The 57,671-nt window shown below is 42.0% G+C and carries 47 protein-coding genes and 3 pseudogenes (1 of these 50 running past the window's edge); 25 read left to right on the top strand and 25 right to left on the bottom strand.

The window, feature by feature from the left end; genetic code table 11:
• Positions 1 to 349, top strand: the 3' end of a protein-coding gene (locus tag V7L01_RS11320; protein ID WP_335034726.1) for an ABC transporter ATP-binding protein. Its footprint begins 449 nt before the window's first position; 349 of the gene's 798 nt are visible here — the last part of the coding sequence; its start codon lies off the left edge, out of view; it ends in the stop codon at positions 347 to 349.
• A gap of 1 nt (position 350) precedes the next feature.
• Entirely contained in the window at positions 351 to 1,235 is an 885-nt protein-coding gene (locus V7L01_RS11315) for an ABC transporter permease (RefSeq protein ID WP_335034724.1), read from the top strand.
• Between the two features lie 115 nt (positions 1,236 to 1,350).
• Here the strand turns inward: V7L01_RS11315 and V7L01_RS11310 are convergent.
• From V7L01_RS11310 to V7L01_RS11285, 6 genes and pseudogenes are all read right to left on the bottom strand, one after another.
• Positions 1,351 to 1,779, bottom strand: a pseudogene (locus tag V7L01_RS11310) (IS1634 family transposase); the annotation flags it as partial.
• A gap of 80 nt (positions 1,780 to 1,859) precedes the next feature.
• Positions 1,860 to 2,831, bottom strand: coding sequence for a polyphosphate kinase 2 family protein (locus V7L01_RS11305; protein ID WP_335034722.1), 972 nt, complete (start codon positions 2,829 to 2,831; stop codon positions 1,860 to 1,862).
• Between the two features lie 74 nt (positions 2,832 to 2,905).
• Complete coding sequence (locus V7L01_RS11300) at positions 2,906 to 3,691, bottom strand: ATP-binding cassette domain-containing protein (RefSeq protein WP_335034720.1); 786 nt, start codon at positions 3,689 to 3,691, stop codon at positions 2,906 to 2,908.
• A gap of 223 nt (positions 3,692 to 3,914) precedes the next feature.
• On the bottom strand, positions 3,915 to 4,700 hold the full coding sequence (gene ssuC / locus V7L01_RS11295) for an aliphatic sulfonate ABC transporter permease SsuC (protein WP_335034718.1): 786 nt from the start codon (positions 4,698 to 4,700) through the stop codon (positions 3,915 to 3,917).
• A gap of 106 nt (positions 4,701 to 4,806) precedes the next feature.
• Positions 4,807 to 5,025, bottom strand: a pseudogene (locus V7L01_RS11290) (LLM class flavin-dependent oxidoreductase); the annotation flags it as partial.
• Between the two features lie 121 nt (positions 5,026 to 5,146).
• Positions 5,147 to 6,052 carry a sulfonate ABC transporter substrate-binding protein gene (locus tag V7L01_RS11285; RefSeq protein WP_335034716.1) on the bottom strand — a complete coding sequence of 302 codons (906 nt, stop codon included), beginning with the start codon at positions 6,050 to 6,052 and terminating at the stop codon, positions 5,147 to 5,149.
• Between V7L01_RS11285 and V7L01_RS11280 the strand changes: the two genes are divergently transcribed.
• From V7L01_RS11280 to V7L01_RS11270, 3 genes and pseudogenes are all read left to right on the top strand, one after another.
• Positions 6,036 to 6,212: a hypothetical protein gene (locus tag V7L01_RS11280; protein ID WP_335034714.1), complete on the top strand. Its 177-nt coding sequence runs from the start codon at positions 6,036 to 6,038 to the stop codon at positions 6,210 to 6,212. The genes V7L01_RS11285 and V7L01_RS11280 overlap by 17 nt on opposite strands.
• 574 nt (positions 6,213 to 6,786) lie before the next feature.
• Positions 6,787 to 9,072 (top strand): FAD/NAD(P)-binding protein, encoded by a 2,286-nt coding sequence (locus V7L01_RS11275; RefSeq protein WP_335034712.1) that lies wholly within the window; start codon positions 6,787 to 6,789, stop codon positions 9,070 to 9,072.
• 341 nt (positions 9,073 to 9,413) lie between these two features.
• Positions 9,414 to 9,632, top strand: a pseudogene (locus V7L01_RS11270) (transposase); the annotation flags it as partial.
• Here the strand turns inward: V7L01_RS11270 and V7L01_RS11265 are convergent.
• Complete coding sequence (locus tag V7L01_RS11265; RefSeq protein WP_335034710.1) at positions 9,624 to 15,029, bottom strand: ATP-binding sensor histidine kinase; 5,406 nt, start codon at positions 15,027 to 15,029, stop codon at positions 9,624 to 9,626. The pseudogene V7L01_RS11270 and the gene V7L01_RS11265 sit on opposite strands and share 9 nt — an antisense overlap.
• Positions 15,030 to 15,663: 634 nt before the next feature.
• Positions 15,664 to 16,218, bottom strand: a complete 555-nt coding sequence (locus V7L01_RS11260) for a RidA family protein (protein ID WP_335034708.1) — start codon at positions 16,216 to 16,218, stop codon at positions 15,664 to 15,666.
• A 223-nt stretch (positions 16,219 to 16,441) separates the two neighbouring features.
• On the opposite strand from V7L01_RS11260, the gene V7L01_RS11255 reads away from it, so the two are divergent.
• From V7L01_RS11255 to V7L01_RS11220, 8 genes are all read left to right on the top strand, one after another.
• Positions 16,442 to 16,579: a hypothetical protein gene (locus tag V7L01_RS11255; RefSeq protein ID WP_335034706.1), complete on the top strand. Its 138-nt coding sequence runs from the start codon at positions 16,442 to 16,444 to the stop codon at positions 16,577 to 16,579.
• Between the two features lie 33 nt (positions 16,580 to 16,612).
• Positions 16,613 to 16,867: a hypothetical protein gene (locus V7L01_RS11250; RefSeq protein WP_335034704.1), complete on the top strand. Its 255-nt coding sequence runs from the start codon at positions 16,613 to 16,615 to the stop codon at positions 16,865 to 16,867.
• A gap of 204 nt (positions 16,868 to 17,071) precedes the next feature.
• Positions 17,072 to 18,061, top strand: a complete 990-nt coding sequence (locus V7L01_RS11245; protein WP_335034702.1) for an adenosine kinase — start codon at positions 17,072 to 17,074, stop codon at positions 18,059 to 18,061.
• A 125-nt stretch (positions 18,062 to 18,186) separates the two neighbouring features.
• On the top strand, positions 18,187 to 18,330 hold the full coding sequence (locus V7L01_RS11240; protein ID WP_335034701.1) for a hypothetical protein: 144 nt from the start codon (positions 18,187 to 18,189) through the stop codon (positions 18,328 to 18,330).
• Between the two features lie 386 nt (positions 18,331 to 18,716).
• On the top strand, positions 18,717 to 19,040 hold the full coding sequence (locus V7L01_RS11235) for a hypothetical protein (protein WP_335034699.1): 324 nt from the start codon (positions 18,717 to 18,719) through the stop codon (positions 19,038 to 19,040).
• Between the two features lie 47 nt (positions 19,041 to 19,087).
• Positions 19,088 to 19,228: a hypothetical protein gene (locus tag V7L01_RS11230; protein WP_335034697.1), complete on the top strand. Its 141-nt coding sequence runs from the start codon at positions 19,088 to 19,090 to the stop codon at positions 19,226 to 19,228.
• Positions 19,229 to 19,439: 211 nt separating this feature from the next.
• Positions 19,440 to 19,745, top strand: a complete 306-nt coding sequence (locus V7L01_RS11225) for a glutathione S-transferase family protein (RefSeq protein ID WP_335034696.1) — start codon at positions 19,440 to 19,442, stop codon at positions 19,743 to 19,745.
• An 84-nt stretch (positions 19,746 to 19,829) separates the two neighbouring features.
• On the top strand, positions 19,830 to 20,435 hold the full coding sequence (locus V7L01_RS11220; RefSeq protein WP_335034694.1) for a class I SAM-dependent methyltransferase: 606 nt from the start codon (positions 19,830 to 19,832) through the stop codon (positions 20,433 to 20,435).
• Positions 20,436 to 20,839: 404 nt separating this feature from the next.
• Here the strand turns inward: V7L01_RS11220 and prmA are convergent, their stop codons facing one another.
• On the bottom strand, positions 20,840 to 21,760 hold the full coding sequence (gene prmA / locus V7L01_RS11215) for a 50S ribosomal protein L11 methyltransferase (RefSeq protein ID WP_335034693.1): 921 nt from the start codon (positions 21,758 to 21,760) through the stop codon (positions 20,840 to 20,842).
• 200 nt (positions 21,761 to 21,960) lie between these two features.
• Positions 21,961 to 23,541 (bottom strand): phosphoglycerate dehydrogenase, encoded by a 1,581-nt coding sequence (gene serA / locus V7L01_RS11210; protein WP_335034691.1) that lies wholly within the window; start codon positions 23,539 to 23,541, stop codon positions 21,961 to 21,963.
• Between the two features lie 681 nt (positions 23,542 to 24,222).
• Between serA and V7L01_RS11205 the strand changes: the two genes are divergently transcribed.
• Positions 24,223 to 25,047 (top strand): Uma2 family endonuclease, encoded by an 825-nt coding sequence (locus V7L01_RS11205; protein WP_335034689.1) that lies wholly within the window; start codon positions 24,223 to 24,225, stop codon positions 25,045 to 25,047.
• A 105-nt stretch (positions 25,048 to 25,152) separates the two neighbouring features.
• Here V7L01_RS11205 and V7L01_RS11200 read toward each other — a convergent pair whose 3' ends face one another.
• The gene (locus V7L01_RS11200) at positions 25,153 to 26,007 is read right to left on the bottom strand and encodes an HIT family protein (RefSeq protein ID WP_335034687.1); all 855 of its coding nucleotides are present in this window, start codon (positions 26,005 to 26,007) and stop codon (positions 25,153 to 25,155) included.
• Positions 26,008 to 26,084: 77 nt separating this feature from the next.
• On the bottom strand, positions 26,085 to 26,867 hold the full coding sequence (locus tag V7L01_RS11195; RefSeq protein ID WP_335034685.1) for a Uma2 family endonuclease: 783 nt from the start codon (positions 26,865 to 26,867) through the stop codon (positions 26,085 to 26,087).
• A 164-nt stretch (positions 26,868 to 27,031) separates the two neighbouring features.
• Here V7L01_RS11195 and V7L01_RS11190 point away from each other — a divergent pair, with 164 nt between their 5' ends.
• Together V7L01_RS11190 and V7L01_RS11185 are read left to right on the top strand one after the other, a co-directional pair.
• Positions 27,032 to 28,078: a HEAT repeat domain-containing protein gene (locus V7L01_RS11190; RefSeq protein WP_335034683.1), complete on the top strand. Its 1,047-nt coding sequence runs from the start codon at positions 27,032 to 27,034 to the stop codon at positions 28,076 to 28,078.
• Positions 28,079 to 28,705: 627 nt separating this feature from the next.
• Positions 28,706 to 28,936, top strand: a complete 231-nt coding sequence (locus tag V7L01_RS11185; protein WP_335034681.1) for a hypothetical protein — start codon at positions 28,706 to 28,708, stop codon at positions 28,934 to 28,936.
• 306 nt (positions 28,937 to 29,242) lie between these two features.
• On the opposite strand, the gene glgB is transcribed toward V7L01_RS11185, so the two are convergent.
• The 3 genes from glgB to V7L01_RS11170 form a co-directional block, all read right to left on the bottom strand.
• On the bottom strand, positions 29,243 to 31,534 hold the full coding sequence (gene glgB, locus V7L01_RS11180; RefSeq protein WP_335034679.1) for a 1,4-alpha-glucan branching enzyme: 2,292 nt from the start codon (positions 31,532 to 31,534) through the stop codon (positions 29,243 to 29,245).
• A 290-nt stretch (positions 31,535 to 31,824) separates the two neighbouring features.
• A complete protein-coding gene (locus V7L01_RS11175) occupies positions 31,825 to 32,157 on the bottom strand; it encodes a hypothetical protein (protein WP_335034981.1) in 333 nt (110 codons plus the stop codon).
• Positions 32,158 to 32,697: 540 nt separating this feature from the next.
• On the bottom strand, positions 32,698 to 32,898 hold the full coding sequence (locus V7L01_RS11170; protein WP_335034677.1) for a hypothetical protein: 201 nt from the start codon (positions 32,896 to 32,898) through the stop codon (positions 32,698 to 32,700).
• Between the two features lie 505 nt (positions 32,899 to 33,403).
• On the opposite strand from V7L01_RS11170, the gene V7L01_RS11165 reads away from it, so the two are divergent.
• From V7L01_RS11165 to V7L01_RS11150, 4 genes are all read left to right on the top strand, one after another.
• The gene (locus V7L01_RS11165; protein ID WP_335034675.1) at positions 33,404 to 34,102 is read left to right on the top strand and encodes a hypothetical protein; all 699 of its coding nucleotides are present in this window, start codon (positions 33,404 to 33,406) and stop codon (positions 34,100 to 34,102) included.
• A 675-nt stretch (positions 34,103 to 34,777) separates the two neighbouring features.
• Entirely contained in the window at positions 34,778 to 36,448 is a 1,671-nt protein-coding gene (locus V7L01_RS11160) for a peptidoglycan D,D-transpeptidase FtsI family protein (RefSeq protein WP_335034673.1), read from the top strand.
• Positions 36,449 to 36,777: 329 nt separating this feature from the next.
• Entirely contained in the window at positions 36,778 to 37,893 is a 1,116-nt protein-coding gene (locus V7L01_RS11155) for an iron-containing redox enzyme family protein (protein ID WP_335034671.1), read from the top strand.
• A 212-nt stretch (positions 37,894 to 38,105) separates the two neighbouring features.
• Positions 38,106 to 38,801: an SAM-dependent methyltransferase gene (locus V7L01_RS11150; RefSeq protein WP_335034669.1), complete on the top strand. Its 696-nt coding sequence runs from the start codon at positions 38,106 to 38,108 to the stop codon at positions 38,799 to 38,801.
• 288 nt (positions 38,802 to 39,089) lie between these two features.
• Here V7L01_RS11150 and V7L01_RS11145 read toward each other — a convergent pair whose 3' ends face one another.
• From V7L01_RS11145 to V7L01_RS11135, 3 genes are all read right to left on the bottom strand, one after another.
• Positions 39,090 to 40,265 (bottom strand): DUF3466 family protein, encoded by a 1,176-nt coding sequence (locus V7L01_RS11145; protein WP_335034667.1) that lies wholly within the window; start codon positions 40,263 to 40,265, stop codon positions 39,090 to 39,092.
• A gap of 35 nt (positions 40,266 to 40,300) precedes the next feature.
• Positions 40,301 to 41,296: a glycerophosphodiester phosphodiesterase gene (locus V7L01_RS11140; protein WP_335034664.1), complete on the bottom strand. Its 996-nt coding sequence runs from the start codon at positions 41,294 to 41,296 to the stop codon at positions 40,301 to 40,303.
• Positions 41,297 to 41,360: 64 nt separating this feature from the next.
• Positions 41,361 to 42,323: a hypothetical protein gene (locus V7L01_RS11135; RefSeq protein ID WP_335034662.1), complete on the bottom strand. Its 963-nt coding sequence runs from the start codon at positions 42,321 to 42,323 to the stop codon at positions 41,361 to 41,363.
• Between the two features lie 626 nt (positions 42,324 to 42,949).
• Here V7L01_RS11135 and ligA point away from each other — a divergent pair.
• The gene (ligA, locus tag V7L01_RS11130; protein WP_335034660.1) at positions 42,950 to 44,986 is read left to right on the top strand and encodes an NAD-dependent DNA ligase LigA; all 2,037 of its coding nucleotides are present in this window, start codon (positions 42,950 to 42,952) and stop codon (positions 44,984 to 44,986) included.
• 496 nt (positions 44,987 to 45,482) lie between these two features.
• Complete coding sequence (locus V7L01_RS11125) at positions 45,483 to 46,451, top strand: TauD/TfdA dioxygenase family protein (RefSeq protein WP_335034658.1); 969 nt, start codon at positions 45,483 to 45,485, stop codon at positions 46,449 to 46,451.
• Positions 46,452 to 46,608: 157 nt separating this feature from the next.
• Here the strand turns inward: V7L01_RS11125 and V7L01_RS11120 are convergent, their stop codons facing one another.
• The 4 genes from V7L01_RS11120 to V7L01_RS11105 form a co-directional block, all read right to left on the bottom strand.
• Entirely contained in the window at positions 46,609 to 47,709 is a 1,101-nt protein-coding gene (locus tag V7L01_RS11120) for an AI-2E family transporter (RefSeq protein ID WP_335034656.1), read from the bottom strand.
• Positions 47,710 to 47,829: 120 nt separating this feature from the next.
• Positions 47,830 to 49,263 (bottom strand): bifunctional orotidine-5'-phosphate decarboxylase/orotate phosphoribosyltransferase, encoded by a 1,434-nt coding sequence (locus V7L01_RS11115; RefSeq protein ID WP_335034654.1) that lies wholly within the window; start codon positions 49,261 to 49,263, stop codon positions 47,830 to 47,832.
• 23 nt (positions 49,264 to 49,286) lie between these two features.
• The gene (locus V7L01_RS11110; RefSeq protein ID WP_335034652.1) at positions 49,287 to 49,883 is read right to left on the bottom strand and encodes a cytochrome b/b6 domain-containing protein; all 597 of its coding nucleotides are present in this window, start codon (positions 49,881 to 49,883) and stop codon (positions 49,287 to 49,289) included.
• 890 nt (positions 49,884 to 50,773) lie between these two features.
• Entirely contained in the window at positions 50,774 to 52,312 is a 1,539-nt protein-coding gene (locus tag V7L01_RS11105) for a PAS domain-containing sensor histidine kinase (protein ID WP_335034650.1), read from the bottom strand.
• A 487-nt stretch (positions 52,313 to 52,799) separates the two neighbouring features.
• Here V7L01_RS11105 and V7L01_RS11100 point away from each other — a divergent pair, with 487 nt between their 5' ends.
• Positions 52,800 to 54,167: an AAA-like domain-containing protein gene (locus tag V7L01_RS11100; RefSeq protein ID WP_335034648.1), complete on the top strand. Its 1,368-nt coding sequence runs from the start codon at positions 52,800 to 52,802 to the stop codon at positions 54,165 to 54,167.
• A 66-nt stretch (positions 54,168 to 54,233) separates the two neighbouring features.
• Here V7L01_RS11100 and V7L01_RS11095 read toward each other — a convergent pair whose 3' ends face one another.
• A complete protein-coding gene (locus V7L01_RS11095; RefSeq protein ID WP_335034646.1) occupies positions 54,234 to 54,422 on the bottom strand; it encodes a type II toxin-antitoxin system HicA family toxin in 189 nt (62 codons plus the stop codon).
• 2 nt (positions 54,423 to 54,424) lie between these two features.
• Positions 54,425 to 54,643 carry a type II toxin-antitoxin system HicB family antitoxin gene (locus V7L01_RS11090; RefSeq protein WP_335034644.1) on the bottom strand — a complete coding sequence of 73 codons (219 nt, stop codon included), beginning with the start codon at positions 54,641 to 54,643 and terminating at the stop codon, positions 54,425 to 54,427.
• A 542-nt stretch (positions 54,644 to 55,185) separates the two neighbouring features.
• On the opposite strand from V7L01_RS11090, the gene V7L01_RS11085 reads away from it, so the two are divergent.
• Positions 55,186 to 55,458 carry a type II toxin-antitoxin system HicB family antitoxin gene (locus V7L01_RS11085; protein WP_335034642.1) on the top strand — a complete coding sequence of 91 codons (273 nt, stop codon included), beginning with the start codon at positions 55,186 to 55,188 and terminating at the stop codon, positions 55,456 to 55,458.
• Positions 55,436 to 55,666: a hypothetical protein gene (locus V7L01_RS11080; protein ID WP_334720637.1), complete on the top strand. Its 231-nt coding sequence runs from the start codon at positions 55,436 to 55,438 to the stop codon at positions 55,664 to 55,666. Before V7L01_RS11085 ends, V7L01_RS11080 begins: the two co-directional genes overlap by 23 nt.
• A 315-nt stretch (positions 55,667 to 55,981) precedes the next feature.
• Here the strand turns inward: V7L01_RS11080 and V7L01_RS11075 are convergent.
• Positions 55,982 to 57,671: tetratricopeptide repeat protein (locus V7L01_RS11075; RefSeq protein ID WP_335034640.1), on the bottom strand; the 1,690-nt coding region annotated here is incomplete at its 5' end.

Here is a 57,671-nt window from a genome sequence, read left to right as displayed (position 1 = left end):
TCAACCAGATGTGGTGTTACTTGATGAGCCTCTGAGTAGTCTAGATGCTCAAACACGCGCTCTCTTACAAGATGAATTTCTGCGATTATGGCGTGATACCGGATGCACCTTTGTTTTGGTAACTCATGACTTGGATGAAGCGATCGCCCTTTCTCAACGGGTATTTCTCCTGAGTGCGCGTCCTGGCAGAATTGTCAAAGAATTTAAGATTGATTTACCCACAGAACGATCTGCGCTCGCCATTCGTACCGATCCCAGATTTCAGCAAATCCAGCGTGAGATGTGGTCAGAGTTAACCACACAAGTATTACAACAACAAGACCGAGGATTCGCACTTTTTAAAACATAAAATGAAAACTACCTGGCGTAAAATTTTAACTCTCAAACAATTCACGCTCTCTGCTACTAATAAAAAGCCAAAAACACCCAGTTTTCAACCCCATCAAATCCAAGGGTGGCAACACTTACGACAACTAACGATACAACTCACACCTCTGGCGGTAATTTTGTTAGTGTGGGAAGTTGGGACAGGAGCATTTAACATTCCTCAATTTATTGAACCAGCACTAGTTGGGAAGCCGAGTGTAATTGTCCAAGAGATAGGGCAACTATTATCTAGTGGTAGTATATTTCAACATATCTTTGTAACATTTCAAGAGGCAATGACTGGACTGGCTTTAGCAATGACTAGCGGTATTAGTCTGGGAATTATTCTCGCTTATTCGCCATCAGGAGCAAAAATCACTCTTCCTTACGTTCAGATATTTAATTCTCTGCCTCGGATTGCTTTAGCTCCCTTTTTTATTGTCTGGTTTGGCATTGGATTACTCTCAAAAGTATTATTAGCAGCTTTAGCCGCTTTTTTCCCCATATTTTTTACAACTTATCAGGGACTCCAAAGTATTGAACGCGAGTTGGTTTCGGCTTTTCAGGTCATGGGTGCAAATCGTTGGCAGATGTTGTATATGGTTATATTACCTTCAGTTCTCAGTTGGGTAATTGCCGGGATTCGCACAAGTTTGGGTATGGCTTTAGTCGGGGCATTAGTAGCTGAATATATCGGTTCAACACGGGGTTTAGGTTATCTATTAATGTCAGCCCAGGGAACTTTAAATGTTGATCGAGCTTGGGCAATATTAGTAATTTTGGCATCCATTAGCGTTTTCCTCGATTGGGGAGTGCGTATTTTAGAAGCTTACATTTTACGCTGGCGACCAAATCCTAGAGAACTGTAATATTAGATAATGGCGTTAAATGCGGGATAAATTAATTAAATTTAGGTATCTGTCTATACTTGCTGAGGGGGCGATAAAGATAGCTATGATATAGACAAAATTCTGTTTTTTACTGAAAAGTCACAAGATGATCTGATTGAAAACATTGAAATATCCACGGCATTGTCGGATTATTTATGGCTTTTCCTAATTGATTTGTTACAGTATAGTTTAAGGACTTTAAAGCCGCTCTAATCTCTGTTTGTGCTAGAGTATAAACTAGCAAAGATAACCCCATTATCATTGCTAATGCTTCGATTCTTTCTGGGCTTTTCAGAAAAATATTATTTGCTAAGAATAAAGGACTTTTGAGAAAACTAAATTCTCTCTCACATGACTGTTGTGCTTTATATTCAGACAGCATTTTCTCGTTGCTTAGTTCTTTATCTGACAAAACATTTGTAGCAATTATAAACCTTCCGGCACTTAACATTTTTGGTTCAATAACATCTTTATTTTCATCAACCCTGGCTGAGATTTGATAATATTTCGATTGATTCTCTTCCAAGGTCTTTGGGATGATTAATGTTTAAACCCCTTGGTTAATTATTGTCCCATCTCCCCGGAAAAAAATTGCTCTCATGCTTAATCTGGAACCACAATATTTTCTAAACCCTTTTCTGCTGGTGGAAATTGTGGGTTCATTGCTTCTAGAGTGTCTGCGATCGTTCGAGCTACTACTAAGTTACGATACCACTTATTGTTTGCAGGTACGACATACCAGGGAGCATGAGCAGTCGAGCAATTGTTAATCATGTCTTCAAATGCCGCTTGGTAGTCATCCCACAGTACCCGCTCTTTTAAGTCGTTGCTGGAAAACTTCCAATGCTTATCTGGATCTTGTAGCCGACTTTCCAAGCGTCGCTTTTGTTCGTCTTTAGAAATGTGAAGGAAAAACTTGATAACAGCAATGTTATTGAGTGTCAGCATATGTTCAAACTCATTGATTAATTGATAGCGATCGCGCCAAATATCCTCCGGTACTAGCTGTTTGACTCGTACAATTAACACATCTTCATAATGAGAGCGATTGAAGATGCTAATCATCCCCCGTTGTGGTGTGTGCTGGTGGTAGCGCCAAAGAAAATCATGGTTTAATTCTTCATCGCTGGGCTTTTTGAATGACCAAACCTGACAGCCTTGTGGGTTAAGACCACCGAATACATGTTTGATAGTACCGTCTTTACCCCCGGTATCCATCGCTTGCAGCACAATTAGCAAACTACGTTGGTGTTCAGCGTATAACCGTTCTTGCAAATTTTGCAACCGTTGACGCTGCTTTTCCAGTTCTTCCTCGATATGCTTCTTTTTCTTGTAGTCCTCACAGGCATTTGGATCGAAATTAGCCAAGGTGATGGGCTGTCCGGGATGAACTCGGTAGCGAGGATAGTCTGGTTTAGGCGGTGGCTCATCTACAACGATTTTTTCAGGTGCCATTTCCTCGGCATACTCAGTTGTAATTTTTGCTACCGCTTTTTTTGTCTTACGAGATTCTGCTGGTGTTGTGTTGTTGGTGGCAGCCGTATTATTATTTTTTGAACTCTTTGACTGGCTCATAGGTTCTTTTAAGTTAGATAGGGTGGATAGCTTTACGCATTTAATTGTGCAATTTCCGGTTGCGATCGCATTCCTTAGTGTGTACTAGCTAGCTGTTGAACTTTTTCTGTTTCCCCATTAATTAGACCTGCTTCATCACCCATAACGCGCTCTAAGATTTCTTCTGCCAGAGTGAGGAATTCTGGGTCTTTGCGTTTGCGAGGACGTGGTAGCGATATACGCCGATCCATTGTGACTCGACCATCTTCAATAAGAATGATGCGATCGGCTAGCGTTACTGCTTCATCCACATCATGAGTAATCAAGAACGCCGAAAATTTTTGTTCCTGCCAGATTTTTTCAATTAATCGCTGCATTTCAATGCGAGTCATCGCATCTAAAGCACCAAGGGGTTCATCCAACATTAGTAAGCGCGGCTCTCTGACTAAAGCCCTAGCAAGTGCCACTCTTTGCTTTTGTCCTCCCGAAAGGACAGATGGCCAATCCTTAGCTCGTTCTTTTAAACCTACTTGCTCTAATGCCTTCTCTGCCTTTTGCTGCCAGTCTTTTTTGTTCAATCCTAATCCCACATTCCTTAGAACATTGTCCCACGGTAACAGGCGAGCATTTTGAAACATTGTTCGCGCGTTGCGATTACGCCCGCGCAATGGCTCCCCATCGATTAAAACTCCACCGTCACTAGGACTTTCAAACCCAGCTATCATCCGTAAGAGTGTACTTTTACCGCCACCACTGCGTCCAACGATCGCAATAAACTCTCCTGGTGCTATCTCTAAATCGAGACTCTGCAACACCTGAGTACTACCATAGGTCTTTGTCAGACCCATCACTTTTACCTCTGCGCCTTGTAAGGATGCCATCTTTACGAACCTCTTTAAAAAGTGCAACAGAATTTTGAATAACAACAGGACTTACGTAAAAATTGCCGAAAAGCTTAATTTATCGAACCGCCAAGACGCCAAGAATTCGTAGAGTGTGCGTAAGTCCTAAACAAGTAACCGTCATGAACTAAATACACCAGAAAAATGAAAAATGAGTAGGGGATATTAAATTTTTGCTTCCAAACTTTTGCCTTGTTACAGCCTAAGCAGCTTGGTAGTTAGAATCCCACTTTAACCATTTTTCTTCTAAAGCTTTAGCAGCCACATCTGCTAACTTGCCCAACAAGGCATAAAGCAAAATGCTCAAGACAACCACATCAGTTTGCATAAACTCACGAGCGTTCATTGCCATATACCCAATGCCAGAGTCGAGTGTGATAGTTTCAGCAACAATCAAGGTTAGCCACATAATTCCCAAGGCATAACGTAGACCAACGATAATTGAACCTAATGCGCCTGGGAAAATGACTCGCTTAAATAAAGACCAGCCGCGTAAGCCATAAGATTTCGCCATTTCAATCAGTTCTGGATCGACCGTGCGAACTCCGTGAAAGGTATTGAGATAGATGGGAAAGAATACTCCCAATGCCACAAGAAAAATCTTAGCTTCTTCGCCAATGCCAAACCACAAAATTACAAGTGGGATTAAAGCTAAGTGAGGAATATTCCGAATCATCTGCACTGAGGTGTCCAAATACTCCTCTGCTGGACGAGCCAATCCATTAAGTAATCCCAAGCCAAAGCCAATACTACCTCCCAGCAAGAACCCAATCACAGCCCGGATTGTACTGATAATCAAGTTTCGCCATAGTTCCCCGGAACGGGCTAAACGAATTCCTGCAAGTATTACTTCTGTTGGGGCAGGCAATACTCTTGTAGAAAGCCAGCCAGATTTCACCAGTAATTGCCAAAGAATAATTAGAACAATCGGCACAATCCAAGGTTTTAGCTGCCGAAACCCTAGTTGATAAAATCGATTTTTTTTCATTTTGAAGCTCCTTCTGCGGTACGTTGTTGCTTAGGAAAATCTTGGTTGGCGACAATTTCACCAAAAGGACTTAATACTTGCTGTTGTGCTGTAGTAGGTAAATTCCTAAAAAACGCATCTGTTGAGTTACTGATATTAAGGATGATGCGATAATCCAAGCGTCTTCACATGAGCCTCCTGTGGGAAGTAAAGCACCCGTGTAGCCTAGATGATCCACAGCTTGAGCAATTTGACGCAAGTATGGATAGGTAGCAGCACGCCCTCCTGTTGCTGTTCCGAGATAGCGCCCATCACTGTAGGTTGGAATAAACCAAAATAGTTCCATTAATAGTGGACTCCTTGAGTGTTTTAGCCATAACTGCAAGAATGCGATCGCCGAAGGCTTAAGCTTCGCTTATCGCCTATGGTGGAGCGTAGCCTATCGCTTATGTAGCTTGTAAATAGTTTTAATTAGGCTTAGGATCGGACACCATAGCTACTTGACTGACATCAATTTTTTTAGGAACCAATTTCAGACGATAAAAAGTATCAGCAAGCTTTTGTTGATAAGCAACAACTTCCTGCGTAATGAGTTCTAAGCCATAAGCTCTTCTTTTTGCTACCTGCTCTAAAACACCAGCATCAATCCCAATTAGAGGTGAGAGTATTTGTGCAACTTCTTGCGGTCTAGATTTTGCCCATTCATCTACTTTTTTGATTTCCTCTAAAACGACTTTCAGGCGGTCAGGATGCTTCTTGGCAAAGGTTTGAGAAGCAAAAAGGAACTCCCGATTTTCGACTATATTTGTAGCATCTGTAAGTATTCGCGCCCCTGTAGCTTGTTCGGCAGCAGCAAAGTACGGGTCCCAAATCGCCCAGGCATCAACCTTTTTTCGTTCAAATGCTGCTCTAGCATCAGCTGGAGGAATAAAGACTGGTTGAATATCGGTATATTTCAAATTAGCTTTTGCTAATGCCTGTACAACTAAATAATGGACATTTGAGCCTTTATTTAAGGCAACTTTTTTGCCTTTTAAATCAGCAAGATTGCGAATTGGAGAATTTTTTGGCACTATAATTGCTTCGCCTTTGGGATTAGGAGGTGAACTGGCAACATAAAGCAGAGGTGCGCCAGCTGCTTGAGCAGATATGGGAGGCGTTTCTCCTGCATGACCAAAGTCAAGCCGACCAGCATTTAAAGCTTCTAATAGTTGCGGCCCAGCTGAAAATTGATTCCATCGCACCGATAAACCTATCGATTTTAACTTTTTCTCTAAATCACCTTTTGCTCTTAAAAGACTGAGAGAGCCAAACTTTTGATGACCAATACGAACTACCTTTTCTGGATCTTGACCTATGCTAAATGATGGCATAGATGCAGAAATTACTGAAAGATTTGGAGAGCAAGCAGAAATTATCAAACTCAAGCTGAGACTAACAGCAAATAGAAAAGTAAATGTTTTGCTTGAATGGTGTTTGAATAAACCTATAATTTTGCGCCATTTTAATACAAGCGCAGAAAAAATATCCTGATTTAGAAACATTTTGACCTCAATTTAAAATAAAGTTTATACTTAAAAAGCATTAAATACTTAACTAACTTTGATTAAAATTATTGAGAGTATTATAAACTACAGTAAATCGACAAATTTAATGTAGTATCTAGCTAAAGAATGATATTTTTCTGCTTCGATTATTGTTTTCTGAGACTGATGGAAGAGCGCTAATTAGGGAAAAAGTGTTGTATGTTGAGTACAGGACTTACACAAAATAATGGAAAAATGAACCGCATACCCCTTCAGGGATCTTGCTACGCGCAGCGTCTCGTTAGAGAAGGCGCAAAAAACACAAAGGAATGAGAGTTTCAGAGAGTTATTGCGTAAGTCCTAGATATGAATATCTTGAGAACTTTCTTAGATGATAATTGTACCGATTCTGTCAAGAAGTCACCAACTACTGTTAATTTATCAATTAAATGTATTTAATACTTGAAATCAAGGTATTATGAGAATTTATAATAAATCAAGTCTGATTTTTTAGCTGGGTTGTAAAAGCATTTAGTTCCAGTAAAGAGACAGCGTAACTATTGATTCTAGCTAAGACCGCCATGAACCCTAATTTTTTAACTGCCCATACTCCAACCACGATCGCTATTGTTGGCGGAGGTTTTAGTGGTTCTCTAGTTGCTACCCACCTATTGAAAACTGCCAGTCAACCCCTCACCATTAAGCTGATTGAGCGTAGCGATCAAATTGGCAAGGGAATCGCCTACAGCACAGATACCAACTGTCATTTGCTGAATGTCTCGGCAGGCAACATGAGTGCATTTGCTCACGATTCAGGGCATTTGTTACGTTGGCTTCAGCACAACCGCGATGAGTTGACAGCATTTTTTTCAGAAGAAGTCAATGCCAGTACCTTCATACCTCGTAAGGTCTATGGTTTATACATTCAATCGGTTTTAGCAGATGCAGAAGCCACAGCACCTAGTGATGTGCGACTAGAACGCTTCACCGATGAAGTAGTAGGGGTACAGCCTGAAGAAAAAGGCGCAATGATTTCTCTGCGTAGTGGTCGCTGTTTTGCCGCAGACAGAGTTGTGTTGGCATTGGGGAACTCACCTTCTGCACCCCCCGCCATTCAAAACGACAACAGTAATGATGATTATCTGCGGAATGCTTGGTCAGCCGATGCCCTAGCAGACCTTGATGCTGATGCACCTGTGTTGCTAATTGGTACGGGACTGACGATGGTGGACATGGTTTTATCTCTGAGCGATCGCCAACATCGCGGTAAAATTTATGCTGTGTCCCGACGAGGATTATTTCCCCTCAAACATCAAGCGGCTCAACCTTATCCCTGCTTCTTGACGCTAGAAAATTCACCAAAAAGTGTGCGCGACTGGTTACGTCAGCTGCGTGCTGAGGTGGAAATTGCGGCTACCCAAGGCTACGACTGGCGAGCAGTAATTGATTCTCTGCGTCCACTGAATCAGAAAATCTGGCAAAAACTACCAACCGAAGAACAGCAACGTTTTTTGCGTCATTTGACACCCTATTGGGATGTGCATCGTCACCGCATTGCCCCAGAAGTAGCAAATGTTGTCACTGAAATGCTAGATTCTGGTCAACTCACCATTTCTGCCGGACGGATTCGAGAATATCAAGTTTTGCCGGATGGTGTAGCTGTTACCGTCTGCCAGCGCAAAACCCAAACTAATAATATCTTGCACGTTCGGCGGGTGGTGAATTGTACAGGGGTAGCAGCAGATTATCGCCGATCGCCTCATCCTCTGATTACTGATTTGCGATCGCAGAAATTAATTCGCCCCAATACCATCGGTTTAGGATTAGATACAGATACCCACGGTGCTTTATATGCAGCAGACGGTAACGTTTCGACGCTGTTTTATACCTTGGGAACTCCCCGCAAAGGCGACTTGTGGGAAACTATTGCCGTTCCAGAATTACGGGGACAGGCGCAGGAATTATCTAAGGCGTTGTTGCAGTCGCTACCAGTGCGTGTGCGTCCTATTCCAACGATGCCTTTGTTAAGCGAGCGCAGTGCAGAGATACCGCAATCGACTTTCCTATTCCGGCAATTTTTTGACCCTGCAACTAGTAGTTATACTTACTTAATTGGCGATAAGCAAACAGGCGATGCTGTTCTAGTCGATCCTGTATTAGAGCAAGTTGACCGCGATTTGGAATCATTGGATGAATTGGGATTAAAGCTACGCTACTGTCTAGAAACTCACCTCCATGCCGATCACATCACAGGGGCAGGCAAACTCAGGCAAAAAACAGGCTGTGAGGTGATTGTTCCCCAAAATACTGCTGTTACAAAAGCCGATCGCTCCCTTGTGGGTGGCGAAATCCTAGAGGTGGGATCGGTAATCATAGAAACAATTTTCACGCCAGGACATAGCGCCAGTCATATAGCATATTTGGTGAACAAAACCCATCTGTTAACTGGTGATGCCTTATTTATTCGTGGTTGTGGACGCACAGATTTTCAGGGAGGCGATCCTGGAACTTTATACGATGTAGTGACACAACGCTTATTCACCTTGCCAGATGATACCTTGGTATATCCTGCCCATGACTATAAAGGACGCACTGTTTCTACTATTGGCGAAGAAAAGCGGCTTAATCCCAGATTTAGCGATCGCAGTCGTAGTCAATTCATTACAATCATGAATAATCTCAAATTGAGCTATCCTCAGAAGATGAATGCAACAGTACCGGCGAATGAATACTGCGGTGATTTTATTCCTCAAGAAAGCTTAGACCAAGCTACGAGTTCGGCAACAGATGAAGAACAGAAACAAATAGAACTCACAGTCATGACTAATACAGAAATTTACAATGATTACTTTGCTATGTATATCTAGAGCAGAGTGAAAATCAAAATTTTTCCACCCAAGGCCGCAATTCAACTTCCCAAGTCCAAGCATTGCGAGGTTGGCGGAGAATGCTGAGATAAGTTTGAGCGATGTCTACGACCTGACTTTTCCCGTTAAGTCTCGAAAAGCAGACTCACAAAGGATTTAGAGAACAGCCCCGCATATACGGTAGAGTAATGAAAATCGTGTACTAAAGGTAACAAACAATGTTGGACTGGTGGGAGAAAAATTTTGCAACCTGTGAAGTGAGCGATAAGCCTGACGGCATGGCTTCGCTTACCGCCGATTGAATGAGCGTGCGATGTCAATTGGCTATGCACTAAGTCATTGATAAGATTCTGTTACGCAAACGAGCCGTGATTGAGTCCGTCAATGACCATCTCAAAAACATCTGTCAAATCGAACACTCTCGTCACCGTAGTCCATTTAACTTTTTGGTTAATTTGATAGCTGGTTTAACTGCTTATACTTATTTGCCTGAAAAACCAAAGATTTGCCTGCACTACCTCACGCCATTTTTTAGTTCCGTCGAACTCACGTTAAGCTAGAATCGGTAAGGTAATCACAAATTCTGTTCCAACACCCAAGGTAGAATTCACATCCAAAGTTCCGCCATGTTTTTCTACAACTATAGACTGAGCGATCGCTAATCCTAATCCCGTTCCTTTACCAACACCTTTCGTAGTAAATAAGTGGTCAAATACTTTTTGTTTGACTGATTCACTCATGCCTTGACCATTATCAGCAATGCTCACTTCAACTTGTTTATTTTTTAAAGAGGTGGTAATTTTAATCCGGTTGGGATTGGCTTTAATTTCTTCAAAACTCTTACCTGTATTTGATTCATCCAAGGCATCAATGGCATTTGCTAAGATGTTCATAAATACTTGGTTTAATTGACCAGGAAAGCATTCAATTTGGGGTAAATTTCCGTACTCATTGATTATTTCAATAGCTGGACGTTCTTCGTTAGCTTTCAGGCGATGTTTGAGAATTAAAATCGTACTATCAATGCCTTCATGAATGTTAAACAGTACTTTGTAATCTCTATCGGCACGGGAGAAAGTACGCAGACTGGTACTAATATTCTTGAGCCTGTCACACGCTATTGTCATGGAATCAATCATTTTGATCAAATCTTCTAAGCTATATTCCAAATCGATTTCTTCGGCATGGGTAAAAATTTCATCTCCGGGAATAGGAAACTTTTGTTCATATAGTTTCAAGTGTTCGATAACATCAATAAATGTTGGTTTAGCTTGTTTGAGACTGGCAGCAATAAAACCAAGAGGATTGTTCATTTCATGAGCGACGCCAGCAACTAAGTTACCCAATGCAGACATCTTTTCACTTTGGACGATTTGTAATTGAGCTTGTTGCAAATCTTGTAAAGCTTGCCCAGCTTGCTGATAAAGCCGAGCGTTTTCTAAGGCAATTGCTGCTTGGGAAGACAGTAGGTTAATTACCTGCAAACGGTTACTAGTAAATACTCCTTGACTCAATTGATTTTCTAGGTAGAGAATCCCCACCAAATGACCTTGGTTAACAATGGGCGTACATAATACACTTTGAGGTTGATGTAGGAGCATATATTCTCCAATTACACCAGGAATATCTGTTTTGCAATTGTCTATAATGACAGTTTCTTGAGTATTCTTAACGTAATTTATTAGTTTTCTCGGAATATATTGACAAGCATCTATTAGTTGTGAATCAAGAATGGTTTTGACATCAGTCTGGGAATTTAACTGTTGATCGATAAAGGTAATTGCCCGCACTTGCCAAATATCCTCTTGAGGAAGAATTAATACAGATGTTTTCGCACCAGAATTTTCTAAGATAATGCGAGTGAGACTGCTGATAAGTACGTCTAATTCGATACAACTGGAGATAGTTTGAGCTGCTTTGAGAATGCAGGTTAAATCTAGAGCATCAGAAATATTAGTGCTGCTGGTAGTGTAACTAGATGTACGAGCAATACTGGCTATGGTTTCTAAAGGATTTAAGCTGAATTCTTGCTGTTGCAAAATGGGTTTGAGTAATTTGGGATAGCGTTTTTCCAAGTCATCAGTTTTGGCTTTTGCTCCCCAACGGGCATAACTGTAATATGCTTGTTGCAGATATCCTTCTGCGGCTCTTTCTTTACCCCATTCTAGGTAAAATTTGGCAGCAAGTTCGTTAGCGATCGCGGCTTCCTGAATATAGTCATTGGCGATCGCTCCTTGGATCGCTATTTCATAATAATCTGCGGCTTGTAAGCGATCGCCAGTTACACGAGCTTGTTCAGCTAAAATTAAATTGTACTTGTGCTGATAATTGACTGGCGCATGAGCCGCCCATTCTTGCATTTTTGACTGGTTTTCGGCTACTTTCTGGAGATAAAGCTGTTGCTGTGCTTCATTTACCTGAGAACAAAGAGTTAACAAACTCAAAGATTGATAGAAATTCCGCAAAGGAACAATTAATAAGCCTGCTGCTCCCTGCTCATACTGCTCAAATTTTTGGGAATATTCCCAAGCAGATTCATATTCACCAAAAAGATAAGCCAGGAGCGTTTTTGCTAGATAGACATAACAAATACCATTGATATTGTTAGTTTCAATTAAAGTCGGTAACATTTCAACTTCGTGAAAATGCTTACCAATTAAACAACAGGGATTAGCCGCTTCTCCTTGTAAATTTAGAACCGTCTGCCGCCAGATATTTCCCCAAACTAGAGATACCTCTTGTTTGATTTGCTGCATTAGATCGCAATATTTATCTGCTTCCAGCACAGCATTTTCTAGGTTTTCTCCACTCCAAAAGAGAAATTGACAATAGCAATTGGCACAATAGCCTACATATTCTAAATTTCCCGTTTCTAATCCACTCTGCAATCCCTCCAAAAATAGATTCAATGTAGATTTAATTGAATCTTTCCAATGTTTAATAAACAGACTAAATGTTAAATAAACCCTACTTTTAAGTTCTTTAGTTTGAAATTTTTCTAAAAGTTGTACTGCCAGTTTCCCAAACTGATACCCATCTTCAATTGCACCAATACTGCACAAAAATAATCCATAGAGACTATAAGCAACAGCTGCCTGTGGTGAGTTGCCGTACTTGATACAAATCTCGATCATTGTAAAAATTTTGAGCGGCAATAACATCGGTTTGGCTATATAAACTGGAGCAAACAAACCCGATAATATGCGGAGCGCAACTAATTTTTGGGGATCAATTATTTCTGGCATATCTGCCAATGCTGCAATCGATTGATGAACAAACATTTGTTGTAATTGGTCATGTTCCTCAAAAATAATTTGAGTATTACTGTCTTCAGGTAACGTCAAATCTAGTAATTGCAGTGCTTCTCTACCTGTGGCTATTGCTTCAATGAATTTATTTTGTGCTGTATAAGATTGGATTTGAATCTCATAGGTACGAACTTTTTCTAATGGAGATTTAGCGTTTTTGAGGATAATCTCTACTAATGATTTTGATGACTCAAAGTTTATATTCAGATATTCTGCCTCAGCCGCAGATTCGTAAACAGCAAGGGCCAAATCATAGCTGCTTTGCCAAGCATTTATCGGTAATAGAAGGATCGCCACTTTTAAATACTCAACTGCTGTCGCATAAGCTGTCGAGTTTTTGGCTTTACAACCAGCTATCAGATTTAACCGGGATAAATGTTCTCGTTCGTCAGCTTCCTTTAATAATTCCAGTCCGTAATTGAATTGGTTAACGATCGCAAAAATTCCTGACTCTTGCTGCTCTTTAGGTGTATTCTGCAATAACAATTGCCCAATTTGCAAGTGTGTTGACTGTTTTTGTGCATCTGGAATGAGTGAATAGGCAGCTTGCTGGACGCGATCGTGTAAAAATTTATATACAACCATCTCAGACTGTTCTTGAGTAGCTGCTTGATTTTCGGAACCAACAAAAAACTTATAAACCTCACTTTGCGGCAAAATCAACCCTTCTTGCAAAGCCTTCCACAAGCAATCTGCGGTTTCTATCTCCGATTGTTTAGAAACAATCGCTAATGTTTTTAAATCGAACTGATTCCCAATACAAGCGGCTAGCTTCAATTGGTGTTGAGTTGATTCTGGTAGTCTTCGTAATTGAAAAACCATAAAATCAACAACATTTTCTGCTAGAGTTTGCTGATTGATTTGAGAAATATCACATTGCCAGCATCCCTCGGTAAAATTGAATTGAATTAGTTGGTCTTGATGTAATGATTTCAAGATTTGAGTTGCAAAAAATGGATTTCCTTGAGCTTTACGGTAAATCAATTGTGAAAGAGATAATGCCACATTTTCTGCACAATTTAACGTGTCGGCTACAAGTTGATTCAATTGTAATTGGTTGAGTGGTTTTAGGTTAAGACTATTTACCTTCACACCTGTTTTGCGAATTTCATCCAACATCACCATCAATGGATGGGCTGGGAATACTTCATTGTCTCTATACGCACCAATTAACAATAAATATCCCTGATTAGCTTCATTCATTAATAATTGCATGAGTTTCAATGAAGCCGAATCTACCCACTGCAAGTCATCTAAGAATATAACTAAAGGATGTTCTTTAGTTGCAAATATTTGGAGAAATTTCTGAAATAATAAATTAAATCGGTTTTGGGCTGCGTTACCTGATAATTCTGGTGCAGGTGGTTGTTTGCCGATAATTTTTTCTAATTCGGGAATGACTTCAATAATTACCTGTCCGTCTTCACCTAATGCTTGAATAATTTGATTTTGCCATTTGTTTATTTGGACATCACTTTCTGCTAGTAATTGCTCCATGAAGTTACGGAAAGCTTGGACAAATGCAGAAAAAGGAATATTTCGATTAAATTGGTCAAATTTGCCTTTGATAAAATAACCGTGTTGACGAACAATAGGTTTATGAACTTCGTTAACAACCGCAGTTTTACCAATCCCCGAAAACCCAGCTACCAGGATTATTTCTGTTGCACCCAGGCTGACATTTTCAAATGCTTCTAGCAGAGTTTCTACTTCTGTTTCTCGTCCGTAGAGTTTATCAGGGATAATAAATCTGTCACACACATCCCTTTGGGCAATTGGGAAACTTTCAATTTTACCAGTTGTTTTCAGTTGATATAAACAATTTTCTAAATCATACTTCAATCCTAATACACTCTGATAGCGGTCTTCAGCATTTTTTGCCATTAATTTGCTAACGATATCCGAAATTACCGCCGGAATTTGTAAGTTAATTACATCTATTGATAAGGCTACCTTAGCAATATGGGAATGCACCAACTCCATTGGATCGTTTGATTGAAAAGGTAACTCACCTGTGAGTAATTCGTAGAAAGTTACACCAAGGGAATAAAAATCAGTCCGGTAGTCAATTCCCCGATTCATTCTCCCTGTTTGTTCTGGAGAAATATAAGCTAGTGTTCCTTCTAATACATTGGGGCTGATTAGTGTTTGCGTTTCCCTTGGTAATAGAGAGGCAATACTAAAGTCGATTAATTTAACTTGTTTGGTTTCTGGATTAATTAAAATATTGCTCGGTTTGATATCTTTATGAATGATGCGCTGACTATAGAGTATTTCTAAGGTATTACACAGTGCGATCGCTATTTGAAAAAACTCTTGTAAAAACCTAATATCTCGCGTTTGATCGCGAGCAAAATAATCTTTTAGAGAAATGCCACCAAAATCTTCCATCACCAATGCATAGGCATTTTGATACACCTCCAGGCTATAGGTTTGGACAATTAAAGATGAGTTGAGATTTTTGGCAATGGTGTACTGATTGCGAAACTGCACCAGTTCATTAAAGGAGGGATATGGATTTTTCAGCAGTTTGATCGCTACAGGTAATGAATCAGTTTCTCTATACCCTCGATAAACTATAGTTCTCGAACCATTGTAGATTTCTTCAAGGATCTGGTATCCAGAAATATTAACATGAGTGCTAAACATACTGTTAAATCCGAGGTAATTTATAACTTGATTATTCCCAAATTAATAACGGCAGTTTAATGTTAATTAGTAAAGATTACTATGGCTTTACTTTAGAGACCATTTATGAAGATAGGCTTTAAATTATAGGGTACATTAAATGCTACTTTAACTTTAAGACATCAAATGCAGAGATAGCATACCCCACATAAAAGCGTCAATATTCTCACTAGTAAATTAGGAACCAGCAAAGTGTAAACTAGAATTTTCAACTCAAAAATGTGCTTGTAAGTGCTGGGGAAAGATTCAAGGCAAAAGGATTAAAAACCTTTCACCTTTTCCCTTTAAACTTTAAATAGCCAAGTTAACAGGAGCAAACTACTAGCACTTGCTGGAATTTTTAGTTAAGGGAACTCCAAGAAATAAATTATCTAATTTTGTGGGGTGGGCATCTTGCCCGCCATATAAACTGGGCGCTCATGTTGCCCACCCCACAATCAATAATTGAATATTTTTTTATTTGGAAGTCCCTAAGTTTCGTAGGCTGGCTAAAGGCAATTACTACTCAAATAGGACAGACAATTATTAATTGACAGTAGCGGAAGTTTGTTATTCCGCCAACTGTTATTGGATAGGGTTATATTGGAAGCAACCCTCAACTACGGTTTTCTGGAATTACCGCATAAGCATCAATTTCAAACAACATACCATCAAGTGCTAGTCTAGGAACGGGAATAAGAGTGTTTGCTGGTGGTTGATTCCCCCATAAATTTATAATTTCACGTCCTAACGGGATCAATTTACTTTGGTTGTGGTCTACTATAAGAACAGTAGTTTTTGCAACATCTTGTGGTTGTGCCCCAACGGCTGCTAAGGCATAACGGAGGTTTTTAAAAGCCTGTATTAACTGCTTTTCAAATTCATTGGAGACAAGATTTCCTTGTAAATCGGAACCAAATTGACCAGAAATATAGACGGTTCTCGCCCTTGATGGTGTCACAGCTATATGGCTATAGCCATTTTGGGGTGCATTATATAATGTTGGTGGGTTCACCAATTTCAAATCTTTGTTGTCTTTAGCGCTCACTTCCTTTTGTGTTGCCACCATCAAGGCGGTAGTTATTCCACTACCTCCAAGCCACAAAAGTGCATTTCGTCGCGAAAAGTTTGCTACTAGCGAATTTACAGCAGTGGTAATACGTTTAGTCATTAAAGCTCCTTAGCTATGAGTTTTCTATTTTTGTTAATACTTACTTTTATTATCTATTATATTGAGTAAAAAATCACTAATAAATAAAATTATTTAAGTGTGGTCACGCAATTGCAACACCTCAATTCGGGTTAGTTGGTTTAATGGGAATAGGTAAGGCTGAAATCTTGGCGATTCTAAGAATGCCCGTCGCATCAAGGAAAAGATTCTCCAGGCAAATGAGATGACCGCTTTTCTAATTCACATTAACCGCGAGACAGGGAAACGTGGGGCTGAGAAGGACTGGGCATTGGATACCAGTTGTCAGATTGAAGGGCAAAGGAATTCGTCTATCAATAATTTACGGGCTGATTTGCGTTAGCGAAGTTTAACGAAGTTATCGCTATTAGAGGAGATGGGCAATACGATTCTGCCTGTAGGGGATGGTGCTGATGAAAGTGCTTCGCGCTGGATGAAGGCGGCAGGGATTGCCATCGATGAAGAACATTATCGCAAGGTGGCGAATGCTAAAGATATTGACAAGAGAACTTACACCAGCAGACAGCATCAGGATTATCTCAAACCAGAATTCGTTTTGGAATGTGAGAATGCCTTCTCTACGAGACGCGCAAGGGACATGGTACAGGGCGACTGCGCGTCTCGTAGTTGATGCTTTATAACTGTTGAAATGCTTATCTTATATAGATTTTCGCATTTTCTGATCCCTTTTTTTTGATTTTTTGTAAGAAATTTGGGAAAAGACCTTGAAAAGATGCGAGTCCACGAAATTATGACCAAGTAACTCTTATCTGTTGCCTATCTGTTATTATCAGTTCTGTTCAAGTCAGACAGAAATTATTCTCGGAGACAAACAATGGGCAAGAAATATGATGTTTATGGTGTAGGTAATGCCTTAGTAGATATAGAATACGAAGTATCTCCAGAGTTACTACAAGAGCTAAAGATTGATAAAGGTGTAATGACACTGCTAGATGAAGACAGTCAAAATCATATTTTGGAAAATCTCAAAAATCTTCATTGCCATAAGAGTTGTGGAGGTTCAGCAGCGAACACAATGGTGGCAATTAGTCAATTAGGAGGAAAAGCTTTTTATTCCTGTAAAGTGGCTAATGATGAATTTGGAGACTTTTACATCGAAGATTTACTCAACTCTCAAGTAGATACCAACTTAATAAATGGCGACCGCCAATCAGGAATTACAGGTAAATGTTTGGTGTTAGTAACTCCTGATGCAGATCGTACCATGAATACGTTTTTAGGAATTACTGGAGAATTTTCTACACAAGAATTAGTATCATCAGCGATTGCTGATTCAGAATATGTATATATCGAAGGATATTTAGTGGCTTCTCCCACAGCAAAAGAAGCAGCTATAAAGGCTAGAGAAATAGCTGAAAAAGCGGGAGTAAAAACCACCATGTCCTTATCTGATTACAACATGGTGAAGTTTTTTAAAGATGGTCTATTAGACATCATTGGGACTGGTTTAGACTTGATTTTTGCTAATGAAAGTGAAGTATTAGAACTAGCAGATACACAAGATTTTCAAGTAGCTGTAGACAAACTAAAAACCCTGAGTAAGAAATTTGCCATTACTCGCGGTGCCAAGGGTTCAGTAGTATTTGATGGTCAGAAATTAATCGAAATCACTGCACCTCAAGTAAAAGCTGTAGATACAGTGGGAGCAGGAGATATGTATGCAGGAGCTTTCCTCTATGGAATTACCCAAGGTATGAGCTATGAAGAAGCCGGAAAATTAGCATCGGCCGCAGCTTCTAAGATTGTTACATCCTATGGGCCAAGATTAAAAACTGAGGAATTAAAGGCATTAGTTACTGCTTAGAGGGTGTTTAAAAAGTTTTGAGGGGTCAAATTTTATGCCAAGTATAAGCCCTCGCAACCAGCTAGGGAGTTGCACTCACCGGATCTAAAGCTTGGGTAAGGTTGAGTGGGGTAGGTGAATACCCAATGTGTGAAGAGATCCGACAAGTAATTAACAATGGTAATACTTTTACCTTCACTTCTAAAAAAACTCTAGAACCAGTTATAGGCGAGGAAGTATTGACAACGGTAGAAGAGTGCTACTTTCATTTAATTAAGTCTCAAATTTAAGAGTTTAAAAAACGGTAGAGAGATTAAGAATCTACCGTTTTTTATCTATGTTGAATGCGGTACTCAAATAATGTTTTTTCAAAGCGTAAATAAAAATAAATGGCGGCGAAAAAGATGAATTCACCAGAGACTGTTAGGCTTACCAAGTGGCTTGCTAGAATTTGATGGGAATTTCTGATTATTTTGGAGATGTATTAACGGGACTTAGACAAAAATCAAGCCCAAATTTAACCCAAACTAGCTTTGTAAGCAGCAAACACGTCACGATTTAAGTTCAACCAATCAATAAATCGACTCATACATGGCTGTTCTGAACGCATCTATTGTTTCAGTAAAAGTGTTTAAATCGCTTCCAGTCCCAATCCAATGGCATTTTAACGACAATTATGAGTAACCCTCTTTCCCATCCCGAAGATCCAGGCTTCGATTCATCTATTCAGGAGAATCTAAAACAGCTTTCTGCTCAGTTGGGATCTCCTTTGGACGAATTATCAGTCATGGAAATATACCAGAATGCGTGCGATCTACTGAGCCACGTTTCTCCATCACCTCTTACTCTTGCCCGCGTTACAGGAACATTACTGGTCTACCGAGTTAAGGACACAGAACTGGAAGAATTCAAGTGGTTCAGCACCCAAGTGAAACAATGTCTGGACGAAGAAGAAGTTGAGGAGTTGATTGAATCCATACATCGCACAGATGCTTTGTAATCGCTGAAAAAGCGGGAGTCTCGCGCACATCGGATACCGTCGCATCATTGAGAGCAATTCCACTGCCTCACCTTGGGGCGTGTACACAGTTTCCCCAGACAGCGCAATTACAATCCTTTGCCGCCTCGCCCACTCAAAGGGAGCGATCGCCTACGGTGGGAGAAACAGCGCCATCGCAGCAGATTTGACCTGTTGTGTCTCCGGCCTCCTCCCTCCTTGCAAGCTGCCACAAACATGGCTTCCGGTGACTGAACAATTCGCAATGGGCAACTCTTGGAGACGCTAAAAGCGAACGCCCCGCTCCGCTAACGTAGTTCGCAATTTTTCTTAGTGGCAGCAGACGTATATCAATCAAATTCCACAGTTAAGCTTTGTGCCGTTTCATAAAATGCTTTCAGTTTGATCGACAATATTGTGGGATTGTGGTACAAAACCCGTAAAGGAAATCAAGCTGATTTTGCCACCCAAGCTAAATATCAGTCCAGCATTCATCGCGTTTTAGGTGTTTTTGAGCAAAAGTTGACTAACTCAGCCTACCTATTCAATGAAACTCTGAGTGCTGTTGATGTGGCAGCTATATCAGGGTTGGGTTACTACAGTCTCAGATTTGGGAATAATTGGCAGCAAGAGTATCCTAAGTTGAGGCAATGGTTTGAGCTATTGCATCAACGTCAATCGGTTTACTCTACCATGCCAAAAGCATAAAGCAATTTAGCTGACTTTAATCACTTAAGTTTTTGGAAGACATCGTAGCTATTATATTCACCTATTCAATAGAAAGGGTAACTAATGATGACCGAACGAGAATTTCCGAACTGGGAAGCGCTCTATCAAGAACAAGCCGTTGAAACCATGCCCTGGTTCAACCCTAGCTTAGATCCCGATGTCGAAGAAGCGCTCCTTACCCTTGAACTGAGCAATGGTTCAGTGCTGGATTTGGGAACAGGGCCGGGAACTCAAGCGCTCGCCCTAGCCGAACGAGGATTTCAGATGATGGCGACAGATTTGTCAGAGGCGGCCATTCGTCAGGCGGCAGCAAAAGCAAACCAAAAGGGATTAGAAATTTCGTTTCAGCAAGATGATATTCTCAACAGTCGTTTGGAACAATCTTTCGATTTGATTCTCGACAGAGGATGCTTCCATGTTCTGCCACCCCAAAGCTATGGTACTTACGTGCAAACAGTCGCAAGCTTATTAAAGCCTAAGTGCTACCTGTTACTGAAATGCTTCTCTCAAGAGGAAACAAGAGAACAAGGGCCTTACCGCTTTAGCCCAGAGGAGATTGGGCAGATATTCAAAGAACGATTTAATCTGCGTTTGGCTAAACAAACAGTCTATCATGGGATACTCGATCCCCTTCCCAAAGCACTCTTTTGCATCCTAGAAAAGCATTGATTTTTTTTGCACAAATTTATCAGCTTCACTGAGTTATCAGAGTAGGAAACCCTTAGCAATTCATTCTATCACCTGGCATATTCACTCATCTACTCGCAAGAACACTGGAGCGATTATAGGCTTGTTGGAGCTAAGTTGAGAGTGACTAGTTAACAAGTGCGATCGCTACTGACCTTGCTCTGACTTAGAAACGCATCATCCACTTTGTCGAGTTGCGATCGCGTAGCGTACCGTAGGTTATCGCGAACAGCGTCCCGTAGCTTATCATTAACTACTTAAGTGGAAATTGCAAACATCAATTATGAAATATTTATTCAGATGTGTAGTTACATCTGACTCAAATTCCTAATACAACTTGTTAAAAATAGCTGGATTTTTGCCAAGCTGTATTAATATCTACTGAGTTAAGAACGCCGTACATTCAAGCAACACCATTCTTTTCGTTTCCACAGGGTAGCAACCACCCAACCATTTTGTTCTAAGGCATCAGCAACAGCTTTAGATTGTTCTAGTAAAATACCACTGAAGATAGCCCAAGTGTCAGGTTTAGCGATCGCACTCATTTCTGGAATTAATTCAATAATTACATGAGCCAGAATATTGCAAACAATACCATCCACTGGATTTTCAAGCAGTTTTGTCAAAACGTCTACACTTCCCAGTGCTGGTAGTAAACGTTCTGGATTAATATCGTTCAGCGCACCATTACTGATAGTTGATTGCACCGCCAAAGGGTCATTATCTACTGCATAGACTTTCTCTGCTCCCAGTAGCAGCGCCCCAATGGAAAGGATACCAGAACCACAGCCAATATCCGCAATTACCAGATGCTCATGTTTGCCACTATCACCCACAAACGACTGAGGAACTCCACTTAGACGCATTTCCAGGGATTCCAAACATAGTTGAGTGGTGGCATGGTTGCCCGTACCAAATGCTACACCAGGATCGAGACGAATCACTAACCGTTCCGTTGTTTCTGGTAATGGTAGCCAAGCGGGGTTGATTAGGAAGCGATCGCCTATTTCCTGCGGATGCCAATATTGTTTCCAGCTAGTTGCCCAATCTTCCTCATCAATTAACTGCCATTGCAGCGAGGGAGATGAGGCTCCTACACAGAGGGCATCTTGACGCAGCCACAGGGACAGCGCTGCCAAATCTAGTAGCTGCGTTTGAATTGTCGATAAATAAGCCCTGACTAAAGATGAATTTCCTTTGTTTTCACTAGCTGTCCCACGACAGCCAAAATCTTCCAGTCGCCAAAAGATCGAATCTTCTAGGTCTGGCTCACATAAAATCTGTAATTCCCACCAGGTGTTTGCCATTTTTGAGTGCTGTTAGCGGTAGCGGGGCGTTTAGCCCGTCGTGAGTGCTGTTAGCGGATAGCTAAGGTTTAGCCCGTGCTGAGTTTGAGGGAGTTATGAGTTATCAGTTAGGAGTTAGGAGTTCTGGTATTTAACTTCTCACTCCTCACTATTCACTCCTAACTTTTTTCACTCAGCACTCATTACTCAGCACTCAGCACTCATAGTGTTACCGTATACGCGTCCCGAATACCAGGGACTTTTATAATTTCATCCAAAATGCCCTCAGGTAAAGGGTCATCTATACTCAGAGCCATTACGGCATCACCACGGACGATTTTACGACCTACCTGCATACTGGCAATATTCACATTAAAACTGCCGAGTAGTGAACCGAGTTTGCCGATAATCCCCGGCATATCCCGGTGCAAGGTAAATAGCATATATTTGCTGGGTGGGACGTTAATCGGGAAACCGTCAACGTCGGTGAGGTGGATTTCCCGCTCACCTAACAAAGCGCCTGTGACAGAATGAGTACCTAAAGTACCCGTGGCTTCTAGATGCAGCGTGCCCGCATAGTCTCTGATGGAAGCATCGCGGGTTTCAATCACCCGAATTCCGCGTTCTTTGGCTTCTATGCTGGCATTTACGTAATTTACCCGTTCCCGCAAAGCTTGGTAAAGTAAACCTTTAAGGGCAGCGACTACCAAAGGCTGACTTTTGTTGGTTGCGAGTTCCCCTTGTAGTCGAATATTGAGTACTTCCACCCGTCCGCCGGCTAGCTGTCCCACTAGATTACCTAGAGTTTCTGCTAGTTGCATATAAGGTTTGAGTTCTTCCAACACATCGGGGCCGAGTCCAGGAATGTTGACGGCTGAACGCGCTGGTAGTCCTAAAAGGACATCCCGAATTTGTTCGGCAACATCAATCGCCACATTCACTTGAGCTTCTGCGGTAGAGGCTCCCAAATGGGGGGTGAGGATAACTTCTTTGCCTAGCGATCGCAATTCCGATTCACCCAGTGGTTCTGACTCGAACACATCCAAGGCTGCACCCCCGATTTTACCAGCTTTCAGAGCTGCTGCTAAAGCTACTTCATCAATGATCCCACCACGAGCGCAGTTGATAATCCTAGCTGTGGGTTTCATCTTTGCCAGGGTTGTGGCATTGATTAAGTGGGTGGTTTCTGGGGTTTTTGGGATGTGTAGAGTGATATAGTCTGCTTGCTGGAAAAGTAAATCTAGCTCAACTAACTGACAGCCAAGTTGTTCGGCTCGGTCTGTAGAAATAAATGGGTCATAAGCTAGGAGTTTCATCCCCATTGTCTTCGCTACAGCCGCAACATGGGAGCCAATTTTACCCAAACCGACAACGCCGAGAGTTTTTTTGTAGACTTCCGCGCCGACAAAGCTATTGCGATCCCACGCACCGCGTTTCACCGAAGCGTTAGCATCGGGGATGTGGCGAGACAAAGCCAAAATCATTGCTAGCGCGTGTTCGGCAGCGGCAATTGTGTTTCCCTCTGGAGAATTGACTACCACAATTCCTCGGCGGGTGGCAGCGGCAACATCCACATTATCCACACCCACACCAGCACGACCGATGATTTTTAGCTGCGTGCCGGCTTCAATGATTTCTTGGGTGACGCGCGTACTAGAGCGAATCATCAGCGCGTCATACTCACCAATAATTTCGATCAGTTCTGCTGGTTTTAGACCTAGTTTGACATCAACGGTAGCAACTTGCGAAAGAATGTCAATTCCAGCTTGGTCAATAGAATCTGAGACAAGAACCTTAGACATGATTACTTCATTTAAAGCTACAGGTTTTGCTGCACAAGACTTTTTAGTTTAGTCTTTATCTGTCGCAATTCAGCAAAAATTATTCGTTTTAATATCAACTTAACCTTTACTTACGCTGCGTGATGATGGTATCGGAGCATGAGTTGCTTCCGATGGGTACTGCCTCCTAAGTATTTGAACATGAGTGGCTGTTTGCACCACCCTGTCGCTAAATATAAAGCATGAATAGCACTAAACACCTATATATTTATTAATAGTTAAGAGTTACCAAAATTTTATCAGCTTAAGCAACTTTGTTGTTGAGGTAGAAACGCCTGCATTCTTGACTGGGCTAGGGCCTAACTGAAGCAATGCTCTGCACAACCGGGAAACCAGCTAGTAACTATTATATCTGTCGAATCTTGGCTGTTTCTCAATACCATAAGTGGTATGCCTTAGTCAAAGCAAAACATTGCATCATCAAGATAATCGGATTTTGACATTTAGAATCTAGGCATAAAATAAATTTTCTTGCTGATGATTGCGGCAGATTTAAGGTTGTCTAGTATTTAAAAGCTACCAATTAGTGTCAGTATAACTTCATATACATTAGTACTCTACTGATATAGTTGCAAAGAAATCGCTATAATTCTGGTGAACCAAATAGAGTGGAATATCCTTTGAGTTTTGGGGAAACCAATCATGTTAGAGTACAACTTGCCCAGGTACTTGCCCTCAGCCGAGGAACTACCAGACTCTGATGAAACGCCTGTGGATAATGAACTGCAAGAATTGATACCAGGCTTGCTGAAGGCGATTCTGCTGATACTTTGGTCAGAACGCATGGATTGGCTCTTTGCCATAGATATGGGTATTTATTATCACCCTGACAAACCGCCCATTGTGCCAGATGGGTTTTTGAGCTTAGGGGTAGAGCGGTTTTATGATGAGGAACTGCGTCCCAGCTATGTGCTGTGGGATGAAAATGTTGTACCTATTTTCGTGCTAGAAGTAGTTTCCCAAAATTATCGCAAGGAATACACTACTAAATTGGATGAATATGCGGCTTTGGGTGTACTTTATTATGTAATTTATTCCTCTCGTCGCCGCCGCAAACCGCATCTGGAAGTACATAAGTTAGTTAATGGTAAGTATGAATTGCAAGAGGGAAACCCCGTTTGGCTACCAGAAATTGGCTTAGGAATTGGTTGCGAAAGGGGAAATTATTGTGGTGTAACGCGAGAATGGATGTATTGGTATGATGAGCAAGGACAACGTTATCTCACGCCCGCAGAACAAATAAAACAAGAAACGCAACGCGCTCAACAAGAAACGCAACGCGCTCAACTAGAAGCACAACGCGCTCAACAAGAAACGCAACGCGCTCAACAAGAAACGCAACGCGCTCAACAAGAAACACAACGCGCTCAACAAGAAGCACAACGCGCTCAACAAGCAGAACTACGGGTGCAACAATTGACAGAGCAATTAAGAGCGCTGGGAATAGATCCAGATAATCTGGGTTAACTGAAATATTTTGCAATATTTTCAACAAGACTGAAAAATCTAATTTTTCAGATTTATGTATTTGCTATAAATCCGGGTTTGCTAGTGGAAGCTATCAGTAAAAAACTATTGCTTTTTAGGAATAACGTTCCTGATTCCACTTTTAGAACCAACGGTATCACCTTTGTAACGAGGGATGATATGAATACTGGCGTGCATAATATTTTGACCTGCGGCTCGATTGATATTCATTCCGATATTAAAACCATCAGGTTCAAATTCGGTTTTGAGAATTTCTTGTACTTTGTTCACCATAAACCAGCAAGCAGATTGCTCTTTAAATGGTAGATCAAAATAACTGCTAACATGACGTTTGGGAATAACCAAAACATGTCCTTTACTTATTGGATAGCCATCAAATATAGCATAAGCAGTTGCTGATTCAGTTAATAGTTTTAGAGTTTTATGAGGATTACAGAATATACAATAATGAGATGAGTTTCGCTGATGATTATAGTGGATATATTCATATACTTCCCGATGCTCATCTAAGCAAACTGAAGTAAAGGGAAGTTTTACAATACATTGATAGGTAGGTTTTTTATGGACATAATGCTCTCGAAAACCTTCTTTTTTAAGATCCCTTCTTACAGCATAATAAGCTTTACCTCCTGGTTTTAATAAATGTGATACTTCCATAAGAACGTTAGTTTGTTCTTCAGGAAATAAAACATTTAAAACATAAAAGCAAATTATTGTATCAAATTTATTTTGAGGATATTCGGGAAAATAATAAGGGTCATAGCCTGTAATATCACAACCTTTTTGGCGCAATATTTTAACATCATTACCAAAGCCACAACCAAAGTCTAGTATTTTGCCTTGTAAAAGGTTTTGATTTAATAAAAACTGTGCTGGAAATGATAGATAATTTCTTTCGATCGCAGTGAGATGGCTGAACTGATTTTTCTGCTGTTTCATGGAATTTTGGTGCTGATGTACCAAAATTATTATTCCCAGCATTTGTTAGGTTATGCGATATCTACAACGGGCTACGCCTACGCATCAGGGTCAATACCTAGCTCACGTAACTTAGCTGCTAATATATCAGCACGTTGCCGTTCCTGTTCAGCACGCTGGCTTTCCTGTTCAGCACGCTGGCGTTCTTGTTCAGCGCGTTGGCGTTCCTGTTGAGCTTGTTCGCTGCTCCACAACAGCAAATTTCCTTCTGTATCCCACCAGCGCAGCCAATTCATGGTTTGACATAATCTTTCACCTTGCCAAATTCCGAGAAATAACTCTAACTCAGGAATCCAAAAGCGTCCATTAGCGTCTGCTTGCTGCAAAATATATTGTCCATTTTGCAAGCAGCGTAGTTCTAGACTTGGTTCGTAAGGGTCGTAGGTTACGTAGCTTGGAACTTGGAGAATCTTTTCGTAATAATAGAGTTTACCGTAGGGTGGAGTTGAACGGACTGATAATTCTCCACCTTCTGTGTCTGAAAGAAATTCCATCACTACAGCCACAGCAGCGCCTTCTAAATTTGGGGTATAGCTGCGACGAACTACATTTGTTCCCACAGACTGCACTTGAGGAACATAAAACCAGTCTGGGGCTTTGACAACAATTTTTTTGTTGACTGTGGCTACAAGTCCAAAATTAGAGCCAATCAGCATCTGGGGTTGGATGCGTGCTGTGCTTCCCAAAGCATCGGTAAGCGCAGCTGCGATCGCAGGTTGTTGAATATTTTCCACCGGATCGTCGGGTAAAATGAAGTCGGCTGGAAGTGCTTCCCAAGTAACAATTGGTTCTTTTTGGATGGGGTTAACTTGTAGAACCATAAAATTATTCCTAATATCCATGCACAGTATATAGTTATTTTTAACAAATCTTCAGGGCGCACATCTGTGCGATCGCAGCATATAAATTCAGATAATCTTAAGTTTTGGATGAATAGACTCGCACTCCCTAAAAACCCAGTAATCTGGAAAGATTTCTCTGACAGGTGTATATACTCCTAGTCAAGCATTTAGCAGGCGTGAGTATTATGCTGGAATGGTTGATTGGCCCGATAGCAAGCAATGCCTTTCTGCATCGGAAATTTTTAGAATATTTCTGTGCTTGGGAGTTTGTCTGGCAGTTTGAGAAGGAAGGCAGTATTTCAATTGACGATCTCAAAACTGAAGTTTTTGGCAAACACTGGCAAGATGAAACTTGGCATGAGGTATTGCGGCTAATTGCCGGAATGATTGATGCAAAATTTGTTGGTGAAATTCTTGATTACTTGATGGTGCAAGATGGCGAAGAAGAAAAATTTCTCAACTTGTTTTTAGCGGCTAAGTATCTTGCAGAGGTAAAAAATCGCTCGGTGATTGCGCCAGTAGCTAATAAATTATTTGGCAAGGTAAAAGACTTAACCAAATATGACCCCCGCTCGATTCTCAAAGACCGCGCCACTGCTGATAAATCTGATTATGTGCGACGTGCAGGCATCCAAGCATTAGCCAGTAATTTCAAAGATGACCCAGATACCCGCTCGTTTCTCAAAGACCTCACCACTACTGATAATCAATGGTATGTGCGACGTGCAGCCATCGAAGCATTAGCCAGCAATTTCAAAGATGACCCGGACACCCACTCGATTCTCAAAGACCGCGCCACTGCTGATAATCAATGGTATGTGCGACGTGCAGCCATCGAAGCATTAGCCAGCAATTTCCCAGATGACCCGGACACTCGCTCGATTCTCAAAGAACGCGCCACTGCTGATAATCAATGGAATATGCGAAGTGCAGCAATCCAAGCATTAGCCAAACACTTCAGATATCAGCCTGAGTTGTTTGAAATTTACTACAACTGCGCTGTCAATGACCCCTTTGAGCGTGAGCAAAACTATGAAACCAACCCTCGGCGCGTTGCACTGGAGATAATTATCAAGCAATTTCCTCAGCATCCCGATACTTTACCACTGTTGCGCGACAAAGCAGAGAATGACTTAGATGAGGAAGTGCGAAAGTTTGCTCAACAGAAGTTGGCAGAATTAGAGAAGTAAAAGAGTTTCAAAAATATGAACAACACAGAAGTTTGTTAACAAATCAACCAATATCTAAATGGATTGTCTTCAGAACGCCTATAACTGGTTGCTGACTTCTTAGCTTATCTATCAGATAAAGAAAGTGAAGACGCTACCCAAGAATTAGTTGATATTCCTGGATTTATTGAATCCTTCGAGAGGGGTAAAAAAGATGTTGTTGAGGGTCGGCTAAAAGACTGGAGGTTAATCCGAATACTGTACAGTCAAAGTGTCGCGTTGACAGATATACCGCCCAGAACTTAAGTTCTAGGCTAATAGCTCAAGTCCACTCAAGTGGACTGAAATCTTTCCATTGACAGAGTTTAGCCATCGACATCGCTTAAAATCTTATATTTAGTCCTCTTAAGAGGACTTTAGCTATTAGCCTCGGAATTTATTCCCAGGCGGGTTAGCAACGAAGCGTCAGATTTAAAATATGTTGGTCTTCTAAAGTGGGGGCATTTTGGCGTTCGCGTAGCGTGTCCTTTAGGACAAGGTATTGTGTGTGCCGCAGGTACGCCCGTCGTTGACATCGCATTTACTCTGGGAATCATATAGTTAGCAACTCTTACTACTGACTCTCTACTATCTCCAGGTAATTATACGATGGGCGATCGCAATATCATAGGCACTCTTTCGCCAGAAGATATCCAAGAAATTAAAGCAGCGCTACAAATAATCGAACAAAAGATGCCCTTTCTCATTGCTTTAACTGCACAAGAACGCCGCAAGTTATTCAAAATGGGCGATAGTGTCGCAATATTACCAGGGGAATTCCGCAGTTGGAGCAAATATTTGTCTCATCAGAACAGGGGGGATTGTGGCAAGAGGAGTTGAGGCAACATATCATACAGTGTGCATCTACCTACAGATGGATTCATTATTACCTAGCAAACAACTACTGTCAGCTTTCAGTAGTGCGCTTTTCTTGAGTACTAGGCAAAATTCCACGGGTAAATGCAGAGAGCGATCGCTAGTTGAAAAATAGACGTTGCACAAAGAGCGATCGCGCTTTTATTCAGTAAATAGAGCACGCTGTAAGGGCACAGCATTGCTGTGCCCCTAAGATAGATGTGATTGAAATAAAGGAATGCTGTAAAGTTTTGATTGCTCCTGGGCGGGCTAGATGCCCACCCTTAATTGTTATTGCAATGCCTCAGCAGTCTTCTTCTTATCCAACTTGAGAATTAACACTCCCAAAGGTGGCAAACATAAATCCAGCGAATAGGGACGACTGTGCAAAGACCAATCATCCGTCCACTTACCGCCTAAGTTGCCCATATTGCTGCCGCCATACTGACGCGCATCACTATTGAATAACTCGGTATAAAATCCCTTTTCCGGTACACCGATGCGGTAGTGAGAATGGGGTTGCGGTGTAAAATTGCAAACCACGATCGCAAAATCATCAGAATCCTTGTCACGACGCATGAAGGCAACTACACTATGGCGGTTATCGCTACAGTCAATCCACTCAAACCCCGGTTCTGCAAAATCCTGGGTGTACAAAACTGGTTCAGAACGGTAAAGATAATTCAAATCGTGGAAAAACGTTTTTAACTGTTGGTGGGCTTCATGCTGCAATAAATGCCACTCCAAATCTGTCCAATCATTCCACTCACTCCACTGCCCAAACTCCATGCTCATAAACATGGTTTTCTTGCCTGGGTGAGCAAACATATAGGTAAATAAACAACGGACATTAGCTAACTTCTGCCATGTATCCCCCGGCATTTTGCCGATGATATTGCTCTTGCCATGCACCACTTCATCGTGCGACAGAGCCAGCATGAAGTTCTCACTGTGGTTGTACCACATACTAAAAGTGATATTGTTTTGGTGGAACTGGCGGAACCAAGGGTCCATGCTGAAGTAATCCAGCATATCGTGCATCCAGCCCATATCCCACTTCAAGTTAAAGCCCAGTCCGCCTGTGTAGGTGGGCCAAGATACCATTGGCCAAGAAGTAGATTCTTCCGCAATTGAGAGAATACCGGGGAAATAGCTAAAGATAATGTGATTTACCTGACGCAGAAAATCTGCTGCTTCTAGATTTTCTCTGCCGCCGTACTGGTTGGGCAACCATTCTCCTGGTTCGCGGCAATAATCGTTATAGAGCATTGAGGCAACAGCATCGACACGAATCCCATCAATGTGGTACTTGTCGAACCAAAAGAGAGCATTTGCTGCTAAGAAATTACTGACTTCATGGCGACCGTAATTGAACACCAAAGTACCCCATCCTTTATGTTCGCCTTTGCGGGGGTCAGCGTGTTCGTATAAATGGCTACCATCAAAGAAAGCTAAACCATGTCCATCTTTGGGGAAGTGACCGGGAACCCAATCTACAATTACCCCGATATCATTTTCATGACATTTGTCAATAAAATACATGAAATCTTCGGGGCTGCCAAAACGCGAGGTAGGGGCGTAGTACCCAGTGACTTGATAACCCCAAGAACCATCAAAGGGATGCTCCGCAATGGGCAGCAATTCTAGATGGGTGTATCCCAATTCTTTGACATAGGGAATCAGTCGGTCAGCTAGTTCCCGGTAGGTAAGGAAGCGTGCGCCCGGCTTTAGTCCAGAAACGACAACTACTGGTTCAGTTTCACCATTGGGAAGTTTAGCTGGTTCTGCACTGGAAGCGTGTAACCAAGAGCCTAAATGCACTTCGTAAACTGAAATTGGCTGAGTTAGGGGTTCAGTGCGACGCCGCTTTTGCATCCAGTCTTCATCACTCCAACTGTAAGCATCTAAATCAGTGACAATGGATGCCGTTTTCGGGCGAACTTCTTGCTGGAAACCGTAGGGATCGGATTTTTCGTAAATGTGCCCTTCAAAATTTTTGATTTCATATTTGTAATGCTCTCCCACACCAATTTCAGGAATAAACAACTCCCAAACTCCAGTGGGGCCTTTACGCATCTGGTTTTTACGTCCATCCCAGAGATTAAAATCTCCCAGCAATGAAACGTTGCGAGCATTGGGTGCCCAAACGGCAAAATAAACGCCTTTAACGCCGCCTATTACCGTGGGGTGCGCTCCCAGTTTTTCGTATATTCGGTGATGGTTGCCTTCACTAAACAAATGCAAGTCAAAATCTGTCAAGTTGGGAGAACGGAAAGCGTAAGGGTCATAGATGACACGCTCATGTTCTCCTTCTTTAATCCGTAACTGGTAGTTTGCCAGTTCGGCAGTTTCAATGGTGCATTCAAAGAAGTGGGGATGATGCACTGTTTGCATTGGGTATTCCTTCCGTTGTTCCGGAAGAACGACCCATGCTGCACTTGCATTTGGTAAGTAGGCCCGCACAGCCCAGACAGTTTTGCCGTCTTGTTCTATGGGATGAGAACCTAGTATTTCAAAGGGATCGTTATGCTGATTCCAAACGATGCTGTTAACCTGTTCAGGGGCGATCGTGGTCATGGACATGAAGCTACCTAAGTGAAATAATGTGATTGACTAAATCTACTTTTTTAATATCTATATATATTCTTTACATTTATTTGCAATTTTGTCGCCACCGTTATCCTACATCAGAATGGGGTATTGAGCATGAGGCGTTGGGCATAGGGCAAAACAGTTCTGGGTTCCGAGTGCTGATTAGGGAATCTTACTTCTTTACTCAGAACTCAGCACGGGCTAAACCCTAACTATCCGCTAACATAACTGGCACTATTGAGGGGTATTGGGCAGAGGATGAATGACTAATGACTAATGTATCAAAAATTTAAAAATGGGAAAAACTGGAGTAAGGTTTTACGTATACGAAGCAAGAAAATCTGTTCCCGAATTTTGGGATCTAGTTTTGGGGGCGGGGCCTCTTGCAGCTGCGCTTGTAATTGAATATATTCGGCCGCTGTTAGGGATTTTCCATCAATAGGCGATCGCGCTTCTATGATAATTTTAGTACGTAATATTTCTTCTGGTGTATCCTCTGGTGGGGGTAATGCTATTACCGTCGATCCCCAATAGCTACTTAATGCAATCAAGGTAGCAGTAATCACAATTAAGCACAGTAATTTTATTGTCTTTATTGGTTTAATTCTCCCCATCTTCTCAATCGCGTTCACCACGCAGGATAAAAATCTTTTTTTACCATGCCCCATATCCAATTTTAAAACTAGATATTTAGTTACAAATTTTCCCAATAAAAATCTGGCAATATCAAGGGACATTACCAGTTCTCTTCTGATTGGGAATAGACTACAGGGAATGCTCAAGAGCAATTGCCAGCGATCGCGATGAATTGTTTTGCCCTCTCAAAATTTAGCAGTCTAAGCCATCCTAGACACCAAATGAGGGAAGTACCTTGCCCACATGGCTTAGATTTACAGAATTCAACTCTCTTGGACTTGGAACAAGGTTCGGTCAGGCGAGAATTTCAGGCGGACACCTGGTTGAGGACGTAACCCCCATTACCAGTGTCCTTTACTTACTGCCCTACTTAGCTGATATTTGAGCAAACTCTAAGCTCTGATGCACCAACAGAAATATGCAGGTTTTTACATGAACCTAATTAATTCAAGCTATGTGGTGACCAGTCTTGTTACTAAGCTATTTTGGGCATGATTTAAACTAAAGCTTAGAATGCTTTATTTAGGAGTAGCAGTGGGAGTAGCTGCGGGAGTAGTTGCAGGAGTAGCGGCAGGGCTAGATCCACTTGTAGGTGCATCAGTTGGTTCACCTGTAGCAGCAGGACTAGCAGTGGTACCACCACCACCACCGCCTTCACAAGCTCCGAGAACTGTAGCCAGACTTAAGATAACAGCCAAACCAAAGATTTTTGTTTTCATAACTCCTCTTTCACCAATTGTGGCTAGAACAATTTTTCGCCTGTTGAATACGATACCGTATTTATTGCTTTTTTTTAAATGCTACGAGATTACATACTTAAAAAAACAATCCTTTGGGGTATTCTTTTTCAGATTAGGTATCATACAGCCATCTGATTAGTTTCTCTTAACTCAGGAGCAAAAGGGAAATTAGCAAATTTTTTAGCAAACCGATATATCATAGCAAAAAATTTTATTTTTTTCATGGAGTATTGCATCTTGCTGCCCCGTGTTGCCATACTTTAGGTGCGATACCTAAAGCGCAAGCTGTCCAGTTGCTAATCGCTGATTGCAAACATTGCAATATCTAGAGGATGCAAACATTGGTACAGCGACCTATCAGAACAGTTAAAAGGGTGTAGTCTGTTATGTGTGCTTGTTGCACAGAAGGCGATTTTTACCTAAGCAAAAACAGACAATCAAGACAATCAATCTAAAGTACAGTATTTTCCATCTAAAAAAATTTATGGTAGTTGCTCGTAAATCTGCTGTTTCTACAAAGGGTAATTGGTTCCGGCGAGATTCTCTCCTTTCTTTAAGAAGGCGGCAACGCTCTGCACGTATAGAGTCAGCAGCACGGAGCGCTTCTACACCCGTTGCCCAAGCCGCACCAGTATCCTCTCAAAGACAACGGCGTTCCTCAAAAAATCTCGCGGTTTCTCCCACAAATGAACCAGTTATGCCCAAATCGGTGAAAGACTTGGGTAGACAACAAGTGCCACCCAATGAGCAGTCGAATGCAAACCAGAAGACTCCGGGGGTAAGTTTTCTTCGCCTTCCCATAATGCCTAATTCTGGAGTGACACCTTTGTGGTTGCTGCGCTTGTATACCTTTCATCGTTATTCGACAGTTTTGGCGTTCTTGTTAGTAGCATCGACACTTGCTGTATATGGTTGGACGGTATATTCCCAAGAGCTTTGGAGCCAGTCATATCGCAGACTGCAAAACCTCCAACGTCATGAGCGGCTGTTAACGACAACCAATGCAACGCTGACAAATAAAATGGCTGAGGAAGCAGAAAAACCAACAGCAGGGCTGGTATCGCCCACTCCTCAAGGGCTGATTTTCTTGCCTCCAGCATCTCATAGTCCTAAGCCAGCATCGTCTAACACAACGCCAAATTCTGAAACGCAACAGCAAACACCTTCGCCACTCGGATACTAATTTGTAATTCCTAATGACGCTCTCTACGAGACGCCGTGCGAATGAATACTCGCTAAGGTAATTCGTAATTCAGTAAGTCAGTTTTATAACAATTTTCAGGTAATTAAACCATACTGTAGGGGCGCACAGCTGTGCATTGGTGTCAACTTTACGTGACAGTTAGTGAGCGAGAATGCTTTGAGGCATTAACCTTGTTCTCAGGGGAATGCCCCTCATTAAGGCTTTGCCTACCTTACTCGCGGCAGTAGCCTAATGAACAAGTTAGAGGCTGTAAACGAGGGTTGAAAAGGGTTTTAGCTTCAGTTGACACCAACGACAACTGTGCGCCTCTACCGAAAATTGTGCTTCAAATAGATGAAAAACGCTGTAATCTGAGTTTCCACCTCTTATATCTGTAGATTTATTTTAGAGAATTGGTAAAAGGCTAAGAGTCATTGGTCATTCGTCATTAGTCATTAGGACTCAGACTTGTGGCAAATGACAAAAGACAAATGACAAAGGACAAACCCAATGCAGAAGTCACCAAGCAGAACAAAATTCAGAAAGTTTCAGAATCCAGCATTCACAAGGCGGCAAAAGGGTTATAAACGTGGGCTTTTGGGAAAATTAGCCTCTAATATCCAAGACCAAACATCCGACACCAAGTCCCGGCTGTTCATAGTATGGGGCATATTAATGGCATCAGGGTTGGGGTTGGGTGTCAGATTGTATAACCTCCAAGTTGTCAAGGGGCCAAAGTTAACAGAGCAGGCGCGAAACCAGCAAATGATGAATTTGCGACCTTTTATGCCCCGTCGCCCGGTGGTAGATCGCAATAGTAGTCTGTTGGCGATTGACCGTCCTGTATATACTTTGTACGCTCATCCCAAGCTGTTTGATAAGTCTAACGAAAATATGGCAGAGCGACTTGCTCCAATCTTGGCAAAAGATACTGCTGAATTGGTGAAAACTTTTCAAAGCAAAAGAAGCGGAATTATACTTGCCCCAGCGCTACCGGAAGAAATTATCGATCGCGTCATCTCTTTGCGCTTAAATGGCCTGGAGTGGGCCCAAAAATACTCCCGATATTACCCGCCAGACGATTTGGTTTCTGATGTGGTGGGCTACGTAAATATTGACCGCCGTGGTCAAGCAGGTGTGGAATATTCTCAAGAGAAGTTGCTAGAACGTCCTGTGCAAACGGTGCGGCTCAGTCGGTCGGGTAATGGGGATCTGATGCCAGATCGTGCGCCCGAAGGTTTTCTGCATTTTGATGATTTGCGATTGCAACTCACTATCGATAGCCGTCTGCAACGAATTGCCCGCGTTGCGCTCAAACAACAAATGGAGAAGTTTGACGCCAAACGTGGAGCGGTAATCGTCATGGATGCGTTGGATGGTTCCTTACTCGCCCTCGTTTCTCAACCTACCTATGACCCTAATCAATACGCTAAAGCTAATATCTCGCTATTTAAAAACTGGACGGTAGCGGATCTTTATGAACCAGGATCGACTTTTAAGCCTTTGAATGTGGCGATCGCTCTCGAAAATGGTGTCATCAAACCGGATGATATGTTTAATGACTCCGGTTCTATTCGAGTAGCTAATTACACCATCAAAAATGCGATGAATAATGGGAATGGGCGAATCAGCATCGCTCAGATTTTGCAATATTCCAGCAACATTGGCATGGTGCAAATTATCCAACGCTTAAAGCCTTCAATTTACTACAACTGGCTAGAACGCTTGGGGCTAGGACAAAAAGTTGATACAGATTTACCTTTTGAAGTTGGCGGACGGCTCAAAAGTCAAGAAGAATTTATCGCTTCGCCAATTGAACCAGCTACTACTTCCTTTGGACAAGGCTTTTCTATGACACCGTTACAGCTAGTGCAAATGCACGGTGCTTTAGCCAATGGGGGTAAGTTAGTTACACCCCATGTAGTTCGAGGGCTGATTGATAGTAAAGGGCAGATGCATGATTCACCCACTCGCACCATCCCCCGCCAAATTTTCTCAGCCGCAACAACCCAAAAGGTTGTGGAAATGATGGAAACTGTTGTTAATGAAGGCAGCGGCAAGGCAGCACAAATTCCGGGATATCGCATTGCTGGTAAAACTGGTACAGCCCAAAAAGCTAGTCCGAATGGCGGCTACATCAAGGGTGCTAGAATGACCAGTTTCGTCGCTATTTTGCCCGTGGAATCTCCTCGCTATGTAGTATTCGCACTGGTAGATGAGCCAAAAGGAGAAAGTGCCTATGGTTCTACTGTCGCCGCCCCAATTGTGAAATCGGTGATCGAAGCACTGATTCCTCTTGAGGAGATTCCGCCAAGTAAGGCGATCGAGCAGCAGAAAGTGCCGTAGGGAGGGGAGGCAGGGGGCAGGGGAGCAGGGGAGCAGGGGAGCAGGGGAGCAGGGGAGCAGGGGAGCAGGGGAGCAGGGGAGCAGGGGGCAGGGGAGTTCAAAGACTCGTTCACGAGTATCAAAGACTCATTCTCAAATTTTAATTTTTACCAAATTACAGTTACAAATCATTCTTCTCTGCTCCCCCTGCCCCCTGCTCCCTGCCCTTGTTCCTCTAGACTTAATTTTTCTTTATAACCAGGGAAAGAGGTAGAGAAAGCTACTCGTGTGGGAAGTTAAGTATTAGAGATAAACTAATCTCTCACTTTTCCAATGCTACCGAAGATTCCATGCAAAGCAATTTAGTTATATTTCCTAACGCTGGGGCTGCGAAAAAAAGCACGCAAACAGAAGAAGGAACAATTACCAAGTACGACCGTGCTGAGGAGCAATTTATAGAACTGCTAGCAATGGAGGATTTGGATCGTCAACTAGATGTAAAACCTGCAATAGCTAGTGAGTTTGAACAGGCGCTCTCAAGGGCAATTCGCGCCGCTTATCAAAACGATCGCTCTGATGAACAGGCTCACCTTTTTCTCCAGCGGATACTTTATCGAATTAATCGGCTAAAGCTGTTTTGGTACGACGATTTGCGAAACTATAACAATGAGCGATCGCTTTACTTGTACTCATGTCGCGACCGAATTGAAGCTGCTTGGCAAAAGTGGGAACTGGCACAAATCGATGTGGCTGCACTGCAAGAATCGGATGTAAAACAAGCTTTAATTGAGCGTGCGTCTGCCGATTTAAATCCGCCTTTGTCGGAAAGTAGTCGCTACATTCGTGAGGAAATGACTGAAGCTGGCTACCGTCACTTGCTAGCGATCGGCTCCTTTGATGGCTTGATTGAAGGTAGTCGTCTTTGCTACGTATTAGGTGGTGCTGCTAATGAAATGCAGTGTACGCTGGTGCGAGTATTACTAGAAGAATACGGCAATGGTCGTTTATCCCGGAAGCACTCTACATTTTTTGCTCAAATGCTGGCTGAGTTTGGGATGAACACTGAACCAGAAGGATATTTCGATTTAGTACCTTGGGAAGTCCTCGCTTGCGATAATCACAACTTTCTCACCACCGATCGCAAACGCTATTTCCTACGTTATAGCGGCGCGTTGACTTATTTTGAGGTGGCTGGCCCTGCGGCTTACAAAAACTATTTGACGGCGGCGCAACGACTGGGGCTGTCAGAGGCGGCGATGGGCTATTGGGAACTGCACATCAAGGAAGATGAACGCCACGGTCGTTGGATGTTGGATGATGTGGCTTTGCCTTTGGCAGAACGATATCCCAATGACGGGTGGGAATTGCTGCTTGGGTATGACCAGGAAAAACTAATGGGCGATCGCGCGGCTGGTGCTGTTATGCGATTGATACGTGAAGCAGAACAAGCCGCCTTACTCATCTAAGAAAACTAAAAAATTAGAAATTAAAAATGGCAGATTCTTTCTGGCGTTTCTAATTTCACGTTTCTAAAACATTCTATTGCTAATCCACCTAACCCAATTTCCTTAGTCAGAACTTCTTTACTAAAGGAACGGCTATTTATTGTCTTGAGATTAAGGTAGTAAATAACCTTCTATTGCATTGATTATACCATTAGACTTTGAAGTACAGTAAAATGAAAGACATCTTTTTTTGCCCTGAAGAATCAAATTTCTACTCAAACTGCTTAGACAATTTTGTCCTCAGAAATTGCAAAAACTACGAATCAATTGTGGAGTTTGGCTCTGGAGATGGTAGCCCTGTAATTAATTCTTTATTGAAAAACAAGTTTGATGGGGTAATACATGGATTTGAATTAAATACTTCTGCATGGAAAGTCGCAAATTCAACTATCGATGAATATAATCTCACTAATAAATACATAATCCATAATTCTTGTTTGTTTAATTCTTCTCAACCCGATGCAGAGTATCTTGTATCCAATCCACCATATCTCCCCGCACCAGATAATGATATTTATATGCCACTTTTATTTGGGGGCGTAGATGGAGCCACAGTTACCAACGATCTGTTGTCTTTAGATTATGAGAATGTGTTGGTTTTAATCTCTAGTTTTTCTAATCCAACAGGTACGCTAAAGCTAGCAAAAGAAAATGGATATTCTGTTCAAAATTTCATGGTGTTACCTTTGCAGTTCGGCTATTATAGCTCCGATCCTAAGGTAAAAAAACACATAGAAAAACTCCGAAAAAATAAGATGGCGTTTTATTCTGGCGATTATTATTTTTTAGCTGGTGTTTTATTTAAAAAATCCCAGGAGTCTGTAATTGATTTGTCTAATCAATTAGCTCAGGTGATGACTAGTTTGTGAAAATCGATAACAAGTTACCAGTGCTGTATCTAGAAACCAGCAAATTTTTATGAATGCCAACCGCCTATGTAGACAATATCCGTTAAACATGATGCCGTTACTAAATTTGCATAGTGCGCTCGCTTTTCACATTTGATTTTGGAGTCGGAATTTGCAAGCCTTCAAAAAACGCTAAGGAACTGAACTTTTATTTCGTAGGGTGCCTTAGCGATCGCATAATGTACCCTACATTAGTAAATACAGATTACATAAATGCATATTCTCAAGTAATCACCTGAAATTGTTGCATTAACTTCTTTGTTGTGTGGCTGTACTGCTAGAGTGAGGTTTGCCCTTGAACGCTGCAAATAAAATTACAACAGCACCAAGCGACAAAATAGGAAAGCCTGAAGTTGGTTCGGCTACAGAGACTGATGAGATTGGCGTCAATAGGAAAGCGCGTAATTCACCATTAACTGCACCACGACCGACAATTTGCCCATTAGTATTAATGGCAGATGCTGCTGTCAAGGTAAAGCCAGCATCTAAACCAGGAGCAATCAGGTCATTCAGGTCGTATAGAGTGTTATCACTATAAAGAAAAGCCCGCAAACCATTGCCATCTGCTGCAAAAAAGTTATTGTTAGTGCCAGAATACCCGACTACTTGACCCAAATTATTGATCCCCAAACCAGCACTGAACAAATCTGTAGGACGTAACTTACCGAGGTCTTGGAGTCCCGTGCTGGAACTGTACAGAAAAGCACGAGTATTACCTACTTCAGTGGGCCCCGAACTACCAACTACTTGTCCTAAGTCATTAACATCGTTTGCTTGACTGTAGTTGTTACCAGGGAGGGTACCGAGATTAGTGATTATACCGTTGTCGGATAAAAAGGCTCGGCTGGAAGAACCGAAAATGCCAACTACCTGGCCTGGATTATTTATGCCATAGGCAACATAATTTTCTCCTAAATTCTTGTTGATGATAGTCGTCGTACCATTGCTGTATAGGAAAGCGGCCCCGAAGGGAAACGCAAGTCTTGGGAATATACCGCCACCAGTCGTACCGCCAACCACCTCACCGGAGTCATTGATAGCATATGGAATGCCCTTAACACCAATATTTTGCGTTGTTCCATTACTGTAAATAAAGGCGTTATTATCACTGTCGGTGTTACCGATGGAATTACCAACTACTTGCCCTAAGTTATTGATACCAGTCACTGCAAGTTGACTATCCCCAGGCAACGGACTAATTTTTTGGATCGAACCATTGCTGTAAAAAAAAGAACTCCCCAAAGAATTAATAGCTACCTCACCTGAGTCATTAATGTCTGTAGCGTAACTGTAGGTTTGTCCCGTAAGATTGCCTAAGTCAGTAACAGAGTATAGAGATGCGGCCAATGCCGACTTAGATGCAGTAAGACTGATTGCAGCCAGGGTTACTGCTGTTATACAGGATTTCCACTTAAGTAATACCATGTTACTTTTCCGTAATTTTCTATTACCCTACCAAATTACCGTTGAAAAGTAGAGTAGTAACCCGCCGTATCTGGGTAGTCAGTAAATACGCCATCAACACCTAAGCTGAAAAATAGTTCGTATTCCCCTTGGGGATTTCCTTGAAAGTCCAGTGGCAAAAAGCAGTCTTCATTGCGGAAAGTCCAGACATGAACCAGCAAACCAGCCGCATGAGCATCGATGACTAAAGATGTCGGCGATTGCAATTTACCATTACTATCTCTCGGAACCAATAAATTTTTATGAATGCCAACCGCCTGTGCATATTTAGCAATTTCTTCTAAACCTGATGCAGTGACTAAATCTGCATATGTGCGTTCATCGCCACTAACTATAAAATCATAAGGTTTACCACTGTCATTCAGCAATTGCACTAGAGGTAAATCAGTCTTTGTAGATAAATCTTGTAAATTACTCACTTCAAAAGACTGAATAAAAACAGGTGCATTAGCGCCCTGATAACCATTGGCTGTCAAAGTTGTAAGTAGGGGTGGTTCTAGAGCTAACCCAATAGATTTAAAGTAAGTTGGGTGCTTAGTTTCTGGGTAAATACCGATCGCACGATTAATTTCAGCACTTTTACCTTTAACTAAATCGATGATTTCTTGCAGCGTGGGAATTTCTAAGAGTCCATCATAGGCGGTATTGTGCGATCGCAGTTGCCCAATTCGCTCTTTAGCTCGGAGGGTTTTCACTTCTGCCAGGGTAAAATCTTCAGTAAACCAGCCAGTTTTTGATTCTCCATCAATTATTTTGGTGGTTTGACGGTGAGCAAATTCTGCATGGCTAGCAACGTCAGTAGTTTCAGAAATCTCATTTTCGTGACGAGCAATTAAAATACCGTCTTTGGTAGAAACTAAATCAGGTTCAATATAATCAGCGCCCAGTGCGATTGCTAATTCATAAGCAGCTAAAGTATGTTCTGGACGGTAGCCGCTAGCGCCTCGGTGGGCAATAATAATTGGAGATGCATCTTGCAAAGTTCTACTCATTACTGTTACCCACCTACAAGAGAAGCAAGCTACCCGTAGCGTCTGGTAGAGTTGCAGTGCGTCACTAGGGTTTGACGCTATAGCCACTTACGTCAACCAATCGATATCCTTGACCAACCAGTTTGTCAAAAGTCGCTTGATACTGGGCTGAGGTCAATCCATGTCGCGCCTCCCAAGCTGGCCCGTCAGATTTCTCCCAAATAGCGGCGTATCGGTCTTTTCCATTTACACTGTAACCACTAACGCGAACTAATCGATATCCCTGACCAACTAGTTTGTCAAAAGTCGCTTGATACTGGGCTGAGGTTAATCCATGTCGTGCTTGCCAAGCTGGGCCACCAGACTTCACCCAAATAGCGGCATATCGGTCTTGGCCGTTTTCACCATAACCACTGACATCAACCAACCGATATCCTTGACCAACTAGTTTGTCAAAAGTCGCTTGATACTGGGCTGAGGTCAATCCATGTCGCGCCTCCCAAGCTGGCCCGTCAGATTTCTCCCAAATAGCGGCGTATCGGTCTTTTCCATTTACACTGTAACCACTAACGCGAACTAATCGATATCCCTGACCAACTAGTTTGTCAAAAGTCGCTTGATACTGGGCTGAGGTTAATCCATGTCGTGCTTGCCAAGCTGGGCCACCAGACTTCACCCAAATAGCGGCATATCGGTCTTGGCCGTTTTCACCATAACCACTGACATCAACCAACCGATATCCTTGACCAACTAGTTTGTCAAAAGTCGCTTGATACTGGGCTGAGGTCAATCCATGTCGCGCCTCCCAAGCTGAACCACCAGACTTCACCCAAATAGCGGCGTATCGGTCTTGTCCGTTAGCTATTGCTTGTATTGTGCCATGAGGAATTTTCTTTAACTGGACGACATTTTGAGCAAGTACCTTTGTGTTTGTCTCGGTATTGCTGACACTACTAGCAAAGTTGCTGGTAGCGGCAAAAGCGGAACTGACTAAAGTTGAAAGTAACACTGCGCTAGAGGCAGTAAATGTTAAAGAGCGGATTAACATATTAGTAAAACAAATCTGTAAGAATGTATTGGTTTTTGGGCTTCACTAACTAAATAGGTTGGCATTTGTTTTTTTATGCAATACCAGGTAGCAGTGCTGACAATTGTGGATACCCTTGATTTACAGATGATTCCAGAATTAAAATTACTGTTATCTTATTTGTATATTTATATATATTAAAGTACGGATATTTTAGTCTATAATACTTAGTAGATTAAAAATAGCTATATAAGAAAAAATTATTTTAAGGTGTTGAACAGGGAATGATTTCTTGCCAGGAAGCGCTGCACGTAAAATGTTAGGTCTATCGATGGATGGGACTATTGAGATTAAATTCGGTAACCTGGAAAAGTCTGTAGTACAGCGGGCGTGTAAATCCAGCTACCATCTCAATTAACCAGACAATTCGCTCAAGCAACTGGTTAAAGGTAGGCAAACTCAGCGCCACTGTATACTAGTGTTTGCCCAAAGTCCCTCAGCTAATGGCAAACTGATTGGCCAAACCCAATTTTTATATGAAGTACGTTAACCCGACGACGGTTAGTCGCGGCTATTCAAACAAAGTCTGCTTTTGCAGGCGCGATCGCTTTTAAATTGTATTCGCTAGATATTTTGTAATAATTCTAATGACACAGATGAAGCCTGAAGTAAAGCGCACAGAAGAATTGCGCCAGTTATTGCAACAAGCCAGCTATGCTTATTATGTCCTAGATGCTCCAATCATGGAGGATGCAATCTATGACCAGTTATATCGAGAATTGCAACAACTGGAAATTCAGCATCCAGAATTGGCAACTCCCGATAGCCCGACTCAGCGCGTGGGTGAGAGGCCAGCAACACAGTTTACCTCGGTGCGGCATAACATTCCCCTATACAGTCTGGAGAATGCATTCAATATTGATGAGTTGCAAGCATGGGATCAGCGCTGGCGGCGACAAGCACCGAAAATAGGTTCAGTGGAATATGTGACTGAACTGAAAATTGATGGTTCTGCATTGGCTCTTACCTACCAGAATGGCATTCTAGTTAGAGGGGCAACTAGGGGTGATGGAGTGATGGGTGAAGATATCACCCAAAATGTACGGACAATTCGTTCAATTCCCTTGCGTTTGAATTTTGAAGGGTTAGAAATTCTAGAAAGGGTGGAAGTGCGCGGCGAGGCGTTTTTGCCGTTGGAAGTGTTTAAACAAATTAACGAAGAAAGGCAAAAAGCAGGCGAGCAATTATTTGCCAATCCCCGTAATGCCGCAGCTGGTACGCTTAGGCAACTAGACTCCCGGATTGTTGCTAAACGGCGGTTAGATTTCTTTGGCTACACTTTGCACATTCCTGGTAGAGATGACACCAGTATTGCCAATACTCAATGGGAAGCATTGGAGTTGTTAGAAAAGCTCGGTTTTCGAGTCAACCCCAACCACAAACTGTGTCCCTCGATCGCAGAAGTGGCAAAATATTATGAATATTGGGATACGGAACGCCTAAATTTACCCTACATGACTGATGGGGTAGTAGTAAAGCTGAGTTCTTTTAAACTTCAGGAACAGCTAGGGTTTACGCAGAAATTCCCCCGCTGGGCGATCGCGTTAAAGTACCCAGCCGAAGAAGCACCCACTCGTGTGGAAAATATTGCTGTAAATGTCGGAAGAACAGGGGCGTTAACACCGTTAGCAGAAATGCGCCCTGTGCAACTGGCCGGAACAACAGTTTCTCGTGCAACTTTACATAATAGCGATCGCATTACTCAATTAGACATCCGCATTGGCGATACTGTCATTGTCCGCAAAGCTGGGGAAATCATCCCAGAAGTGCTGAGGGTACTCAAAGAACTCCGTCCCGCTGACACCGAACCTTTCGTTATGCCCACCCATTGCCCAGTCTGCGCTCAACCAGTGGTGCGAGAATCAGGTGAGGCGGTAACTCGGTGCGTCAATGCTTCCTGTGCAGCTATTCTCAAAGGTTCCATTGAACATTGGGTAAGCCGTGATGCCTTGGATATTAAAGGTTTGGGGGAAAAGCTGGTATATCAACTCGTTGATAAAGGTTTGGTACATTCCGTTGCCGATTTATATGAGTTGACACAAGACAAGTTATATGCATTAGAAAGGATGGGGAAAAAGTCGGCAGAGAAATTAATAGATGCGATCGCTCAATCGAAAAACCAACCTTGGTCAAGGGTATTGTATGGTTTAGGCATCCGTCATGTTGGCAGTGTGAATGCCCAATCGTTGACTCAGAAATATTTCACCGTAGACCAGTTAGCGACAGCAAAGCAATCAGATATTGAAGGCATTTACGGTATCGGTGCTGAAATTGCCCAATCTGTGTACCAGTGGTTTCGGATTGATGCCAACCAAAGATTGATAGAACGCTTGCAAGTAGAAGGATTGCAATTAGCTGCCACAGAGGAAGCAAAAACAGTTGGTGATGGTAATCAAAAGTTCGCAGGTAAAACTTTTGTAATCACGGGTACATTACCAACCTTAAAGCGAGATGAGGCAAAGGCTTTGATTCAAAAAGCTGGTGGAAAAGTGACTGATTCAGTAAGTAAAAAAACAGATTATTTGGTAGTAGGAGAAGATGCAGGTTCTAAATTAGAAAAAGCGCTTTCCTTGGGAATTACGCAATTAAGCGAGCCGCAGTTGTTGGAAATACTTGAAGATTGATGTCTATCTGGCCAACCCGTTGACGAAGAGACAAGGGAGCAGGGGGAGCAGGGGAGCAGGGGAGCAGGGGAGCAGGGGAGGCAGGGGAGGCAGGGGAAGAGAAAGAAAATTTAGGTAGATAAAATTTTAGTAATTTTCTCTTTACTCCCCCTGCCCTCTGCCCTCTGTTGTAGGAACTGGCCTGTCTTGAGGGATCTTTCTGGACTAAATCTTTGCTTGTTTCGGCAGTCTAAAAGAGCGCGTTTTAATACTACGGTAAATTTATCGATTTATCGTATAATGATTGTCAGCTGCGATCGCTTCCTTTGATATGTAGCCATTAAATGCAAGCAACATAAGCTAAAAAACATCTAAATTGCATAATCAGATTAAATCAAACTCTTGTGGGGTGGGCATCTTGCCCGCCCTAGTTATGCAATTTAAATGTGGAACAGCTTACCAAAGGAAACGGACGAGTGCGAACACTGCCTTATAGATCAAGCTATGGAGAATTCACGTGAGCAACAAACACATTGAAGTTAAACAGGTAGCTGGTTTCATCGGTGCTGAAATCAGCGGCGTAGACCTGTCGCGTCCTTTGCACGATGATGCAATCAAAGAAATTCGTCAAGCACTATTGAAGTGGAAAGTCGTGTTCTTTCGCGGTCAGAACATCGATCATGCTGCACAGATTGCATTCACCGCTCGTTTCGGTGAAGTGACCTACGCCCATCCGCACGAAGATGAGCCAATCGATGGCTTCTCACAAATCCTGCCGATTGACCGCAGCCGTTACGAGCGGCGCAATGGTCTGCGGCGTTCCAGCTACGAGAGCCGCTGGCACACCGATGTGACAGCGGTTGTCAACCCACCTGCGGCATCGATTTTGCGTGCGGTTAACGTCCCCAGCATTGGCGGTGACACACAATGGACTAATCTAGTTGCAGCCTACGAGGGTCTGTCAGCACCCCTACGGGCGCTAGCAGACACATTGAAAGCCGAACATCGCTTCAATGCGCGTTTGAATCTGCCCAGCAACAGCAAGATTGCCCAGCGCATCGCAGCCAATCCGCTGGTTTCAATCCACCCAGTAGTAAGGGTTCATCCTGAAACAGGCGAACGCGCATTGTACGTGAATCCTGGCTTCACCTCACACATTCTTGACGTGTCACGACAAGAAAGCGACCTGCTACTTGAGTTGTTCTTCAACCAAATAACCAAGCCCGCCTACACCACCCGCTTCCGCTGGAACAACGGTGACATCGCCTTCTGGGACAACCGCGCCACCGCCCATTTGGCCCCTCAGGATCTGGATCATCTGGAAGTAGAGCGCGTCCTTTATCGCACCACCATCACGGGTGATATTCCAGTCGGAGTTGATGGTTTCCGCTCCCAAGTAGTTGAAGGTGAGGCCTTCAGCAGCGAATTACCAACCATCTTAAAGAACCAAGCCGAGAAGTTGGAAGCAGAACCAGTGCTTTCATAAGCTACAGAGTCCTACCCAAGAGTTGCAGAGGAAGCAGGATAATTTAGCAACTTCCAAAATTCTCCCCCTGCCTCCCCTGCCTCCCCTGCTCCCCTGCTCCCTTCCCCCTGCTCCCCTGCCCCCTGCCTCTTCGCTGATACCCATACAAATCAATAAATCATTGCGATATTGATTCCTTTGGCAATAATTCTGATGCTACTTCACCATCAACAGCATTTTCAGAATCACCAGATTTAGAAAAACCATCAGCTACATCTTTGATAAAACCAGCTACAGGCACCGCGATTAGCAAACCCAAGACTCCACCAACATTGGTTCCTACAAGCAAAGCTATTAACACCCATATTGGTCTGATGCCAGTAAATTTACCTAAGAGACGTGGTGCGATCGCCTGATCGATTAACTGGTCAATAACAACAGCTACTGCAAAAATTTTCACTGCTAACCAAAAGTCGTGTGAGGCTATTATTAAAGTTATTGCAACAAGACTGACGACATCGCCAAAGGGAATTAAACTCAAAAGCCCAACCCCCAGACCAAAAAGTAAAGCAAACTGGACTTGAAAAGCTAAAAACAATAATGTTAACGAAACTCCCATCAGCAAAGCCAAACTTATCTGACCAATCAAATAATTTTGAAAGTTTTGCTGAATAGATTGACTTACCTTATTAGCAAAATTTACAGGTAACTTCTTAAATATGCCCTCCCAAATTCTTGGGCCATCTAACAATAAATAAAAAGTCAACACTACCGTAATTAATGCCTCAGAAACACTATCAATTGTATCTATAATAATACTTAGAAGTTTATCTGAAACAAACTCTAATTCATTGGGTAATTCGTCAGAAATTCGTGTTATTAACTGACTTAAATTCACATTTAATTTGTGCCTAAAAAACCAATCATTGACAATCTGAAGTTTTTCTTCGCTAGAATGAATCCATTGAGGAAGAACTTTAACCATCTCATTAAATTGCTCTAAAACAATGGGTACTAAAGTAATACCCAGAGCAACAACAATTACCAATGCTAATATAAAAACTAATGCTACTGCATAGCCGCGTTTAACCCGCCGCTGTTGGAGAATCGAAACAGGATAGTTTAAAACGAATGCAAGCAAACTAGCCAAAACAAGAATTGTTACAACAGGTTGAAAATTTTTAACCAGCAAAAATGCTAGCCAACCATTGAGAAAGACTAGAGGAAATAGCAGCGTAAAAATTAACCATCTAAGTAGTTGATTCAGTGATAAATTCATAATCAATTTAGAAATCAAAATTATTTCAGTTACTAGATTGAACCTGGTAATTAAATATCCTCAAGAGGAAGTACGCGATCGCAATCTTCCCCGATTCCTTATTCTCCCTTATTGCCATTACTAACTTTCAGCAAAAGCTAAAAATTGCTCCTCACTTATTCGCCCTGATTGATATAGAGTATTAGTAATTTCAGAAATAGTTAAAACTGCATGACCTCGATAACCATTTTGCTGTAATCTATCTTTCACTCCTTGTTCGTGGTCGATCAATACCACAATGTCATTAACATTTAATCCTGCTGATTTCAACTTTTCTGCCCCTTCCATAACACTTTTGCCGCTAATGAGAATATCATCAACCACCACAACTATTTCACCAGGATGGAAATTACCCTCAATTACTCTCCGAGTTCCGTGGGCTTTAACTTCTTTACGGGGGAAAATCATTGGACAATGAAGGCGCAAAGCTAAACCAGTAGCTGTGGGCAAAGAACCGTAGGGAATGCCTGCTAACCTATCAAAAATGAGATTTTTCAAAATATCCTCATAGGCAGTGAGAACTTGATTAAAAACTTGGGGATTGGAAATAATCTTGCGTAAGTCGATGTAATAAGGAAATATAGCTCCTGATGCTTGGACAAAGCTGCCAAACATAATACAGTCAATATCATAAAGTTGTAAAATCAAATCCTGTTGGGGGTGCTGATTTAGCAAACAAACATCAGGAAACCACACAGAACATGTGGAATTTTCGTGAATAATTTCAGCTTTGATTTGATTAATTTCTGTGCGTAGAGACTGGACTTCCTCTGATAGTTGTGTGTTTCCCAACATATCTTGAGGAACAGGAATCAGCAAACCATCACCATTAGCATTTAAACCGGCTTCTAAAATTTGCTTCAGGTTTGCGCCTTCTGCCCAGATGCTACGCGCCATAATGATTCGTTCAGGCGCGATCGCTCGAATAAGTGCTAAAACTTCAGGATTTGTAGTTCCCACTTCCAAACCCAATTGTTCTGGAGTTCCCCAGGTTTTTGATTCTTTTACTACCTGTAAATAAAGGGGCGATTCGTTTGTAGGATATTGTTGTAAAGCTTCTGCACCTGGATTAGAAGTACAGCATAAAATAAACACCGCTTTATCAGGATAAACCAAAAAAGGTGCTACATGATCTTGCCCTGTATAGGGACTGAGAGTGATTGCGTCCACTTGCCATTGTGTAAACACAGTCCGGGCAAATATGCTACTAGTATTTAAGTCACTGTGTTTGGCATCTAAAATAACTGGGATGTGAGCTGGAATAGCTGCTAAAGTTTTGTACAGCAGTTCTAAACCTGGAATACCTAGCGCTTCGTAAAAGCCAAGTGTCGGTTTATAGGCACAAACAAAATCAGAAGTTTCAGCAATAATGAATTGTAACCACTTCTCCAAACCAGTGATGAGTTCTTCAGATTCATAACGCGCAGGCATCATCTCTGGATTTGGATCGAGTCCTACAAATAGCAAGCTTTGATTTTGCAAGATATTACGATTCAATTTATCAAAAAAGTTCATTTTTTTAGGTTAAAAAATTTCGTTTACCAAAACATTGATTCTGTTAATTCAGTACCACCAGCTTTTTGCCCTAATCGAGAGTGAATTACTGCAAATAAGATAACCATCGGCACTGAGGCAAAGTGAACAATTCGCAATGCTTGCCAATCGCCAAACAAATCGACAATCCAGGGAAATTGAGCAGGTTTATACATTCCTATTCCTGTCAATAACGCTAGCAGCAAGATAGGAATAATTGCTGTATACACAACCCGATGCCAAGCATAAATTAGGCGTTTGGAATTTTGACTTTTTTGTAATGCTTTCAAGTCATTAGCACCTACAAACCGATGTCGCCAGCGCCGAGTAATTAAAACGTAAATTCCATACCACAAGAGATTCAACGAAAATAGCCACATTGCTGCAAAATGCCAGTGTCTACCTCCTGCAAGCCAACCTCCTAAAGTAAATATCGGAGGAATGTGCAAACCTGCACGTCCACCAAAAACAGGGTTAGCGTTGTAAATTTGTAGTCCACTGGTGAGCATGATAAACAGACTAATGATGTTACAGGAGTGGAAAATTTTGGCTCCTATTGCTTGAGTGGGTGGCTTTCGAGTTTGAGAGGGGGTCAAAGTCATAGATTTTGACTGATAAAATTCACTGTTTGTTTGTCTGAAAAATTGGGCATTTGGGAGCTAGTACTGAGCAAGCGTCTTTAAACAGGAGAAGCAACTGGCGTCATTAGGCATAGGAAGACGCAACTAGGCATAAGCATCTGCCTTGGGTAAATAGCCCTGCAAATTCGAGGGTGGTATTGCTCACCCTTATTTTCCCATCTTATGATTCAGTATTCTGGCAAAGATGCTTGCTGCTGTTTTCAGCGTCTGTTGTGTGGCTAGCGTTGTTCTCTCATAGGACTTACGCAAAATCTCTCTCAAACTCTTATACCAATTCAATTAATGATTGCAACACATCCTTGGGTAAAGACGCGATTCATCGCGTCTCTACAAATGGTCTATTTGCCGCATTCTTTTTTCAAATCGTCTATGCGGTTCGTTTTTTCATAATTTTGCATAAGTTCTATCTCAGTAGAAACTGAGCCTGCAAAAACAATGCCGGAGTGTCGAGAGCGGACTTTCATAATCTTGTACGGAATCGTACTGACTGGGGGCGGCTGAGTGTTTTAATCTTTAAACAATACTTAAATATAGGCAATCCCGAACGACTAAAAAATTTGGGAGCAAATTCATAGATGGCAATATCCCTTAACTTCTCGTTACTGGGTAAAACCCATTAGAAATTGAGTAACATTTTTTTGTGTTCAGGAATTTAAACTCAGATGTCACCTGAATTGATCGTGAACCTAGATATATTTGCCCAAGAGTTACATTCATTGCAAGGGCGTCTAGCTAACTTACACCAAGATACGAACACCGCAGTACAGCCAGAAGCCAATTTGCAGCTAGCAACCTTGAAGGAACTTGATACTGTTTCAAAAACACTAGAGATAGCTACAGTTGAATATTGCCTAAAAGCTGGCGTGTTTTCTCAGAGCAGTATAGTGTCTTACAGTTGCATTCATCTCAATGACAAACTCTGTGCCTTGATTTAATTGAGAATTACACTTAAGTTTACCTTGATGTTTTTCAACTATAATTTCTCGACTAATTGATAGCCCTAGCCCCTTGCTACCTAATGGTTTAGTCGTAAAAAATGGTTCAAATATATGTCTTTGGATATGGGGAAGTATGCCTTTGCCATTGTCAAAAATGCGAATTATGACTTTGTGCTTTTTCCCTATTCGTTTCTCTTTTACCCAAGGTTCATTACTATTGACTAATGATAAATGACTGCTAAGAATTTCTGTATTAATCAAAATTTTGGGAGTAAAGGCACAATCATATTTCATCTTTTCTTCTAAGGCATCAATGGCATTAGTCAAGATATTCATGAATACCTGATTTAATTCACCAGGGTAACACTCGATTAAGGGCAATTCCCCAAAGTTTTTAATTACTTCAATCCCTGCTCGATCGGGCTTTTCTTTCAGACGATGCTGCAAAATTCTGAGAACACTATCAAATCCTTCATGCAAGTCAACCTTTTTCATTTGACCTTCGTCAGTGCTTGAAAAATTTCGCAAGGCGAAAACAATTTCTTTGACGCGCTCAGAGCCGGCTCGCATTGACCACAGCAATTTCAAAAAGTCTGTCTTCACGAAACCGAGGTCGAGACGTTGCAGATGTAAGGCAATGACTGGGGCGGGTGTGGGATAGTAATGTTGGTAAAGTTCTATAATTCTGATTAAGTCTTCAGCGTATTGGCTGGCGGGATGAAGATTGCCGTAGATGAAGCTAACGGAGTTGTTAATTTCGTCAGCCATATCGGCCACCAGTTGACCGAGATTAGCCATTTTCTGGTTCTGCAATAACTGCTTTTGAGTATGTTTTAGTTCATCGAAGGTAATTTCTAGCTGCTGTGATTTTTCTCTAACTTGGTCTTCGGTAGACTGGCGTTGAGCAATTTCTGTTTGGAGTTGTTCAAATAGTTGGTATTGTTGAGTAGCGATCGCTTTATCTTGAGTAATATCTTTGTGCGTCCCCGCCATCCGCACTGGTTTACCGAATTCATCCCACTGAAATACTTTGCCACAAGTCAGAATCCACTTCCACTCACCGGATTTAGTCAACATTCGCAATTCGACTTCAAATACAGGTGTGTATCCTTGGAGATAATCGTGCAATATCTGGCGAATTCCCGGTAAATCTTGTGGATGTACAAGTTGCTCAAAGGATTTATGCTCATTGTCGATTTCGTCTACTTCATACCCCAAGATGCCCTTCCACTGGGGATCGTAATAAGTTTTATTCGTTACTAGATTCCAATCCCACAACCCCAAGCCACTGGCTATTAATGCCATTTGTAAGGCGGCTTGCGAGCATTGTGAAGGATCTAAATTTTCTTTAGATAAGTCTTCTTCAGATAAGTCTTTTGGGTTTGGGAAACTCTGGGAATCTTGTACTGATGGAGCTTCCGGTTCATGGGTAGCGGGTTCTTCGATATGCATAGCTGCTGATCCGATGAGGAAGATATGCTGTAGTTCTCTCTCTACGCTGTCTTAGCACCCTGACGATCCAGTTATAGACAAATCGTCTACTTGGTTTATTAGGCTGTAACTTCGGTTGGAGATATATCAGCCCATATCATCAATTTGGATGGAATTGAGAAAAAGGTAAACGGACGAATGTAACCTCTGTTGCGATCGCAATGGCGATTTTTTAGAAAAAATAGCCACATTGTGTGCATCTATATTCTAAGATATGTCTAAAAAAAGTAGTTCAAATCACATAGAATTACTTAAAAACTCGGAAAAATGTGTAAAAAAAATTCTATGATTAAGTCACGTCAAAGATTTGAGGATACAAAAAAATTGTCAAGGCTTGTTTGTAGCTTTTTTGATCGGGGCTGGCTGCTATCCATACAAGGCAGGCTACATTGAGTTCCAAAGCTTAATGGTGTGAGAAAATGTCATGCTGAATTAGAGCCGATGAGTAATGACTATAGATGAAGTAGTACTGCTACTAAAAGCCAGTCAAGCAACCGGTTTAACGACGCTCCAAGAGTTGATATTGCGTTCTTCGTGGGAAGGAAAAACCTACACTAATATAGCGTTCGAGGCACACTACGGCGAGGAATGTGTTAAGAAAATTGCTGTTGATTTATGGCAACTATTGAGTATTTTTTGCAACGAACCGATAAATAAATCCAATTTCCGCCAGACTCTAGAAAATCACCGTCTTAGCGAAGCGCATCAGCAGTTAATTAAGGAATTCAACCGAGCAGCCACGGCTATATCCTTAGAATTTCCTAGTGGCCCAGTATCTCTTAATTCCAGATTCTACATTCCGCGTCCGCCAATTGAAGAACTCGCTTATGCAGAAATAGCTGAACCTGGAAGTATCATTTGTATCAAAGCACCTCAGAAGATGGGGAAAAGCTCTCTGATTTTGCGGTTGCTTGCACGCGCTAACAATCAAGGCTTTCATACCGTAACTTTGGACTTTCAGCAAGCAGATAAAGCAGTATTTACGAGTTTGGATAAATTTTTGTACTGGTTCTGTGTCAATGTCAGTCGGGAGTTACAGCTAGAACCAAAACTCAACGATTATTGGGATGAAAATATGGGTAGCAAAGTCAGCTGCTCTATCTATTTCCAAGAATATTTGCTGTCTGCGCTCTCAAGTCCCCTTGTCTTGGTATTGAATCAAGTGGATTGGCTGTTTGAGCATCAAGGAATTGCTGGAGAACTGTTGCCATTGGTGCGATCGTGGTATGAACAAGCCAAAGGTGTAGAAGTTTGGCAAAAACTGCGCCTGATTCTAGTTTATTCAACGGAAATTCTTGTTCCCATAAAACTAACTCAATCGCCATTTAATATTGGTTTAACAATTAATTTACTTCCCTTTACGAAAGAGCAGGTGCAGGATTTAGCACAACGTCACGGCTTGGATTGGACAGATGGTAAAGATGCCGAGACTTTGATGGCAATGGTGGGAGGGAATCCTTATTTGCTGAGATTGGCATTGTATCATCTTGTGGGTAAAGGGGGATTAAAAGGGGATTTAGGGCAGTTATTGCAACAAGCACCCACAGAAGCCGGAATTTATCACGAGTATTTAAGGCAGTTTGTCTTAGGGCTAGGAGATGAGTCAGAATTGAGAGATGCTTTTTATGAAGTGATTAATAGTACAAATTATGTGAAATTAGAGCCAACCTTGGCATATAAATTACAGAGTATGGGACTAATTAATTTAGATGGCGATCGCAGCACTCCTGCGTGTGAATTATATCGTTTATATTTCCGACAATATTTGAAAAAAAGTAATAGTTTAAATAATAATTGTGTTGAACAGTTGTTTTAACTCTCAGTTTAGGTGTGGCTAGTCTTAAAAACTGCCGGAAATTAAATTACTTCGATTAAGTAACAGTTAAAAATTAGGTAATAAACCCGCTTGTTTACAAATTTCATTGGCAGTAATACGATCGATGGTACGATGCCGTTTTACAGGAATAGTTTTTAGCTCATTAGTATAAATGGAATGATTTCCTCCTTCCCTTAATAAATAAAAACCATTTTTTTCTAAGTATTTAATTAGCTCTTTTCGTTTTACTGACACGCTCAAACCTCTATAGGAATTTGTTCGAGCAAAGAACCACCTGTGGGAATTTCTTTATTTTGTTGACGATAAGCAAGAACCATTTCTTTGGTTGCATCTTGCAACATAGCCCTACATTCTTCTATGGTTTCGCCTTCTGTGACGACTTCTTGCCATTCAATGAGTTGTCCCATATATCCGCTATTAGTTTTTGTATATTTTGCAGTGTATGTAATTAACATTGCTGTGTTTGTGAAGATAATTATATGATTAATCCTAGCTGATTTTTTATTGCGGGGGCTATTTACACTTCTTTTATAGAGCGATCGCAAGCAAGCTTTCGGCTCAATAATATACCAAAATGAATGCGCGAATTACTTAAATGAGTAAGCAAACTGGGGTTTGAGAAAGTAAAAGCTGATTTTACTTGCGGAAAACACCAAAATGAGAAAGCAAACTCAGGTTTGAGAAAGCAAAAGCTTCTTTTGAGTAAGTAAAAGCTTATTTTGCTTGCGGAAAACACTAAAATGAGAAAGCAAACTGGGGTTTGAATAAGTAAAAGCTTATTTTGCTTGCGGAAAACACCAAAATGAGAAAGCAAACTGGGGTTTGAGTAAGTAAAAGCTGCTTTTGAGAAAGTAAAAGCTCATTTTGAGTAAGTTGAATGGCATTTTTACTTAGTTCAATATGAATTTTAGTCTACAACATCATTCAACTGAGGTACCCCATCAGAAGAATCAATTTTTTAACGTAAGATTAAACTGGTAGCACAACGCGAGATTTCATGGCGATAAGATTTATTCTGAGCGACTATGTTGACCGAGCGATCGCCCAGGCAATTTATGACAAGTTAGAAGATGGTACATTTACAGGTAGAATTCCTGTTTGCAAAGGAGTGATAGCCTTTGCATCGACTTTGCGTGAGTGTGAGGATGAATTACGCTCAACACTGGAAGACTGGATTTTACTTGGGTTAAAGCTGGGACATTCTCTACCAATAATTGATAATATTGACCTCAACAAGGAGCCGAGCCTTGAGCCGATGGATACCGTGTAAGCGTCGGGATTTTGTGAAGAAATTACGACAGATTGGGTTTGAGGGGACTTATTCTGGAACAAGACATCAGTTTATGGTTTATGGCCAACATCGTCTAACTATTCCCTCTAATGATGAGTATTCTGTACCGCAATTGCGGATGATGATTGGCGAAGTTGAGGTGATTTTAGAGCGGGAAATGACGCTAGATGAATGGAATAGCCTTTAAGATTTACCAAGAAGCGATCGCTGTTGATGTAGTTTAATGAAATTTAGGCGAGCGATTACCCTCACAACACCATCATTCCACGTCAGAACAAGAACGTTCTCACTGGGAACAGAAATATTTTCGTTTGAAACAAGAACATTGTCACTTGGAACAAGAACATTCTCACTTGAAACAGAAATATTCTCACCTGAAATAAGAACATTCTCATTTGAAACAGGAACCGTCTCACTTGGAACAAGAAACTTTGAGTTCAGAACACGAACCTTGGAGATTAAAGCTTGATTGATCGGGCTGAGAACTTGTATTTTACTGTTCTTAGGTGGGGCGATCGCGCAAATAAGCTAAATTTTCACGAGAAGTAAGAGTATTGGGATGATTCACCCCTAACCGTCGCTCATAAATATCTAAAGCTTGGATGACAAGGGGTTCGGCTTCGCTGTATCTGCCTTGGGAGTCGTAGAGTACTGCTAGGTTGTTAAGGCTTTGGGCGACATCTGGATGTTCTTCACCCAGCAGTTGACGCCTGAGTGCCAAAGCTTGGATGTAAAGGGGTTCGGCTTCGCTGTATTTGCCTTGAGAACGGTAGAGTGCCGCTAGGTTATTGAGGCTAGTGGCGACAGATGGATGTTCCTCTCCGAGCAGTTGACGCGTGAGTGCCAAAGCTTGGATGTAAAGGGGTTCGGCTTCGCTGTATCTGCCTTGGGAGTTGTAGAGTAATGCTAGGTTGTTGAGGCTAGTGGCGACAAATGGATGTTCATCTCCGAGCAGTTGACGCATAAGTGCCAAAGCTTGGATGTAAAGGGGTTCGGCTTCGCTGTATCTGCCTTGGAAGTTGTAGAGTAATGCTAGGTCGTTGAGGCTAGCGGTGACATCTGGATGTTCATCTCCGAGCAGTTGACGCATGAGTGCCAAAGCTTGGATATAAAGAGGTTCGGCTTCGCTGTATCTGCCTTGGGAACGGTAGAGTCCCGCTAAGTTGTTGAGGCTTTGGGCGACATCTGGATGTTCATCTCCGAGCAGTTGACGCAAAAGTGCCAAAGCTTGGATGCAAAGGGGTTCGGCTTCGCTGTATCTGCCTTGGGATTTGTAGAGTACTGCTAAGTTGTTGAGGCTTTGGGCGACATCTGGATGTTCATCTCCGAGCAGTTGACGCGTGAGTGCCAAAGCTTGGATGCAAAGGGGTTCGGCTTCGCTGTATCTGCCTTGGGAGTGGTAGAGTAATGCTAGGTCGTTGAGGCTAGAGGCGACATCTGGATGTTCATCTCCGAGCAGTTGACGCGTGAGTGCCAAAGCTTGGATGCAAAGGGGTTCGGTTTCGCTGTATCTGCCTTGGGAGTTGTAGAGTGACGCTAAGTTGTTGAGGCTAGTGGCGACATCTGGATGTTCATCTCCGAGCAGTTGACGCCTGAGTGCCAAAGCTTGGATTAAAAGGGGTTCGGCTTCGCTGTATCTGCCTTGGGAACGGTAGAGTAACGCTAGGTCGTTGAGGCTAACGGCAACAGATGGATGTTCTTCTCCGAGCAGTTGACGCCAAAGTGCCAAAGCTTGGATTAAAAGGGGTTCGGCTTCGCTGTATCTGCCTTGGGAACAGTAGAGTCCCGCTAGGTTGTTGAGGCTAGTGGCAACAGATGGATGTTCTTCTCCGAGCAGTTGACGCCTGAGTGCCAAAGCTTGGATGTAAAGGGGTTCAGCTTCGCTGTATCTGCCTTGGGAGTCGTAGAGTAATGCTAGGTTGTTGAGGTTAGTGGCGACAAATGGATGTTCATCTCCGAGCAGTTGACGCGTGAGTGCCAAAGCTTGGATGAAAAGGTGTTCGGCTTCGTTGTATCTGCCTTGGGAACGGTAGAGTCCCGCTAGGTTGTTGAGGTTAGTGGCGAGAGATGGATGTTCATCTCCGAGCAGTTGACGCGTGAGTGCCAAAGCTTGGATGTAAAGGGGTTCGGCTTCGCTGTATCTGCCTTGGGAACGGTAGAGTGACGCTAGGTCGTTGAGGCTAACGGCGACA

This window comes from Nostoc sp., assembly GCF_036917095.1.
Taxonomy (GTDB): domain Bacteria; phylum Cyanobacteriota; class Cyanobacteriia; order Cyanobacteriales; family Nostocaceae; genus Nostoc.
This window is presented reverse-complemented; position numbering and strand designations above follow the sequence as displayed.

What these genes read in the sequence shown, in the direction of transcription:
- V7L01_RS11175 (WP_335034981.1), bottom strand. Translation starts at nt 32,157, where the DNA reads ATGGGGAGAATTAAACCAATAAAGACAATAAAATTACTGTGCTTAATT.
- V7L01_RS11140 (WP_335034664.1), bottom strand. Translation starts at nt 41,296, where the DNA reads ATGAGTAGAACTTTGCAAGATGCATCTCCAATTATTATTGCCCACCGA.
- V7L01_RS11220 (WP_335034694.1), top strand. Translation starts at nt 19,830, where the DNA reads ATGATGACCGAACGAGAATTTCCGAACTGGGAAGCGCTCTATCAAGAA.
- V7L01_RS11305 (WP_335034722.1), bottom strand. Translation starts at nt 2,831, where the DNA reads ATGAGCCAGTCAAAGAGTTCAAAAAATAATAATACGGCTGCCACCAAC.
- V7L01_RS11185 (WP_335034681.1), top strand. Translation starts at nt 28,706, where the DNA reads ATGGGCGATCGCAATATCATAGGCACTCTTTCGCCAGAAGATATCCAA.
- V7L01_RS11240 (WP_335034701.1), top strand. Translation starts at nt 18,187, where the DNA reads ATGTGTGAAGAGATCCGACAAGTAATTAACAATGGTAATACTTTTACC.
- V7L01_RS11120 (WP_335034656.1), bottom strand. Translation starts at nt 47,709, where the DNA reads ATGAATTTATCACTGAATCAACTACTTAGATGGTTAATTTTTACGCTG.
- V7L01_RS11260 (WP_335034708.1), bottom strand. Translation starts at nt 16,218, where the DNA reads ATGACTAAACGTATTACCACTGCTGTAAATTCGCTAGTAGCAAACTTT.
- V7L01_RS11150 (WP_335034669.1), top strand. Translation starts at nt 38,106, where the DNA reads ATGAAAGACATCTTTTTTTGCCCTGAAGAATCAAATTTCTACTCAAAC.
- V7L01_RS11285 (WP_335034716.1), bottom strand. Translation starts at nt 6,052, where the DNA reads ATGCCATCATTTAGCATAGGTCAAGATCCAGAAAAGGTAGTTCGTATT.
- prmA (WP_335034693.1), bottom strand. Translation starts at nt 21,760, where the DNA reads ATGGCAAACACCTGGTGGGAATTACAGATTTTATGTGAGCCAGACCTA.
- ssuC (WP_335034718.1), bottom strand. Translation starts at nt 4,700, where the DNA reads ATGAAAAAAAATCGATTTTATCAACTAGGGTTTCGGCAGCTAAAACCT.
- V7L01_RS11235 (WP_335034699.1), top strand. Translation starts at nt 18,717, where the DNA reads ATGAGTAACCCTCTTTCCCATCCCGAAGATCCAGGCTTCGATTCATCT.
- V7L01_RS11255 (WP_335034706.1), top strand. Translation starts at nt 16,442, where the DNA reads ATGACCGCTTTTCTAATTCACATTAACCGCGAGACAGGGAAACGTGGG.
- V7L01_RS11145 (WP_335034667.1), bottom strand. Translation starts at nt 40,265, where the DNA reads ATGGTATTACTTAAGTGGAAATCCTGTATAACAGCAGTAACCCTGGCT.
- V7L01_RS11110 (WP_335034652.1), bottom strand. Translation starts at nt 49,883, where the DNA reads ATGACTTTGACCCCCTCTCAAACTCGAAAGCCACCCACTCAAGCAATA.
- V7L01_RS11115 (WP_335034654.1), bottom strand. Translation starts at nt 49,263, where the DNA reads ATGAACTTTTTTGATAAATTGAATCGTAATATCTTGCAAAATCAAAGC.
- V7L01_RS11280 (WP_335034714.1), top strand. Translation starts at nt 6,036, where the DNA reads ATGCTAAATGATGGCATAGATGCAGAAATTACTGAAAGATTTGGAGAG.
- V7L01_RS11265 (WP_335034710.1), bottom strand. Translation starts at nt 15,029, where the DNA reads ATGTTTAGCACTCATGTTAATATTTCTGGATACCAGATCCTTGAAGAA.
- V7L01_RS11170 (WP_335034677.1), bottom strand. Translation starts at nt 32,898, where the DNA reads ATGAAAACAAAAATCTTTGGTTTGGCTGTTATCTTAAGTCTGGCTACA.
- V7L01_RS11165 (WP_335034675.1), top strand. Translation starts at nt 33,404, where the DNA reads ATGGTAGTTGCTCGTAAATCTGCTGTTTCTACAAAGGGTAATTGGTTC.
- V7L01_RS11275 (WP_335034712.1), top strand. Translation starts at nt 6,787, where the DNA reads ATGAACCCTAATTTTTTAACTGCCCATACTCCAACCACGATCGCTATT.
- V7L01_RS11195 (WP_335034685.1), bottom strand. Translation starts at nt 26,867, where the DNA reads ATGGTTCTACAAGTTAACCCCATCCAAAAAGAACCAATTGTTACTTGG.
- V7L01_RS11245 (WP_335034702.1), top strand. Translation starts at nt 17,072, where the DNA reads ATGGGCAAGAAATATGATGTTTATGGTGTAGGTAATGCCTTAGTAGAT.
- V7L01_RS11315 (WP_335034724.1), top strand. Translation starts at nt 351, where the DNA reads ATGAAAACTACCTGGCGTAAAATTTTAACTCTCAAACAATTCACGCTC.
- serA (WP_335034691.1), bottom strand. Translation starts at nt 23,541, where the DNA reads ATGTCTAAGGTTCTTGTCTCAGATTCTATTGACCAAGCTGGAATTGAC.
- V7L01_RS11100 (WP_335034648.1), top strand. Translation starts at nt 52,800, where the DNA reads ATGACTATAGATGAAGTAGTACTGCTACTAAAAGCCAGTCAAGCAACC.
- V7L01_RS11090 (WP_335034644.1), bottom strand. Translation starts at nt 54,643, where the DNA reads ATGTTAATTACATACACTGCAAAATATACAAAAACTAATAGCGGATAT.
- V7L01_RS11105 (WP_335034650.1), bottom strand. Translation starts at nt 52,312, where the DNA reads ATGCATATCGAAGAACCCGCTACCCATGAACCGGAAGCTCCATCAGTA.
- ligA (WP_335034660.1), top strand. Translation starts at nt 42,950, where the DNA reads ATGACACAGATGAAGCCTGAAGTAAAGCGCACAGAAGAATTGCGCCAG.
- V7L01_RS11250 (WP_335034704.1), top strand. Translation starts at nt 16,613, where the DNA reads ATGGGCAATACGATTCTGCCTGTAGGGGATGGTGCTGATGAAAGTGCT.
- glgB (WP_335034679.1), bottom strand. Translation starts at nt 31,534, where the DNA reads ATGTCCATGACCACGATCGCCCCTGAACAGGTTAACAGCATCGTTTGG.
- V7L01_RS11085 (WP_335034642.1), top strand. Translation starts at nt 55,186, where the DNA reads ATGGCGATAAGATTTATTCTGAGCGACTATGTTGACCGAGCGATCGCC.
- V7L01_RS11160 (WP_335034673.1), top strand. Translation starts at nt 34,778, where the DNA reads ATGGCATCAGGGTTGGGGTTGGGTGTCAGATTGTATAACCTCCAAGTT.
- V7L01_RS11135 (WP_335034662.1), bottom strand. Translation starts at nt 42,323, where the DNA reads ATGTTAATCCGCTCTTTAACATTTACTGCCTCTAGCGCAGTGTTACTT.
- V7L01_RS11155 (WP_335034671.1), top strand. Translation starts at nt 36,778, where the DNA reads ATGCAAAGCAATTTAGTTATATTTCCTAACGCTGGGGCTGCGAAAAAA.
- V7L01_RS11300 (WP_335034720.1), bottom strand. Translation starts at nt 3,691, where the DNA reads ATGGCATCCTTACAAGGCGCAGAGGTAAAAGTGATGGGTCTGACAAAG.
- V7L01_RS11200 (WP_335034687.1), bottom strand. Translation starts at nt 26,007, where the DNA reads ATGAAACAGCAGAAAAATCAGTTCAGCCATCTCACTGCGATCGAAAGA.
- V7L01_RS11205 (WP_335034689.1), top strand. Translation starts at nt 24,223, where the DNA reads ATGTTAGAGTACAACTTGCCCAGGTACTTGCCCTCAGCCGAGGAACTA.